This window comes from Streptomyces djakartensis (assembly GCF_014651075.1).
In the GTDB taxonomy this organism is placed as follows: Bacteria; Actinomycetota; Actinomycetes; order Streptomycetales; family Streptomycetaceae; genus Streptomyces; species Streptomyces djakartensis.
The window spans coordinates 339223-396893 of record NZ_BMWE01000001.1 but is presented as its reverse complement, the minus strand read 5'-3'; the positions used below and the strand labels follow the sequence as shown (position 1 = coordinate 396893).

The window sequence follows — 57671 nt, the reverse complement described above, 5'->3', positions numbered from 1 at the left end:
GGATTCGACCTCGACTCGATACCCGCCGACCGGATGGGTGTCAGAGAATCGATCATCGGCCGCATGGAGCGCAACGGAGGCACGGCGCGGCTGCGCGCGGTGCCGGACGGCGGCACGGAGGTCGAGCTGGAGATGGAGAGGGCGGAGAAGACGTCATGAGCGAGCCGACCGAGGCGAACGGTACGGCGGGACCGGCGGAGGCGACCGGACCCGCGGAGTCGGGCGGCGGCACCGGAGGGCGTCGTGTGCGTGTGGTCCTCGTGGACGATCACCGCATGTTCCGCACGGGCGTCCAGGCCGAGATCGGGCAGACCGAGCAGACCGGTGTGGAGGTCGTCGGCGAGGCCGCCGACGTCGACCAGGCGGTCACGGTCATCACCGCCACCCGGCCCGAGGTGGTCCTCCTCGACGTGCATCTGCCCGGCGGCGGCGGAGTCGAAGTACTGCGCCGCTGCGCCGCGTTGATGGCCGACACCGAGCGGCCGGTCCGTTTCCTCGCCCTGTCCGTGTCGGACGCGGCGGAGGACGTGATCGGCGTGATCCGCGGCGGAGCCCGTGGATACGTCACCAAGACGATCACCGGCACGGACCTCGTCGACTCCGTCTTCCGGGTCCAGGAGGGCGACGCGGTCTTCTCCCCGCGACTGGCCGGGTTCGTCCTCGACGCCTTCGCCTCCACGGACGCGCCGCCGGTCGACGAGGACCTGGACCGCCTGACCCAGCGCGAGCGCGAGGTACTGCGGCTCATCGCCCGGGGCTATGCGTACAAGGAGATCGCCAAGCAGCTGTTCATCTCCGTCAAGACGGTCGAGTCGCACGTCTCCGCCGTTCTGCGCAAGCTCCAGCTCTCCAACCGGCACGAGCTGACGCGCTGGGCGACGGCTCGCCGCCTGGTGTGACCCCGCTGGCCGTCGGCGGGTCTGATTGGTCCTAGCCGTCCCGTTGGTTCGCGTGTTCGTGCCGGGCCATGTAGATCCAGTCGAAGCCGTCGTAGCCCTCGGTGTCGAGATGCTGTGCTCGGCTGAGCCCGGCGCGTATCGCCACGCGCTGAGAGGCGACGTTGGCCGGTCGCACGCGGGCGATCAGCGGAAGGCCGGGTTGGTGATGGGACGCCCAGGTGACGACCGCGGCTGCGGCTTCACCGGCGAAGCCTTGGCCCCAGGCCGAGGTGGCGAATCGGTAGAAGAGGTTCAGGACGGGGGCCTCGTGCAGTTCCATGGGCTTGACTCCGCAGAATCCGAGCTGCTGAGCGGAACCGTGGTGCCGGACAACCCAGTATCCGTAGCCGTACCGTTGCCACTGGTCGTCCCAACGCCGGTAGAGCGCCTCCGCTTCCTCTGACCGGGCGAGCGCGTCGGACGGGTTGTGGGTACACGTCCCAGGGTCGCTGTGGACGGCGAAGATCGCGTCGACATCGGCTGCCGTTGGGCGGCTCAGCAGCAGTCGGGCGGTCCGCAGCTCAACGGCTGCCGGCCTCCGGTCACTCATGTCAGACCTCTTCATGCGGGCTCGAGCAGTGCCGCTTCCTGTGCCTGCCGGAGGAGTTCAGGCGGGGCGTCTTCGACGGCATCAGGGTTCTGAGATTTCCGGCACCGGCCACGGGCCGCAGACCGACCATGCGGAGGAGGTCAACCGGAGGATGCTGGACTTCATGGCCGCCGTCGACTGACAGTGCCCCACCGGCTGCCGCCGGACAGTTCTCACACCACCCGCGTCGCGCCCACGAACGGCATCTCGTCGAGCGGAGCGACCCGTACGGGGGCGGAGGGGTTCGGGGCGTGGATCATCCGGCCGTTGCCCACGTAGATGCCGACGTGGCTGATGCCGGCGTAGAAGAACACCAGGTCGCCGGGGAGGAGTTCGGAGCGGGATACACGGCGGCCGGCGTCGATCTGGGAGTAGGTCGTGCGGGGCACCGAGACGCCCGCGGAGCGGTAGGCGGCCTGGACGAGGCCGGAGCAGTCGAAGGCGTCCGGACCGGTCGCACCCCATACATAGGGGCTGCCGAGCTTCTGGTAGGCGTAGGCCACCACGGCGGCCGCCCGGGAGTTGGGCGCCTGCGAGCCGACGGACCCGGGGCCGGCCAAGCCGTCACGCGCAGCCGCCGAGCGTGAGGCGCGGTCCGTGCCCGGAGCTTCGCCGAAGGCGGCACGTTCCTGCACGGTGAGCCGGGAGAGCAGCCGGCGTGCGGAGCCCAGCTTGCCGGTGATCGTCTTCTTGTGCCGCCGCAGCTCCGTCTGCCGCGATGTCAGGGAGGTCAGCTCGATGTGCGCGGCGCCGCGCAGCCGCTCGATCTCCCGGAGCTGCTTGCGTACGCCCGCGACGGCGGCCTGCTGCCGATTGCCGGTCCGCTCGAGGAACTCGGCGTTCTGCAGGTAGCGGTCGGGGTCGTCGGACAGGGCGAGCTGCAGCGCGGGGTCGATGCCGCCGCCGCGGTACTGTGCGGCGGCGACGGAACCCAGGGCGTCGCGGGCCGTGTTGAGCCGTTCCTCCTTACGGGCCGCCCGGTCCTGCAGGTCCTTCAGGCGTTCCCGGGCTGCCTCGGCCTTCTCCTTCGCGCCGTTGTACTTCTCGGTGGCGGCTTCCGCCTCTTGGTACAGCTCGTCCACCTTGGCCTTGACCTGGCCGGGGGTGAGCTGTGGGTCCGCGTGTCCGGTGCCGTCGAAGCCCGTCGCTGTCGCCGCGCCGGCGAGGGCGATCGTGGCGGCCGTACGGGCCGTGTTGCCGCTCGCGGAACGCCGGCGGGGCTTGCGGTGCGCTGCCACCTAGGAGCCACGTCCTTTCCTCGACCGCCGGGGTGGGTGCGCGGGGCCGCCCGGGGAGCGGACAGGCGGCCTGCGCGTCCGGCGGCGGCCCGCACAGGGGAACGGGGCCGCCGCCGGACCTTTTCGGCGGTGGTGCCCGACTGCCGCCCCTGGCCCGGGCGGCGGTGGGGAGCCGGTCACCTGGAGGAGGACGCTAAACCTCGCCGCGGCGGGGCGGCGGCGGGTGCGCGGAACTGTCCCGAGAGGACCGGCCGTGACCGTATGTGGCCGCGACCTCGCCCCGGCGTCGTCGTCTTGACTCAGCGTGATGACCGATGCGCCGAATCAGGCACGGACGAGGGCAGCCGGATGCTATAGGGCGCATATATGCATGAGGTGGGCCGGTGTCGGGCGGCTCCTGAACCCCTGATTAGGCTCCGGCCTCATGGACGTACTCATCCACCTCTTCGTCGGCCTCCACATCATCGGCATCGCGTCGCTCCTCGGCGGTTTCCTCACCCAGATGAAGGCGATGGGCGAGGGCACCGCCCGGTACACCCCCGCGATGCTGCACGGCGCGCTGACGATGCTGGTCACCGGTGTGATCCTGGTCGGCCTCAACCAGGCCGACGACCAGTCCGTGAACAACATGAAGATCGGCGTGAAGCTGGCCCTGCTGATCGTGATCCTCGGCCTGGTCTACGTGAAACGGGACGAGGAGAAGGTGGACAAGGGCCTCTTCGGCCTGGTCGGGGCGCTGACCACGGCCAACGTCTTCATCGCCGTGCTCTGGACCTGACCGGCCCGGACCGGGCGCCCGCCCGGCCGGCGGCCACCGTCCGGGCGGCGGCACACAGCCACGCCGCCACCGCGACCCACAGCAACGCCTCGCCGAGGCCGTCGAGCCACCCGGCGTCCAGAGCGGCCGCCACGGCCAGTGCCGCCACCCCCGAGGCGGCCCAGGTGAAGACGGTGGCCCAGCGGCGGATGTCGTTGCGGGGCCGGGGCCACGTGAACTCGGCGGCGAGCAGGACGGTGTAGCAGGCCAGCGCGAGAACGAGCAGCGTGACGGTCGCGGTGCGCAGGACGCCGCGGTCGTCGTCGTTCCACAGGTACAGACGCGCGCTGTCGGCGATGAGCAGCTGCGCACCGGCCAGCGCCGAGAGGGCGAGCGCCCCGCCCGCGAGCCAGTGGTCGCCGAGCCCCTCGGCCACCTGCCGCACATCGAAACGGGCCAGGGCCAGGGCGTACAGCACGAGCCCCAGCCAGAACAGCACCAGAGCCGCGTGCGCCAGCCAGGCCGCCGACTCGGCCGCGGCGAGAGCGGCGCCGAGCACGGCGAGCCCCTGCGTGGCGACACAGCGCGCGAACACCGCCCCGGGCCCGCGCCGCTCTTGGCCCTGCGGGGGCAGGGCCAGCGGTACCGGCCAGAGCAGTACCGCCATGACCAGCAGCGCCGCGGCCAGGGGCGGCGAGCCGGCCGACGAGAAGCCGGTGCCCACGACGGCCGTCGCGGCGACGGTGGTGAGAGCGGCCGTCGCCATGCTGTCGAGGACCGACGGCATCCGCACATGGATCCGCCACCGCGCCCCGGCCCGCAGCAGCCGCAGGGTGAAGTCCGCGGCGAGCATCAGCCAGGCCGCGCAGGCCAGGCCCAGGAAGACACGGGAGAGGACCTCGTACCCCGCGAGATCCAGACCGACCGGCAGTGTGGCGGTCGCCAGCACGGCGGCACCGGCCGCCGGCGCACGCTGTTCCCACCAGGCGGCGGCGGACGAGGGGGCGGGCATGGTGCCGATGCTAGGAGGCACCGCGCGCGTTCCGGGCGGGGCACGCGCGCGGTGCACCGGAAAAACGCGCGAGCGCCGCTACGCGCGCGTGCGCCTCACCCGGGGACGGGACCTCTCAGGCCGGCCGCACCACGCTGTGGATCGACGACTCGCCGTCGTAGTAGATCGACTCCTCGCGCACGTAGGTGCCGGGCTTCGGCGCGTGGATCATCATGCCGTTGCCGATGTAGATGCCCACGTGGGTGACATCGTCGTAGAAGAAGACCAGGTCACCGGGCTGAGCCTGGGAGAGCGGGACCGTGGTGCCGGCGTTGACCTGGTCGTAGGTCGTGCGCGGCAGGGTGACGCCCGCGGCCTTCCAGGCGGCCTGAGTGAGGCCGGAGCAGTCGTAGGAGCCCGGGCCGACGGCGCCCCACACGTACGGCTTGCCGATCTGGGCCCGGGCGAAGGCGAGCGCCTTGTCGGCCTTGGTGGCGTACGAGGAGTCGGCCGGGGCCGGGGCCGGTGACGAGGCGGACGAGCCCGAGGACGAGGAAGAGCTCTCCTGCTGCTGGGCGGCCGCGTCCTGCGCCTGCTGCTGCTCGGCCTGCTGCTGCTCGGCCTGCTGCCGGGCCAGCTCGGCGGCCTTGCGGGCCGCCTCCTCCTGCTTCTCCTTCTCGATCGCCGCGAGCCGCGCCTTCTCCTCGGCGGTCAGCTTCGACAGCAACTCGCGCGCGTCGGCGAGCTTCCGCTGGACGGTCGCCTTGGCCGTCTTCAGGTCGCTCTGCGACTCGGTGAGCGTCTCGAGGCTCTCGGTGGCCTCCTGACGCTTCTCCATCGTCTCGGACTGCTGCGTGACGTAGTCGTCGACGGCGACCTTCTGACGGCCGGTCATCCGGTCCATCAGCTGGGTCTGGTCGAAGTAGTCCTGCGGCGTGTCCGCGAGCAGGAAGGTCGCGGTGTCCGGGGCGGAGGCGCCGGTGCGGTACTGGGCGGCGGCGAAGGAACCCAGCTCCTCCCGCGCCTCGTTGAGCTTCTGGGTGCGCTGTGCGACGTCGTCGAGGAGGGTGTCGACGCGCTTGCGCTGCTTCGCGGTCTTCTCCTTGGCCGCGTTGTACTTGTCGGTCGCCGACTCGGCCTGGCGGTACAGGTCGCCGACCTTCTTCTCGACTTCCTCGAGGCTGGGCTTGCCGTCGGCCTCGGGGGCGGCGTTGGCCGACTGGGACAGCAGTGCCACGGAGGTGAGGGCCGCCGTTGCCAGGGCGGGGGTCCGTATGCCTGCCACGCGCGAACCCGTAGGACGCGACTTGCGGTGCGACGCCAAGGGAGGCGACTCCTTCCATGTTCCGCCTACCGGGTTAGCTGTCGGGTTCGGGCGGGTGGTTCGGAAGGGTTGCCCTACGGCCGCCTCCGGAAGGGAGTCGGGCCGATTCACCCCAAGTTCTCGGTTGGGTCCCCGGCTCCGGCTGCCGCTGCGGCACGCCGGACTCGGCGGAGGCCGCGCGGCCCGGCGAGGTTCGCCGGTGGGGGTCGTGCGGCCTGCCCGCACGGTAGCCAACTCGTGTGGCCCCTGTGAAGGTTGATGGGTGAAATGCCCGATACATTTCCGTGACCTCTAGCGGAAAAGTCGCCGAGAGTGATCAATCGCAGGGCACTGGTCACGAATCGCCCATGTTTGTGACGGTCGTCGCGGGGTGTGATCACGCGGTTCTGCGGGGTGACGATTGGGGATCTTCCGGTGATTCCTCAGGGGGGCGGCGGGCTGTCAGTGGGGCGCCCTAGACTCGGAGAGCGATGAGCAGCCTCTTTGACGACAACTTCCTGGCGAGCCTCCAGGCCCAGCGGGGTCCCGCGGACGAGCCCCCGCCGCCGCCCGAGGACGATCACGCTCCGGAGCCGATCCCGGACGACCTGTTCGGCGGGAAGTTCGACATGCCGCCGGACCGGGACACCCACTACCGGGACGGCGCCCCGCGCCCCGCGGTGGACACCGCCGCCCTCCTGGAGGGGCTCAACGACAACCAGCGCGCCGCCGTCGTCCACTCCGGCTCCCCGCTGCTCATCGTGGCCGGCGCCGGCTCCGGCAAGACCCGTGTACTCACCCACCGCATCGCCCACCTGCTCGCCGAGCGGGACGTGCACCCGGGCCAGATCCTCGCGATCACCTTCACCAACAAGGCCGCGGGCGAGATGAAGGAGCGCGTCGAGCAGCTCGTCGGCCCGCGCGCGAACGCGATGTGGGTGATGACCTTCCACAGCGCGTGCGTGCGCATCCTGCGCCGGGAGAGCAAGAAGCTCGGCTTCACGTCGTCCTTCTCCATCTACGACGCGGCCGACTCCAAGCGCCTGATGGCCCTGGTCTGCCGCGACCTGGACCTCGACCCCAAGCGCTTCCCGCCCAAGTCGTTCAGCGCCAAGATCAGCAACCTGAAGAACGAGCTGATCGACGAGGAGGACTTCGCCGCCCAGGCCACCGACGGTTTCGAGAAGACCCTCGCCCAGGCCTACGCGATGTACCAGTCGCGCCTGCGCGAGGCGAACGCCCTCGACTTCGACGACCTGATCATGACGACGGTCAACCTGCTGCGCGCCTTCCCGGACGTCGCCGAGCACTACCGCCGCCGCTTCCGCCATGTGCTGGTGGACGAGTACCAGGACACCAACCACGCGCAGTACGCCCTCGTCCGCGAGCTCGTCGGCACCTCCGAGCACCCGGTCGACGTCCCGCCCGGCCCGGACGACGTGCCGCCCGCCGAGCTGTGCGTGGTGGGCGACGCCGACCAGTCGATCTACGCCTTCCGCGGCGCGACCATCCGCAACATCCTCCAGTTCGAGGAGGACTACCCGGACGCGACGACGATCCTGCTCGAGCAGAACTACCGCTCCACGCAGACCATCCTGAGCGCGGCCAACGCGGTCATCGAGCGCAACGAGTCCCGCCGCCCCAAGAACCTGTGGACCAACGCGGGCACGGGCGCGCAGATCACCGGGTACGTCGCCGACACCGAGCACGACGAGGCGCAGTTCGTCGCCGACGAGATAGACCGCCTGACCGACGCGGGCGAGGCGAAGGCCGGCGATGTCGCCGTCTTCTACCGCACCAACGCCCAGTCCCGTGTCTTCGAAGAGGTCTTCATCCGCGTCGGCCTGCCCTACAAGGTCGTCGGCGGTGTCCGCTTCTACGAGCGCAAGGAGGTCCGGGACGTCCTGGCCTACCTGCGCGTGCTCGCCAACCCCGAGGACTCGGTGCCGCTGCGCCGGATCCTCAACGTCCCCAAGCGGGGTATCGGCGACCGCGCCGAGGCGATGATCGACGCCCTCGCCCAGCGCGAGAAGATCAGCTTCCCGCAGGCCCTGAAGCGCGTCGACGAGGCGTACGGCATGGCCGCGCGCTCCACCAACGCCGTCAAGCGGTTCAACACGCTGATGGAGGAGCTCCGTACCATCGTCGAGTCCGGCGCCGGACCGGCCACGGTGCTCGAGGCCGTCCTGGAACGCACCGGGTACCTCGCCGAGCTGCAGGCCTCCACCGACCCGCAGGACGAGACCCGGATCGAGAACCTCCAGGAGCTCGCCGCCGTCGCCATGGAGTTCGAGCAGGAGCGCGGCGAGGCCGCGGAGACACCAGGGGCTGCCGCCCCGGGGGGCACCCTGGCCGACTTCCTCGAGCAGGTCGCGCTGGTCGCCGACTCCGACCAGATCCCCGACGAGGAGGACGGCGACGGCGTCATCACGCTGATGACCCTGCACACCGCAAAGGGCCTGGAGTTCCCCGTCGTCTTCCTGACCGGCATGGAGGACGGCGTCTTCCCGCACATGCGCGCCCTCGGCCAGACCAAGGAGCTGGAGGAGGAACGGCGCCTGGCGTACGTCGGCATCACACGCGCGCGGGAACGGCTGTACCTGACGCGGTCGACGATGCGCAGCGCATGGGGCCAGCCCTCGTACAACCCGCCCTCCCGGTTCCTGGAGGAGATCCCGCCGGCCCACCTGGAGTGGAAGCGGACGGGAGCGACCGCGCCCGCGTCCTCCGGGCCGGTCTCGGCGGTGGCGGCTTCGCTGTCGTCGTCCCGCTCGCGTTCGTCGGCCTCGGGCGCGTCCGGGTTCGCCACGCGCCGGACGTCCGAGAAGCCGGTCGTGGCACTGGCGGTCGGTGACCGGGTCACACACGACCAGTTCGGGCTCGGGACCGTCGTCGCGGTCAAGGGCACGGGTGCCAACGCCGAGGCGACGATCGACTTCGGGGACACCAAGCCGAAGCGGCTGCTGCTGCGCTACGCGCCGGTGGAGAAGCTCTAGCCGGGAGGACGGCCGGCCCCCCGCTCGCGCGAGCGGGGGCGCCGTGGCGTTACCTCGGGTCGATGCCGTGGCTGAGCAGCCACGGGAGCGGGTCGATCGGCGAGCCGCCGGCCGGGCGTACCTCGAAGTGCAGATGAGGGCCGGTCGAGTTGCCGGAGTTTCCGGAGCGCGCGATCGGATCGCCGGCCTTCACGGTCGTACCGGAGGGGACCGTGTAGGTGGAGAGGTGGCAGTACCACGTCTCCGTGCCGTCCTTCGCGGTCAGGATCAGCATGTTGCCGTACGCGCTGTTCCACTGGGTACGGACGGTGCCGTCGGTCGCGGCCATCACGCTCGTGCCGTACGACACGGGGAAGTCGATGCCGGTGTGCAGCGACATCCAGTTGATACCGGACTGGCCGTACTGCGCGCTGAGTCCGTGGCGGGCGACCGGCAGGGCGAACTTCGGACGCAGCCGCTCCTTGCGGGCCGCCTCCTCCGCCGCGCGCTTCCGCTCGGCCGCCTGCTGGGCCTTGAGGTCGATGCGCTCCTGCGTTCGGCTGGCCCGGTCCGCGAAGTCGTCGGCACTCGCGGAGAGGCTCTGCAGCTGGGTGTCGAGCTTGTTGTTGGCGGCGGCCGGTTTGACCGGCTGGGCGTCCGCCGCGGTCGTCTGCGCCTCGGCGGCGCTGTCCTCGGTGAGGCTGCCGACGGAGGCGGCGGCGATTCCCGCGACGCCCATCACGCACGCGGAGGGCACCGCGATGGTCATCAGCGCCGAGCGCTTGGGGGGCGTGCGGCGACGGGAACGGGACGCGGCGCGCGAGGCCGCCCGGGTGGGCGTGGCCGAGGCGGTTTCCTCCTGGCCGTCCAGGAGCGGGGCGGCGGTGGCCGGTTCGCCGGTCGTGGCCGGCTCTCCGTCCTCCGTGCCGGGCTCGTGGTAAACCGCCCCGGTGGATTCGTCGAACGCGACCTGCTCGAACGTCGCCGTCTCGTGCTGGTCGAAGGTTTCAGCGTGCTGCTCGTACGCCTCGGGAGCCGGTGCCGCGGCGCCGTCGACGTTCCACTGGGTGGCGTCGTAGGTGCCGGTGTCGAAGGTCTGCGTGCCCCATTCCCACTGCTGGGTCCGGTCGGCCGGATCGGCCGACCGGTCGGGCTGGTGCCAGGCGCCGGTGTCCCACTGCCCGGTCGAGTCCGGGGAGGTGGCCTGCGGCGGGATGACCGGGAGGGGCTGCCCGGTCGTCCAGCTCGTCGTGTCGTACACGCCGGTGTCGTAGGCGGCGTGGTGCTGGGCCGCGTACGCGTCGTAGTGCGGGTTCTCGTGGGTGCCGGTGGGCCAGTGGCCGGTGTCGTACGTGCCTGTGTCGTGGCCGCTGCCCGGCATATCACCGAAGAGGGGGTCGGCGGCGAAGGTGGCGGTGGCGTGACTGGTGGGGCCAAAACCGGCGCCGTCGGTGCCGGTGGTGTCAAAACCAGTGGCGGCGTAGTCGCCGTACGTGGTGAGGTCGCCGTACTGGGCTTCCTGGGTGCCGTACGGCGCATAGTGCGCCGAGTCGGCGTCGGAAGCCGAAGCCGGGGGCAGGGTCCCCGACGGGTGACGGTCGTTCACCAACTTCTCTTTCGCCTCGACAACAGGGGCTGCCAGAGCAGTGCGGCGACTGTACCCGGCGGTACGCGGGCGCGACAATCTTCGGCAGGTTTCGCCCACGCAGGAAACGGGCATTCGGCCGTGTTTTGGCGGACTGCGGGCGCGGGCTTGGCCTTGCGTTCGAAGTTTGTTCGAGGCTGAATGGGTCTGCGGCGCGGGGCGTCGGTTGTATGAGGAGTCGGCGGGCCGAGTCGGCGGGCCGGGGAGTGGCCGGTTTCAGGCCACGGTCAGACCGTCGGCGTGGCCGGTGGACGGTTCGCCCGGGCGGGCCGTGTCGAGGATCTGTCGTATGCCGTTGGCGACGGTGGGGTGTACGGGCAGGGCGAGATGGCCGATGCCGGTCACGTGCACGTTCTGGGCCGTCAGATCGGGATGGTCGATGCGGGCCGTCTCCACCGGATCCATCACGGTGTCCAGGTCGCTCCAGAAGCCCACGAAGTGCGTGCGGCAGCCCGGCGCCGGCCGGGTGAGCTCCTCGAGCACCGGTGAGCCGGGGCGCATCTGGCGCACGATGGGGTGCGCGTCGGCCAGGGGCGCCACTCGGGTTCCGGAGTGCGGCGTGCCGAGTGTCACCAGCGTCCGGACGCGGGCGTCTCCGCCGAGCCGCTGCACGTAGTAACGCGCTATCAGGCCACCGAGGCTGTGTCCCACGACGTCCACCCGCTCGGCGCCGGTGCGTTCGCAGACCTCCTCGATGTGCCGGCCGAACAGCTCGGCCGCCACGCGTATGTCGCGGGTCAGAGGCGAGTAGTTGAGGGACTCGATCTGCTGCCTGCCGTGCTGGGCGAGGCTGCGGCGCAGCAGGACGAAGACCGAGCGGTTGTCGATGAAGCCGTGCAGCAGGACGACCGGGGGCTTGGCCTCGCTGGGCAGTTGAGCGGCGCCGTCCGCGGGCAGGGCCGGGGCGGGGGCCCGTCGTTCCTGGGCGATGCCGGAGGGATAGAGGAGGAGATGCCCGGCCAGGATCGCGATCTCCAGGGCGGTGGCCTTCAGCAGCGCCACGGAGAGTCCCGCCAGCCGGCTGGGCAGCAGGCGCCGGCAGTACGGAAGAAAGGGCAGAGCGACCCCGGTGACCTTCATGGCCGACCTCCTGTCGGCACGCGGGAGGACGGTCGCCCCCCGTGTGCCCTCGTGGAAAGCAGCTGCGAAGACGGCCGGCGAGGAACGCGCGAGCCGCGTGAGCCGAGGGGACGGGGCGCGGCGTGGGGCGGGTGTGACGCCAGTGATGCGACGGGGTCCCCTGTCGCAGCGACCGAGCTCCCCGCTGGTGCGCCGTGCCTGCCCTGCGTGCTGTGCGTGCCCTGCGTGTCCCGCGTGCCCTCGCCGAAGAGCCGCGCCGCCGGTGTGCTTGACGGGTGAAGCGGCGGTACGGCGACCTCGTCGCGGCTCCCCTTGCGCTTGGTTCCGCCGCGGCCCGAGTGCCGCGCGAGAGTGCGGCGCTCAGGCCGCGAGAGCTCGGAACGGTGCGCGGCGAACGTGTCCCACCGTGTGATTTCCCCCTCGCTCCACGCTGCGAAACTGCCGGGTACGGGATGCTGGAGATAACGTTCGTTCACTTGCCCGGACGGTTTGTGGCGCCGTGTCCGTGCGGTGCGGCGTGTACGGCGCGCGCGATGTGTGCGGTACTTGTCGATACGGATGGATGTAGTCGCTTCATGGAGGCAGTGATGGGTGTGGCAGCCGGTCCGATCCGCGTGGTGGTGGCCAAGCCGGGGCTCGACGGTCACGATCGCGGGGCCAAGGTGATCGCGCGGGCCCTGCGCGACGCCGGTATGGAGGTCATCTACACCGGACTCCACCAGACTCCCGAACAGATCGTCGACACCGCGCTTCAGGAGGACGCCGACGCGATCGGGCTGTCCATCCTCTCCGGCGCGCACAACACGCTCTTCGCGGCGGTGATCGACCTGCTCAGGGAGCGTGACGCGGAGGACATCCTGGTCTTCGGCGGCGGAATCATCCCCGAGGCGGACATCCCCCTGCTGAAGGAGAAGGGCGTCGCGGAGATCTTCACGCCCGGCGCGACGACGGCGTCGATCGTGGACTGGGTCCGAGCGAACGCACGCCAGCCGGCTCAGGCATAGGCATAGGCATAGGCCTGGGTGCGGGCGCGGGCGCGGGCGCGCCGTGACCTTCGTCGCCGCCGGAGGGCGGCCGGCGTGAGCCCGGGACCTCGCCGCGTCCCTCACCACGGTGCGGACGTCGGTCGAGGCACCGGCCGGGACTACGGCGCTCCCAGCTCCTCGGCCATCGCCGCGCGCAGGCGCAGCGTCGTGGCCAGGCGCTGGAAGGACTCCGCCCAGTAGCCGCCGGCGCCGGGCGACGCGCTCTCCGGTTCGTCCGGTACGGCCAGCAGCGCGTCGAGACGGCCGGCCTCGGACGGGTCGAGGCAGCGCTCGGCCAGGCCCATGACTCCGCTGAAACTCCATGGATAACTCCCCGCGTCCCGAGCGATGTTGAGAGCGTCCACCACCGCCCGGCCGAGCGGCGCCGCCCACGGCACCGCGCACACCCCGAGCAGCTGGAATGCCTCGGACAAGCCGTGCGTCGCTATGAAACCGGCGACCCACTCGGCCCGCTCATCGGCGTGCAGTGTGCCGAGCAGCTTGGCGCGTTCGGCCAGGGACACCGCGCCCGGACCGCCCGCCTCCGGCGCCGACGGCTCTCCCAGCAGCGCCCGCGACCACTCGGCGTCCTGCTGACGCACCGCGGCCCGGCACCACGCCGCGTGCAGTTCGCCCTGCCAGCCGTCCGCCACCGGCCGCGCCACGATCTCGCGGGGCGTCCGCCCGCCCAGCCGTCGTGACCACGTCGCGAGCGGTGCCGCCTCCACCAACTGGCCGAACCACCAGGACCGCTCGCCCCGGCCCGCGGGCGCCTTCGCCACGACACCGTCGCGCTCCATGCCCGGATCGCACTCGTGCGGCGCCTCGACGGCGATGGCCGGCGTGCTCTGTGTGCGGTCGACCGCCACGCACGCCTCGGCCCTGACCGCCATCCGCCCGGCGAGCGCCGAACCGGGCAGCGCCGACAGGAGTTCCGCCGCCGTCGCCCGGACGTTGCGGCTGCGGTCGGCCAGGGCCTGTTCCAGGAACGCCTCGTCCTCCGGGCCCAGGCCCGAGCGCAGGGAGTCGAGGAACATCAGCCGGTCCTCGGCCCGTTCCGTCGCCCACGTCGTCGCCAGCAGGTCCCGTGCGGCGGACGGTTGGCGGGAGCGCAGGGCGGACAGGAGGGCGACCCGTTCGGCGAACAGGCCTTCCTGCCACAACCGCCGGACCGTGTCGTCGTCCTCGAGGTGCGGCAGGGCCGCTCCGCCGCCCGGAGCCGAGCGCAGGGCGAACCGCCAGTCGGGGTTCAGCCGCGCCAGCCACAGCGCCCGTGGCCCAGCGAACTCCAGCACCGGCGGGCGCAGGTCGGTACGGCCCCGGGCCGCGTCCAGCAGCGCGGGCAGCACCTGCGGGGGCGGCGCGAAACCCCGTGCGTTCGCCGCAGCGAGCCACTGCGGCAGCAACTCCATCAGGTCGGGCGCGGCCCCGCGGCGTCCGCCCCCGGACACGCCGGGACGGTCGGCCAGCAGCATCGCCAGTCTGCGGGCGGCCGCCGGCGGCAGCGGTGGACGGGGGTCCTCCGGGGCCGGTCGCGGACGCTCCGCCGCCCGCGCCGGGCGCAGGCCGGCCCGTCGTCGTACGGTCTCCACGGCCGCCGCGTCCAGCAGGGCCACCGGCGCCTCGGGCCCCGGTCCGGCGCCCGGCGTGCTGCGCCGGTCCGTGCCCAGCAGCGCCGTGGTGACCAGTCCCTCCCAGGCGCCCGCGGCGGGCGCGCCTACAGGAGCGGAAGTCCTGTTCATGCGGGTCCTTTCCGTGGGACGCCCGTGGGTGGTTGAAGACTCACCCTGATCGGTTGTCCCGTGTTGCCTGAAGAATGCGCGGATTCGTGAGCAGGGTGAGCCGGGCCGAAGACGCGGGAGCGCCGTCGCCTCAGCACAACGCCACCGCCTCGCCCGGGCCGTCGGGCCAGGCCGTCAGCGGGCTGAAACCCTGGTGGCCGCATTCGCCGAAGACTCTGACCGGGGCGCCGCCCGACAGGGCGACGAGCCTCCACAGGCCGGGCCGGGAGCGCGCGGCGGGAGTGAGCGGCAAGGCCGCGTCCTCGTCGGCGTCCGCCAGTTGCCACGAGTCGCGGTCGGGGGTGGGGATGACCCGGTCCAGCGTCACCGGGACGGACTCCAGCCACGGATCGTCGCGCAGGGCGTCGCCGTAACGAGCCGCCGCCCGGGACGTCGTCACCCCCTGCGGACGGATCCGCGCCGGCGCGGGCGGGGCGAACCGTTCGCCCAGGGCCACCCGCGGCTGCCCCGCGCCCGGATAGGAGCACACCTCGGCCTCCAGGGTCAGCCCCACCGGCAGCGCCGGCTCCGGGGCGCGGCCGGCCACACCGTAGGAGAGGAGCAGCACCGTGCGCCGTGTGCCGGCGCCGTACAGCCAGATCCGGCGGGTCGTCAGGCGCGCGTCCGCCGTGTCGTACTGGGCGAGCACCAGCCAGCGGTCCCGGACCGGCGGCCCGTCCGCGGAGGCCGGCAGACCGATCCGCGAACGGACCGTGGCGGCGAGCCCGGCCGGCAGCCGCTCGCGGCGCAGCCAGCCCTGGCCGAGCAGATGCAGCAACGCGCACTCCTCCAGCAGCCGCACCGGCCAGCCCGGCCCCGTGGACGGGATGACCCCCAACTCCCGGACCCGGCCGGCAAGACCCTGCGCCTGGGCGTCGACCATCCGGGCAGCCGTCTCCTCCCAGAGGCCGTAGCCGGACTGCTCCGCCGTCGCCAGACCGCCGCGCACCAGGTCGGCCAGGCGCTGCTCCAGCTCCACCGCACCCGCCGTGACCCGCTCGGCCCGGCGCTCCGCCCGGCGCCGCGCCGCCTCCGGATCAGCGGACCCGGACGGCGACCCCGGGCTGCCCCCGGCCCTCTTCACCCCGGCGCGCTCGCGCCGGCCCGCTGTCCACTGCGCGGCCCACTCCGGTGCCTTGCCCTCCGGCACCGCCCCGCCGCCGCCCGCCCAGAGCAGCAGCAGCCCGAGAGCGTGCTTGCACGGGAACTTGCGGCTCGGACAACTGCACTTGTACGCGGGCCCGGAGGCGTCCGCGATGTCGACGACCGTCTGATACGGCTTGCTTCCGCTGCCCTTGCACAGCCCCCACACCGTCCCCTCGTCGGAACTGCCCGCCTCGGTCCACGGCCCCGCCGTGCCGAGTTTGCTGCCCGCTTTGCGTGATGCGGCGTCAGGCGCCAGTGCCAGCACCTGGTCCGTGGTCCAGCGCACCCCCTGCTGAGTCATGCCACCGAAGGTAGATCCCGCCACTGACAATCGGGTCCGCGAACGGTCTCGGCGGGGCGTTTGCGCAGGTCGGAACGCATTGTCAGTGGCGTGGTGCAACGTGGACGCCAGATCCGAACCGGCCGAGCTGGAGGGGGACTTTGCCATGACTGTGTCCGTTGAGCCGACATCCGCCGAAGCGGAGGAGACGGAGCCGGCCCAGGCGTTGCGACCGCACGCCGAGGACGCCTTCGCCCACGAACTCGCAGCGCTGGCCGCGCAGGACGACCGTCCGCGCCCGGCCCGCTGGAAGCTGTCGCCGTGGGCCGTCGCGACATACCTGCTCGGTGGCACACTGCCGGACGGCACGGTGATCACACCGAAGTACGTGGGCCCGCGCCGCATCGTCGAGGTAGCCGTCACCACGCTCGCCACCGACCGCGCCCTGCTCCTGCTCGGCGTCCCGGGCACGGCGAAGACCTGGGTGTCCGAGCACCTGGCCGCGGCGGTCAGCGGCGACTCCACGCTGCTCGTGCAGGGCACCGCCGGCACCCCGGAGGAGGCCATCCGCTACGGCTGGAACTACGCGCAGCTGCTCGCCCACGGCCCGAGCCGTGACGCCCTCGTGCCCAGCCCGGTCATGCGGGCCATGGCCGAGGGAATGACGGCCCGCGTCGAGGAGCTGACCCGCATTCCGGCCGACGTGCAGGACACGCTCATCACGGTCCTTTCCGAGAAGACGCTGCCGATACCGGAGCTGGGCCAGGAGGTCCAGGCGGTCCGCGGCTTCAACCTGATCGCCACGGCCAACGACCGGGACCGCGGGGTCAACGAGCTGTCCAGCGCCCTGCGCCGCCGTTTCAACACGGTCGTGCTGCCGCTGCCCGAGAGCCCGGAGGCCGAGGTCGACATCGTCTCGCGCCGCGTCGACCAGATCGGCCGCTCCCTCGACCTGCCGGCCGCGCCCGACGGCCTGGACGAGATCCGCCGTGTCGTCACGGTCTTCCGCGAGCTGCGCGACGGGGTCACGGCCGACGGGCGCACGAAGCTCAAGTCACCCAGCGGCACGCTGTCCACGGCCGAGGCGATCTCCGTTGTCACCAACGGACTCGCCCTGGCGGCCCACTTCGGCGACGGCGTGCTGCGGCCGGGAGACGTCGCCGCGGGCATCCTCGGCGCGGTGGTCCGCGATCCGGCGGCGGACCGTGTCATCTGGCAGGAGTACCTGGAGACGGTCGTCCGTGAGCGGGACGGCTGGAAGGACTTCTACCGGGCCTGCCGGGAGGTGAGCGTGTGAGCGATACGCGGCCGGAGGCCTTGGAGGGCGGGGGGACGGTTGCTGAAGGTCTCTGCCGGTACATCGGGATCGCGAGGGGGGCGAAGTGACGGGCGGGGCAAGCGCTGTGAGCCGGAGGGCCGGGGCAGGGCCGTTGCTGCTCGGAGTGCGGCATCACGGGCCGGGATCGGCGCGAGCGGTGCGGGCGGCGCTGGAGGAGGCCCGGCCGCGGGTCGTGCTGATCGAGGGGCCGCCGGAGGCCGACGCCCTGATTCCGCTCGCCGCCGATGAGGAGATGCGGCCGCCGGTCGCGCTGCTCGCCCATGCCGTGGACGAACCCGGCCGCTCGGCGTTCTGGCCGCTGGCCGAGTTCTCCCCCGAGTGGGTCGCCATCCGCTGGGCCCAGGACCACGAGGTCCCGGCCCGCTTCATCGACCTGCCGGCCACCCACACGCTGGCCTGGGGAAGGCAGGAGGGCGAGGCGGGCGTCGCGGGCGAGCGCCCCCTGGACACCGACGCCGCCGGTGACTCCGCGCCCGCCCCCGATTCCGCCGGCCCTGATTCCGCCGCCGGCCCCGATTCCGCTCCCGCCTCCGCCGACGTGCGGATCGACCCGCTCGGTGTGCTCGCCGAGGCCGCCGGTTACGACGACCCGGAGCGCTGGTGGGAGGACGTCGTCGAGCACCGGGGCGCGGGGAAGGGGGACGCGCTCGCGCCGTTCACCGTGCTCGAGGAGGCCATGGGGGCGTTGCGGGAGACCTACGGCAGCGGGGGACACGACCGTGACCTGGTGCGGGAGGCGTACATGCGGCTCCAGGTGAGGGCCGCGCAGCGGGAGTTCGAGGACGGCGTGGCCGTCGTGTGCGGGGCCTGGCACGTGCCCGCGCTGCGGCAGAAGGCGACCGTGGCAGCCGACAAGGCGCTGCTGAAAGGGCTGGCCAAGGTCAAGACGGACATGACCTGGGTGCCGTGGACCCACCGCAGGCTGTCGAGGTTCAGCGGGTACGGCGCCGGCATCGAATCGCCGGGCTGGTACGGGCACTTGTTCACTGCGCCGGACCGGCCGGTCGAGCGGTGGATGACCAAGGTGGCGGGGCTGTTGCGCGCCGAGGACCGGATCGTCTCCTCCGCGCACGTCATCGAGGCGGTGCGGCTGGCCGAGACGCTCGCCGCGATGCGCGGCCGTCCGCTGCCCGGCCTGAGCGAGACGACCGACGCGGTGCGGGCGGTGATGTGCGAGGGCTCGGACGTGCCGCTGGCGCTGGTCCAGGACCGGCTGGTCGTGGGGGACGTGCTGGGGGAGGTGCCGTCGGCGGCGCCGGCGGTTCCGCTGCAGCGGGACCTCGCCCGTCTCCAGCGCCGGCTGCGGCTGAAACCCGAGGCGCTGGAGCGGGAACTGGAGCTCGACCTGCGCAAGGAGAACGACGCCGCTCGCAGCAGACTGCTGCACCGGCTGCGGCTGCTCGGGGTCGCCTGGGGGGAACCGGCCGCCTCGCGGGGCAGTACGGGCACGTTCCGGGAGACGTGGCGGCTGCGCTGGGAGCCCGAGCTGTCGGTGCGGGTCGCCGAGGCGGGGGTATGGGGGACGACGGTACTGTCCGCGGCGACCGCCAAGGCCGAGGCGGACGCCGTCGCGGCGCAGGGGCTCGCCGACGTCACCGCGCTCGCCGAGCGCTGCCTGCTGGCCGAACTCTCCGACGCTCTGCCCGTGGTGATGCGGATCCTCGCCGACCGTGCGGCCCTCGACGCGGACGTCGGGCACCTCGCCCGGGCGCTGCCGGCTCTGGTCCGTGCCCTGCGCTACGGCGATGTGCGCGGTACGGACACCGGGGCTCTGGCAGAGGTCGCCGCCGGCCTGGCCGAACGGGTCTTCGTCGGCCTTCCGCCCGCGTGCGCCGCGCTCGACGCGGACGCGGCGCAGGAGATGCGGGGCCATGTCGACGCCGTTCACGGTGCCGTGGGACTTCTGCAGGACGCTCCCGCGGCGGGACAGGACCACTTGAGGGTCCGGTGGCGTTCGGTGCTGCGTGTACTGGGCGCGCGGGACACCGTGCCCGGGGTGATCCGGGGGCGTGCCGTGCGTCTCCTGCTCGACGACGGGGAGCTGGCCCAGGAGGACGCGGCGCGGCTCATGGGGCTCGTCCTCTCGCCGGGCACGCCCCCAGCCGACGCCGCCGCGTGGATCGAGGGCTTCGTCGGAGGAGGCCCCGGGGGCGGGATGCTCCTGGTGCACGACGAGCGGCTGCTCGGGCTGGTCGACGCATGGCTGACCGGCGTACCGGCGGAGGCGTTCACGGACGTGCTGCCCCTGCTGCGGCGGACGTTCTCGGCGTATGAGCCCGGGGTGCGCCGCACCCTCGGCGAACTGGTCCGGCGAGGGCCGGGAGCGGCGGGCGGTGCGACAGGAACCGGCCCCGGCATACCCGGCTTCGCTGCCGGTCTCGACCAGGCGCGCGCGGACGCCGTACTGCCGGTCGTGCGGCTGCTGCTCGGGCTGGACGAAGTGGAGGAAGACATCGGCGACACCGATCTGGTGGGGGTGACGGGATGACGGCGCAGGGGCCGAGGAGACCGGCGGCGAGGCCGGACATGCGGGACACCGGCGGAAACGGACCGAGGATCGAACGACGGCCGGTGGCGACCGTGCCGGTGATCCCGCTGTGGGAACGACCGAGCAGGGGAGGTCACGAGTGACGGCCGAGGTGGTGGAGACGGGCCCGGCGCAGGAGCGGTTGCGGCGGTGGCGGCTCGTGCTCGGGGGCGGCGCTGCGGACGGCACCGGGTGCGCGCTCTCCGGACAGGACGCGGCCATGGACGGAGCCCTCACCGCGCTCTACGGAAAAGGGGAGAAGCCGCAGTCGGGCCGGGAACGTTCAGCGGGGCTCGGGGCCTCGGCCCCGTCCGTGGCGCGCTGGCTCGGGGACATCCGGAGGTACTTCCCGTCCTCCGTCGTGCAGGTCATGCAGCGCGACGCCATCGACCGGCTCGGTCTCGCCACGCTGCTGCTGGAGCCGGAGATGCTGGAGGCGGTGGAGGCCGACGTGCACCTCGTCGGCACCCTGCTGTCCCTCAACAAGGCCATGCCGGAAACGACGAAGGAGACGGCACGGGCCGTCGTGCGCAAGGTCGTCGAGGACCTCGAGAGGCGGCTCGCCACCCGCACCCGGGCCACCCTCACCGGCGCGCTGGACCGCAGCGCCCGTATCAACCGGCCCCGCCACCACGACATCGACTGGAACCGCACCATCGCGGCCAACCTCAAGCACTACCTGCCCGAGTACCGGACCGTCGTGCCGGAGCGGCTCGTCGGATACGGGCGGGCATCCCAGTCCACGAAGAAGGAGGTCATCCTCTGTATCGACCAGTCGGGATCCATGGCGGCATCGGTCGTGTACGCATCGGTGTTCGGAGCGGTGCTCGCCTCGATGCGGACGATCTCCACGCGACTCGTCGTCTTCGACACGGCGGTCGTCGACCTCACGGACCAGCTCGACGACCCCGTCGACGTCCTGTTCGGAACGCAGTTGGGTGGCGGCACGGACATCAACCGGGCACTCGCCTACTGCCAGTCGCAGATCACCCGGCCCGCGGAGACGGTGGTCGTGCTGATCAGCGACCTCTATGAAGGGGGCATACGGAACGAGATGCTCAAGCGGGTCTCGGCGATGAAGGCGTCGGGGGTGCAGTTCGTGACACTGCTGGCCCTCTCGGACGAGGGCGCGCCGGCGTACGACAGGGAGCACGCTGCCGCGCTGGCCGCGCTGGGGGCGCCGGCCTTCGCCTGTACGCCCGATCTCTTCCCGGAGGTGATGGCGGCGGCGATCGAGAAGCGTCCGCTGCCGATACCGGACGTCGCGTGACGCGATGTCAGGTCGACGCGCCGTCGCCCTGTCTCGTCCCGGGCAACGGATATGACGGCCCATCGGTCGGTAAGGGCTTGCGCGACCTCCGCACTCCCGTGCGAGGATCGGCGCCTGCTCGGCGGTGCGTCGCGCGGCGCCGGGCAGTACCGCGTTGTGCCGACTCGTTCCGCCGCACGGGAGGAAGCTCCCCCTCTTGACCTGGTCAGCAGTCCTGCCTGGTGCCGCCGTGCGCATGCTGCGTACGGCGGCGGGACGGCGTGCGCTCCGGCGGGCGTTCCAGGGGGCGCTGCTGGCGGGCGGGATGTTCGTCCTCGGGTTGCTGTGCGCGGGACGGGCGTGCGCGGCGGATGCCGTGCGGGGGGTGGCGGACAGCACGGTGGCGAGGGTCGTCGGCGATGAGCGGACCCACGTCCGGCCTGACGCGCACACCCCGGCCGACCGGAGTGAGCCGAAGGGTCCTCGTTCCGAGTCGGCAGGCGGCCGTGGCCGCATAGTGGGAGCCGCGGGGGAGCGGGCCGTGCGGGTGGCCGGTGATGCCGGGGAGGCCGTGAGCAGGCGGCTGGGGGATCTGCGGGCGGACGAGCCCTCGCCGTCTTCGCCCCCGCCGCCCAAGTCACCGACGCGTCCAACCTCGCCAGAACCGCCGACCCAGCCGGAACCGGCAGCCCCGACCGAACGGCCGATGGTGCCGGAGCTTCTGGTTCCGACCGAACCGCCGGCGCTGCCCGAGCTTCCGGTCCTTCTGGTGCTGCCCGAACGGCCGATGGTGCCGGAGCTTCTGGTTCCGACCGAACCGCCGGCGCTGGCCGAGCTTCCGGTTCTTCCGGGACTGCCGCCCGACCGGCCGGCGCTGCCGAAGCTTCCAGTTCTGTCCGCCCTGCCGGCGTTGCCCCAGCTGTCCATCCTCCCCGAGCTCCCCGAGCTCCCCGGGCTCCCCGGGCTCCCCGGTACCCCGCCTCCGCCCCCGCTCCCCGAAGGCGTCGGTGCCCTGCCAGGAGCGCCTGCTTTCCCCGAAGTGCCGAGCCGCCCCGGTCTCCCGGGCAGTCCGCTCCCCGCCCCGGTCACGGACGAGCCTGCCGTCCTGGGCGAGGTGACGGCACCGTCGGCTGACGCGCCCCGCACGGCCGCCCGGTCCGAGCGCCGCACCGCCGCCGCGGCGGACGCCAAGGCACCCGGCGGCGACGCGTACCGCCGAGCCGCCTGCGCCGATCACGTACTCGCCGCGAGCCGCCCAGACGGCGACAGACGTGCACAGCACGTCGGACCCGCCCCGGGCGGCCCCGCGCACCCCGGCCGCCCCGACGGCGCGCTCGGCCACCGTGCCATGGCCGACAACGGCACTCCACGCCACGCAGACGCGCACGCCGTCGCTCCGGGCCTCCGCGCGCCGCTGAGACTCGTGTCCGACGCCGTGGCCCGTTCCCACGCGGCCGAAGTCCGGGAGCGCCACCGGGACATCCCCCTCTTCCCCGGCTAGCCCAGGCGCACTGCGCCCTCACCCCCCGACTCCGCGAGGCATCGGCCCCGGGCGGCCGAAAACCGTCGGTCGTCCGAGGCCGCGATGGCTCGCGGACGGGGCGGCCGGTCCCCATAGGGGTGGGGACCGGCCGCCCCACGCCCCGGAGAGACAGGCCCCGACCAGGACCTGCGCGCACCTCCGGCGGTGTCAGGCGGACCTCACCGGGCCAACCCCAGCCCGGTGAGGTCCCTCATCTCAGGCACGCCGTGCCAGAGAGCGCGGCATCATGTGACAGGTATCACCGCTCAGGTGTGACCCTCGATTTAGAGCGGCTCCGCAAGCGGGGATAACCTGCGAGACGGACATGCCGCGCGCTCGGACACCGTGTGCGCCTCCCTTGTGACACATGCGGACGTCACGTTGCCCTTCGCGGCACGCCCACGCATCCAACGAACCGCGATCACTGATAGGGACGGAAGCGCGTGGACCTGTTCGAGTACCAGGCGAGGGACCTCTTCGCCAAGCACGATGTACCGGTGCTGGCCGGTGAAGTCATCGACACGCCTGAGGCGGCCCGCGCAGCCACCGAGCGCCTCGGTGGCAAGTCCGTCGTCAAGGCCCAGGTGAAGGTCGGCGGCCGTGGCAAGGCCGGTGGCGTGAAGCTCGCCGCCACCGCGGACGAGGCCGTCGCCCGCGCGACGGACATCCTCGGCATGGACATCAAGGGCCACACGGTCCACAAGGTGATGATCGCCGAGACGGCTCCGGAGATCCTGGAGGAGTACTACGTCTCCTTCCTGCTGGACCGCGCCAACCGCACCTTCCTCTCCATCGCCTCCGTCGAGGGCGGCATGGAGATCGAGGAGGTGGCCGCCACCCGCCCGGAGGCCGTCGCCAAGATCGCCATCGACGCCATCGACGGTGTCGACAAGGCCAAGGCCCAGGAGATCGTGGCCGCCGCCAAGTTCCCGGCCGAGGTCGCGGACAAGGTCGCGGACGTCCTGATCAAGCTGTGGGACACCTTCGTCAAGTCGGACGCCCTCCTGGTCGAGGTGAACCCGCTGGCCAAGGTCGCCTCCGGTGACGTCATCGCCCTCGACGGCAAGGTGTCGCTCGACGAGAACGCCGAGTTCCGCCACCCCGAGTTCGAGGAGCTCCACGACAAGGCCGCCGCCAATCCGCTCGAGGCGGCCGCCAAGGCCAAGGGCCTGAACTACGTGAAGCTCGAGGGCGAGGTCGGCATCATCGGCAACGGCGCGGGTCTCGTGATGAGCACCCTGGACGTCGTCGCGTACGCCGGTGAGGCCCACAAGGGCGTCAAGCCCGCCAACTTCCTCGACATCGGCGGCGGCGCCTCCGCCGAGGTCATGGCGAACGGCCTGGAGATCATCCTCGGCGACCCGGACGTCAAGTCCGTCTTCGTCAACGTCTTCGGCGGCATCACCGCCTGCGACGCCGTCGCCAACGGCATCGTGCAGGCCCTGGAGCTCCTCGAGTCCAAGGGCGAGGAGGTCACCAAGCCGCTGGTCGTGCGTCTGGACGGCAACAACGCCGAGCTGGGCCGCCAGATCCTGGACGACCGCAACCACCCGCTCGTGCAGCGCGTGGACACCATGGACGGCGCGGCCGACAAGGCCGCCGAGCTGGCTGCTGCCGCGAAGTAAGGGACGAGGTCACACAACACCATGGCTATCTTCCTCACCAAGGAATCCAAGGTCATCGTCCAGGGCATGACCGGCTCCGAGGGCCAGAAGCACACCAAGCGCATGCTGGCCTCCGGCACCAACATCGTCGGTGGCGTGAACCCCCGCAAGGCGGGCACCAGCGTCGACTTCGACGGCACCGAGGTACCCGTCTTCGGCTCCGTCAAGGAGGCCATCGAGAAGACCGGCGCCGACGTCTCGGTCATCTTCGTCCCGGAGAAGTTCACCAAGGACGCGGTCGTCGAGGCCATCGACGCCGAGATCCCGCTCGCGGTCGTCATCACCGAGGGCATCGCGGTGCACGACACGGCGTCGTTCTGGGCCTACGCCGGCAAGAAGGGCAACAAGACCCGCATCATCGGCCCGAACTGCCCCGGCCTGATCACCCCCGGCCAGTCGAACGCCGGCATCATCCCGGCCGACATCACCAAGCCGGGCCGCATCGGCCTGGTCTCGAAGTCCGGCACGCTGACGTACCAGATGATGTACGAGCTGCGTGACATCGGCTTCTCGACCTGCGTCGGCATCGGCGGTGACCCGATCATCGGCACCACCCACATCGACGCCCTGAAGGCCTTCCAGGACGACCCCGACACCGACCTGATCGTCATGATCGGCGAGATCGGCGGCGACGCCGAGGAGCGGGCCGCGGCCTTCATCAAGGACAACGTGACCAAGCCGGTCGTCGGCTACGTCGCGGGCTTCACCGCCCCCGAGGGCAAGACCATGGGCCACGCCGGCGCCATCGTCTCCGGCTCCTCGGGCACCGCCCAGGCCAAGAAGGAGGCCCTCGAGGCCGCCGGCGTCAAGGTCGGCAAGACGCCGACCGAGACGGCCAAGCTGGCGCGCGCCATTCTCGGCAGCTGAGCACGGCGTCGCCGGCTCGGCGACTCCTGACTGACAGTGGGCCCGCCCCCGGCAAGGGGGGCGGGCCCACCGCTGTTGCTGTGACATCGGACGTCGTCAGCCCGTCGCACGCTGTCAGCGTGGCTGCGGCAGCAAGCGGTCCGCCTCGCCCCGCTGCTCCGTGCGCAGCTTCTCCCGCAGCTGCCGCTCCGACTCCGACAGGGGTCCGGGCGCGACCGGCGGGGGCACGCCCTGGACGGTCTCTCCGGCGGGCACCGGGGGCTCGTAGCGGGTCGGTGCGGTGCGTACGGTGAGCGCCGTCGTCCCGATGAGGACGGTCGTGAACGCGATGGCGGCCCGGGTCCAGAGACGGGCCCGGCGTTCACCGCCGTGCCGCACGACCAGCGGCCGCCCGGCCCGCAGCCGTACGGCGGAGGCCAGCTCGACCAGCCGCCAGTGGAGCACCTCCGGATCCGCCAGCTCCGGCAGCCGCTCGGCGACCGCCTCACGGGCGTGCATCAGCCGGTTCGCGGCCGCGCGGGTGCTCGCCTCCGTCTCCGCCGCGGTCTCCGGCAGGCCGAGACCGACTCCGTCGTACAGCAGCAGGGTGCGGCGGTACGAGGGCGGGAGCATCAGCAGGGTTTCCATCAGCGCGCGGTCGAACGCGTTGGAGGGCGGCGGTTCGGGGTGCCGGTGACGGAGGCGGAACCGGTGCCACGGGGAGAGGGCGCAGTCGTACGCCACCGCGCGCACCCACCCCGCCGGGTCGGGGTCGCGGGCCACCTCGGGCCACCGCTGCCAGGCGGTGTGGAAGGCCCGCTCGACCGCCTCCCGGGCCAGCTCACGACGGCCCGTCAGCAGATAGGTCTGCCGGACCAGGGCCGGGGCGCAGCAGGAGTACAACGCGTCGAAGGCCTGATCGGCTGTCAGAAAACGGATGTCCTCGTTCCGTTCGGCGAGCGTGCTGCCGCCGGCCCCGCGCCTCGCGTTCTCGCCCAGTGTCACAGGGCGCCCCTCGGTACAGAAAAGTACATAAACGTATATTGAGCGACACAGCGGTAGTTCGCTTGTTACGACGGGAAAGCGCGTGTCGTTGGCAGCATGGCGGGCGTGACCGAGATGACCGTTCGCCGTCGTTCGTCGTCGCCCCTGCTCACCCGGCTGCGCGGCCGTTCGCCCGGACTCGCCGACGCCGTCGTCGGCGGTGCGGCCGCGGCGGGCCTGGGGCTCGCGTCGTTCGCCGTACTGGTGACGATGCTGTGGATCACCTCGCCGTACCCCGACAGCGGACCCGGCGGTGCCCTGCACGTGGCCGCGGCGCTGTGGCTCCTGGCGCACGGGGCCGAGCTGGTCCGCACCGACACGCTCTCCGGCGTGCCCGCCCCCGTGGGCGTAGCGCCCCTGCTGCTGCTCGCCCTGCCGGCCTGGCTGCTGCACCGGGCGGGGCGGGACACGGCGAACGGCGGGCCGGGGAGCGGGGGCGACGGCTTCGGGGACGAGGCCGGGGCCGTCGACGTGGTCGCGGGGCCGCCGACGGCCTCCGCCCGTACGGCGTGGGCGGGCGTCGTCCTCGGCTACCTGGCCGTCGCCGTGGCCGCCGCCCTGTACGCCGCCGGCGGCCCGCTGCGGCCGTCGTGCGTGTGGGCGGGGGTGTGCGTACCGCTGGTCGCCGTCCTCGCGGCGGCGGCGGGAGTGTGGTCGGCGTACGGCCGTCCGGGCGGGCCGCTGCGGCGGCTGCTGGGCGTGGTGCCGGCGGCCGTACGGCCGCTGGTCCTCGGCCCCGGGGGGCGCCCGGGCGTCGCCACCCGGGCCGTGGCGGCCGGGCTCGCCGTGCTCCTCGGGGGCGGCGCGCTGCTGGTGGTCGTGTCGCTGGTGGTGCACGGTGCGACGGCACAGGGGTCGTTGCTCCGGCTGACGGAGGGCTGGTCGGGGCGGTTCGCGGTGCTGCTGTTGTGTGCGGCCCTGGTGCCGAACGCGGCGGTGTGGGGCGCCGCGTACGCGCTCGGGCCCGGCTTCGCCCTGGGCGCCGGGCACGCGGTCGGCCCCTTGTCCTCCGCGCCGGCCCCGTTCCTGCCGTCGTTTCCGCTGCTGGCGGCGGTACCGGAGGCGGGTGAGGGCCGGCCGGTGCACTGGATGGCCGGCGTCGTGCCGTTGATCGCCGGGGTGGTGGTCGGCCGGGTCGTGGCACGGGGGGCGGTGCCGGGTGAACGCGGCGGGACCGGACCGGGCCATGGGCGGGGCGTCGCCTGGTCGGCGGGGCGCACCGCCCGTGCGGCCGGAGTGGCCGCGGTGCTGTGCGCGGCCCTGCTCACCGGTCTCGCCGCGCTGTCGGGCGGGCCGCTCGGGGGCGCCTTGCTGGCCCGCTTCGGACCGGTGTGGTGGCAGGTGGGGGCGGCGTCGCTGGCCTGGATGCTGCTGGTGGCCGTTCCCACGGCGGTGGCCGTACGGGCCTGGCGATGCCGGACGCCCGGGGAGGAGGGGCCGGGGGACGGCGGACGGCGAGGGGAGCGGACGCCGGAAGGGGACGCTCACCGGGGCCGGCGACCGCGCGAGGGCTCAGGGTCGGGCCGCGGCTGGTTCACCCGTACCGGGGCCGAACGGCCCGGTGAGGCCGACACCTCGCGGAGCCGCCGGGGCACGGCACCGGGGACCTCGGATCCCGCGCCGGAGGAGCCCCGCGACCCCTACGATCCGTACGCCCCCTACGCCCCCTACGCCCCCTTCGACTACGACGTCTCGTTCCGCCACCAGGGCCAGGACCAGGGCAAGGGCCAGGGCCAGGACGACACCGAGTACGAACCGTACGGCTTCCTGACGGCCGGCCCGGCCGTCGAGGACCACCGGCGGAGCGACTCCGCACCCCGCCCGGACGCCGCCCCGGAACCGGACGGTCAGTGAAGCGACGGAACCGTCAGCCGTTCGTCTCCAGGAACCCCCGCAGCTCCTTCGGCAGAAGGTCCGCGCAGGACTGCTCGGCCTGGTTGGTGAGGGCGTCGTTCATGCACGTGTAGTAGTCGCGGTAGACCAGCTGCGCCGTGAAGGTCACGGCGACCAGAACGATCGCCAGGGACGCCGTCACCAGCCCGCTCACGGCCGCCGTCGTTTGAGGGCGGCCCGAAGGCTCGGGGGCCGGGGAGTCCGGATCGGTCCTGCGGGGCTTCGCGCGCAGGGCGCTGATGCCCCAGTAGAGGGCGAGCGCGCCGAGCAGCAGTGCCACGTACGGCCAGCTGAAGAGGGCGAAGAAGAAGGCCCACATGCCCGAGAGCAGCGCGTAGCGCGCGCGGCGCTGGGCAGGGTCCGTCAAATCCCGGCGCGGGTCGGGCCCGCCCTGGCCGCCCTGCCCTTGGGGACCGCCGCGTGGGCGCTCACCGAAGCCGCCGGGGGAGCGGCCGGGCTGCCGGTCGCTCCACTGACTGCCCCAGGGGGAGCGCTCGCGCTCGTCGCCGTTCTGGGAGTCGTCGCCCGACGGGTGCCGCGGTTGCCAGGGCCGGTCCGGCGTGCCCTCGGGCGGTGGGGCGAAGGGATTGTCCTCCTTGGAGCCGCCCTCCCGCCCGTCACCGCTCGACGGCGCGTCGGGCGGTGAGCTGGGGCGCTCCCGCAGCAGCACGCTGCCGCGCTCCCCTCCCTGTGCCGACAGCGGGGGGAACGTGAGGAGTCGCAGACTGCGGTCCGGCATCAGGTGAGCGTCTTCCCGTCGGTGAGTAGGACTGAGTTGAGTGGGACTGGATGGACAGGACAGGAACGGGCCGGATTCCGGGTCCGTCATCTCCTGAACGCGCCACGTCCGGACGGCGTTCCCGAACCGGCTCCGCCCAGACGCTACCTTCCGGCCACGCCCCCGTCCCGTGGGGGCCGCCCGGTGTGCCGGTATCGTTGCTGACGGTCGACCGGTTCGTAGGCTTCCCCGTATCCGGGGACGCGAAGCATTCGTATGAACGCACAAGACGCCCGGGTCGGCCGCCTGGACCCAAGCTCCCCCGAGAAAGGCCCACCACCGTGGCCGCCAAGCCCGTGGCCCCGCGCGCCAAGCGCCTCGTCGTGCTGGTCTCCGGATCCGGCACCAACCTGCAGGCGCTCCTCGACGAGATCGCCGCCACCGGCGCGCAGGAGTACGGGGCCGAGGTCGTGGCCGTCGGCGCCGACCGCGAGGGCATCGAGGGGCTGGCCCGCGCCGAGCGCGCCGGGCTGCCGACCTTCGTCTGCAAGGTCAAGGACCACGGCAGCCGCGAGGAGTGGGACGCCGCGCTCGCCGACGCCGTCGCCGCATTCGAGCCCGACCTCGTCGTCTCCGCCGGGTTCATGAAGATCGTCGGCAAGGAGTTCCTCGCCCGGTTCGGCGGACGGTTCGTCAACACCCACCCCGCCCTGCTGCCCAGTTTCCCGGGAGCCCACGGCGTGCGGGACGCGCTCGCGTACGGCGCCAAGGTCACCGGCTGCACCGTCCACTTCGTCGACGACGGCGTCGACACCGGACCGATCATCGCGCAGGGCGTGGTGGAAATCCGGGACGAGGACGACGAAGGCGCTCTGCACGAGCGCATCAAGGAAGTCGAGCGAAGGCTGCTCGTCGAGGTCGTGGGGCGCCTGGCCCGCAACGGCTATCGCATCGAGGGACGAAAGGTAGTTATCCAGTGACCGCCGAGAGCAACAAGCGGCCCCTTCGCCGGGCGCTCGTCAGCGTCTACGACAAGACCGGGCTCGAGGACCTCGCGCGCGGGCTCGACGAGGCCGGTGTCGAACTCGTCTCCACCGGCTCCACGGCCGCGAAGATCGCCGCTGCCGGCGTCCCCGTCACCAAGGTCGAGGAGCTCACCGGCTTCCCCGAGTGCCTGGACGGCCGTGTGAAGACGCTGCACCCGCGCGTGCACGCCGGCATCCTCGCCGACCTGCGCCTGGACAGTCACCGAGAGCAGCTCGCCGAGCTGGGCGTCGAGCCGTTCGACCTGGTCGTCGTCAACCTCTACCCGTTCCGCGAGACCGTCGCCTCGGGTGCCTCTCCCGACGAGTGCGTCGAGCAGATCGACATCGGCGGCCCCTCGATGGTCCGCGCCGCCGCCAAGAACCATCCCTCGGTCGCGGTCGTCACCAGCCCGGCCCGCTACGCCGACGTGCTCGAGGCCGTCCGGAGCGGCGGCTTCGACCTCGCCACCCGCAAGCGCCTCGCCGCCGAGGCCTTCCAGCACACGGCCGCCTACGACGTCGCGGTGGCCTCATGGTTCGCCTCCTCCTACGCTCCGGTCGACGACTCCCGGTTCCCCGACTTCCTCGGCGCCACCTGGGAGCGCGAGCACACCCTGCGCTACGGCGAGAACCCGCACCAGCCCGCGGCCCTCTACGTCTCCGGGACGGGCGGTCTGGCCGAGGCCGAGCAGCTGCACGGCAAGGAGATGTCGTACAACAACTACACGGACACGGACGCCGCCCGCCGTGCCGCGTACGACCACGCCGAGCCCTGCGTCGCGATCATCAAGCACGCCAACCCCTGTGGCATCGCGATCGGCGCGGACGTCGCCGAGGCGCACCGCAAGGCGCACGCCTGCGACCCGCTGTCGGCGTTCGGCGGCGTGATCGCCGTCAACCGCCCGGTCAGCAAGGAGATGGCCGAGCAGGTCGCGGAGATCTTCACCGAGGTCATCGTCGCGCCGGACTACGAGGACGGCGCCCTGGAGGCCCTCACCAAGAAGAAGAACATCCGGGTGCTGCGCTGCCCAGAGGGCCCCACGGCCCCCGTCGAGGTGAAGCCGATCGACGGCGGCGCGCTGCTCCAGGTCACCGACCGGCTCCAGGCCGACGGCGACGACCCGGCCAACTGGACGCTGGCGACGGGCGAGGCGCTGAGCGCCGAGGAGCTGGCGGAGCTCGCCTTCGCGTGGAAGGCCTGCCGGGCCGTCAAGTCCAACGCCATCCTGCTCGCCAAGGACGGCGCCTCGGTCGGCGTCGGCATGGGGCAGGTCAACCGCGTCGACTCCGCGAAGCTGGCGGTGGAACGGGCGGGCGGCGAGCGCGCGCAGGGCTCCTACGCGGCCTCCGACGCCTTCTTCCCCTTCCCGGACGGCCTGGAGATCCTGACCGAGGCCGGCGTGAAGGCAGTGGTCCAGCCCGGCGGCTCGGTCCGTGACGAACTGGTCGTGGAGGCGGCCCAGAAGGCCGGTATCACCATGTACTTCACCGGCACGCGCCACTTCTTCCACTGACACCGGCACCGGCACCGGCACCGGCACTGACGCGACGCCGACGGCGGAGCGGGCCGGCAGCACCTCCGGCCCGCTCCCCACGCCGTACCGGCCCGGCGCGGCATGACGCCGCGGAGACCGCGGGCGCCGATTCCGCGGCGAAGGCCGGGGCGGTCAGCGGCAGGGCCGGGGCCGCGTGCCCGGATCGGGGGAGCGGAGTATTCACCGCGGTGAGCGGTGCCGCCAACCGGCCGTGTGCCGCAGGGAGTTGAAGGCACTCACCGCCTGCCGGGCGGCGCGTACTCCTGGAGGTGGTGGGCGATGCGGTCGGCGTATCCGCGCACGTGCGACGGCACGCCGCCCGCCTTGTTCACCGTCGCGTACGACGTCCGGTACGCGGCGGCGATCAGGACCCGGCGGTCCCCCGGGACGCGGGCGTCCAGACGCGGGGCGATCCAGCACAGGTAGCGGCCCATCGCCGGGATGGACTCGGCGGGTGGGAAGGGGGGCTGGGGGACGGTCTCGCCGGGGGTGCCGTCCTCGTTCATCCACCAGCGCAGCACGCGCGGGGTCCAGCGGGCGATCCCGTACTCGTCGTTGCCGGGGTCCGAGAGGTCCGGGTCGAAGTCGCTCTCCGCCTTCAGCATGGCGGCGATCAGGACCGGCGTGACGTCCTTCTGGTCGCAGTCGTGTGCCGTCTCGACGATGAGCAGGCGGTACGCGGGCGGAATGCCCCGGTCGGTGCGGAGCTCGGAGGCGCCGTAGGCCGCGGCGGAGACGTGCGCGGACGCGCCGGAGCCGCTGCCGCCGCTGCCGGGGGCGCCGGCGGCCCAGACGCTGATGCCGTAGGCCAGGGCGGCGAGGGCGGTCGCCGCGGCGGTCACGATCGCCGCCAGGGACGTGCGGCCGAGGCGGCGGACCGGGTGCGGCCGGGGCAGGCGGAAGGCACGGTGGCCGGTGCCCGCGGCAGCCTCGACACGGCGCAGCAACGCCTCTCCGGAGACACGGCCCCGGTGGGTGCGGCTCAGGCAGGCGGTGATGATCTGCCGCCAGTCGTCGGGCAGTCCGGGCGACAGACGCAGTTCGTCGGCGCCCCGGGCGTACGCGACCGCCGCGTCGCGACGGGCGGCGGGGGTGGCGCCGGGCAGCGGGAAGGAGCCGGTGAGGACGAGGTGGGCGAGGACACCGAAGGCCCACACGTCGGCGGACGGGCGGATACGGCGGCCCCGCTCGCCGATCTCGGCCCACAGCAGTTCCGGCGGGGTGTAGTCGGGCGTGGAGAAGGCGGGCGTGTAGGCGTGGGTGCCCTCCAGTTCGGCGGCCATGTTGAAGTCGGCGAGCCGGACCGAACCGTCCGCCATCAGCAGTACGTTGGCGGGCTTCAGATCGCCGTGCACCCAGCCGGCGCCGTGCAACTGGGCCAGGCCCTCGCAGATCTGGGCGAGCAGCACGGGACCGGCGGCGGGCCGGGGCACGGCGGCGAGCAGCGCGGACAGGGATTTCTCGGCCCGTTCCAGGACGAGGACGGTGGCGCCGTCCAGCTCCGGACGGCCCGGGTCGTCGACGGTCAGCGTCTCGTACATCCGCACCAGCCGCGGATGCCGCAGCCGCCGGTACAGCTCGACCTCGCGCTCGATCAGCTCCCGCAGATGCGCCAGCCGGCGGGGCGTGGCCGTGCCGGTGGGCAGGAACTTCAGGGCGGCCGTGCGGGGAAGTTCCGTGCTGTCCCCGTGCCGCTGAGCCGCGTACACACTGCCGAACGCGCCGGTCGCGATGGGCTCGCGCACCTCCCAGACGCCGACCCGGTACCCCCTCGGTACGGGCACGGCGTAGGGCTCGGTCACCGGGCCGTCCCACCCGGCGTGGATCCGATCCGGGGGCGGTCTCGCTCGTCCTCCGTGGTCGGCGGAGGTACCACGACGATGCTGTACAAGGTGTTCTCCCCGTGCCTGAACAGCTCCCACCGTCAGACTAGGGCGACGCACCAGGGCCGTGCCCCCCTCGAAAGGGTGAGACACGGCCCTTGGAAGTGACTGGCGTGAACCGGTCCGGCCCACCGGGCCGTTCAGTAACGGGGGCGGTTGAACCAGGCCTTGCCGTTCGCGTTGCCGACGAACACCGCGACCAGGATGGCCAGGATGGTGTGCACCAGACCCACGATGACGAACGGGTAGATGCCGAGGACGGCGGTGATGATGGCGAAGACCAGGATCGTGACGCGGGCGCCGTTGCCACCGTTCTTGAACTTCGTCGCCAGGACGGCCGCGAACACCAGCCAGGCCAGGCCGAACACCACGTAGCCCCAGATCAGGCCGGTCGAGTCACCGACCAGATCCTGGAAGGCGGTGTTGTCCCGGAGGGACTCGTCGTCCTTCGCGGCGTCGAGGGCCATGGCACCGAAGGCGAAGAGCGCCACGCCGATGACCTGGAGGCCGACGATGACCCACAGCATCACGCGGGCCGCGCTCACCGAGCCCGGCATGGTGGTGGGCGCGGCGGGACCGCCGTACGGGGACACCGGAGGGGCCTGGGGGTAGCCGTAACCGGACGGCTGGCCCTGCTGCTGCGGGTAGCCGTAGCCCGGTTGCTGCGGCTGCTGCCCCTGGGGCGCGCCGTAGGGGTTGTTCGGGTCGCCGTAGCTCATGGCGGACTTTCCTCCGTTGGTCCGAGTGCGGGGACGACGCGCGGCATCCATGGCGGAGGAAAGATCTTCAGATTGCGGCCGTCCCCCCGTTGAACTGCCCGCGGCACTTGTCGTGTCATCGTTCTTCACCAGTGACGGGCTTGTCCAGCCACATTCCTGATGTGTTGTGCAAGTGCAACATCACTGGTCTTGGGGGGATACGGGGGGACGGAGCCCCGGGTGCCCGGATTGTGGCCGGATTGGAACCGTGGGCGGGTCATCCGCGAGGATGGGTGCCATGACCGCCCAGATTCTCGATGGCAAGGCCACCGCAGCCGCGATCAAGTCCGATCTGACCGCCCGCGTGGCGGCGCTGAAGGAGAAGGGCGTCACGCCCGGCCTCGGCACGATCCTGGTCGGGGACGACCCCGGCAGCCAGAAGTACGTCGCAGGCAAGCACCGTGACTGCGCGCAGGTCGGCATCGCCTCGATCCAGCGCGAGCTGCCCGCCACCGCCACGCAGGCGGAGATCGAGGCGGTCGTGCGCGAGCTCAACGAGGACCCGGCCTGCACCGGTTACATCGTCCAGCTGCCGCTGCCCAAGGGCATCGACGAGAACCGCGTCCTCGAGCTGATGGACCCGGACAAGGACGCGGACGGGCTGCACCCGATGAACCTCGGGCGCCTGGTCCTCAACGAGCCGGCCCCGCTGCCCTGCACCCCCAACGGCGTGCTCACCCTCCTCCGGCGGTACGGCGTGGAGATCAAGGGCGCCGAGGTCGTGGTCGTCGGACGCGGCGTGACCATCGGCCGCCCGATGCCGCTGCTGCTCACGCGCCGCAGCGAGAACGCGACCGTGACCCAGTGCCACACCGGCACGCGCGACCTCTCGGCGCACCTGAAGCGCGCGGACATCATCGTCGCCGCGGCCGGTTCCGCCCATCTGATCCGCGCCGAGGACGTCAAGCCGGGCGCGGCCGTCCTCGACGTCGGTGTCTCCCGCAGCGCCGAGGGCAAGATCGTGGGCGACGTCCACCCCGACGTGGCCGAGGTCGCCGGCTTCATCTCCCCGAACCCCGGCGGGGTCGGACCGATGACCCGCGCCCAGCTGCTCGTCAACGTGGTCGAGGCGGCGGAGCGCAGTGTCGGCTGAGCGGAACGCCGCGGGGAGCGCCCGGAGTACCGCGGGCAGCCAGGGCGCTCCGGGCGTGGGGGCGGCGCAGGGTGCCCAGAGCGCGGAGGCCGCCCGCGGCGCCGGGAACGCCAAAGCCGCGCAGGCCACTTCGGGCGCCGGGACGGCGCACGGTGGGACCGCGCAGAGCGCCCCGAGCACCCCGGGCGCCGCGGGTGGTGAGGACGCTCCGGACAGGCACACCGACGCGGATGCCCAGGAGGCTTCCGGCGAGCTCACCGTCCGGGACCCCGTCAGCGCTCCCGACGCAGAGGGGCGGCCGCGGCGGGTCACCCGGCGGTTCCCGCTGTTCACCAAGGACACCGCGAGGCCCGAGGGCGGTGGCCGGGCGGCCCCCGGGGACGCGCCCGCGCCGGCCCGGCAGTGGCCCGTGCTCGCCGTTCTGGGGCTGGTCGGACTCGGACTGCTGGTGACCGCGTTCGGGCAGTTCCGGATCGGGACGCTGATGATCGGTGTCGCACTGCTGGGCGGCGGCGCGCTGCGCTGGCTGCTTCCGGACGTCGGCATGCTCGCCGTCCGCTCCCGCTTCACGGACATCGCCACGTACGCCGTGATGGGCCTGGTGATCGTCATGCTGGCGCTCATGGCGCAGCCCAAGCCGTGGCTGCAGCTCCCGTTCCTGAAGGACACGCTGCACTTCACCGTCACGAACGAATGAGCGAACGGCGGCCCGTACTCTCCCCCGAGGAAGGACGGGCCGCCGCCACGCCCCACCCTCGTGCACCGCGAACGGCCTGATCAACGCCTGTCCGTACGCTGTGGCACGGAAGTGACGGTTCCGGAACGTCCCCTGCCTGATTCCGGACGAAGTGGTGCGACAGCGGGTTGGCATGGACAATCGGGACGGTCCAGGGAGTATCGCGCGCGGTCGCCACGCTTCTGTGCGCCCCCTGCCCGGGAACTGAGATCCTGAGTGTGCGCATCCCTGTGGGTAGCCAGAACGGGGACTCGGCCAGGGCCGCCGGCGCGCGGGGCGAACAGCGCGGGAAATATCAGCACGAACCGGGGGGAAGAGGGGGGAAGCAATGCCTCGTTGGAAGGCCTTGCCCGATGAGCTCGATCCGCAGATCAGGGAGTTCACCAGCCAGTTGCGCAGGCTCGTGGACCGCAGCGGTCTGAGCATCGCGTCGGTGGCGGACCGCACGGGATACAGCAAGACGTCCTGGGAGCGTTATCTGAACGGCCGGCTGCTCGCGCCCAAGGGCGCGATCGTGGCCCTGGCCGAGGTCACCGAGACCAACCCGGTGCACCTGACCACCATGTGGGAGCTCGCCGAGCGCGCCTGGAGCCGCTCCGAGATGCGGCACGACATGACGATGGAGGCCATACGGATCTCCCAGGCGCGTGCGGCGCTCGGGGAGTTCGGCGGGCAGGACTTCGGCGGTGCCTCGTCCGGCTCCAAGGGCGAGGGCAGGTCGGCCTCCGCGGGCGGCGGCAAGACGGCCCGCCGGAGCGGCAGCACCACGGTCACGCCGGGCATCGCGGGCCCGGCCGGCGTCTCCCCGACGGTGCCGGTGCAACCGACGGCCCCCGAGGTGCAGGACTCCACCACGGGCGGTGTGCGGGAGGACGGCGACCGGGGCGGCGCGACCGAGGTCAACTCGTGGGGGCTCGCCGGGTACAAGGGCCCGTCACCGACGGGCGGACGGGGCGCGGGGCCCGGCGGCGGCTCCGGCAGAGGCACGGGCACCGAGAGCGGTTCGGGGCCCAGGACCTCTGCCGCGGCGCCAGGCGGTCCTGCCCCGACGCGGGGTGCCGTGGCGGGCTCGCACGGCGCGCCGCCGCGGGACGCCGTCCCGGCCGGCGCCGGGGCCTCCGGCGGCTCCGCAGGATCGGGGGCGAAGCGGCGGATCACGACGTTCGTCGCGGGTGTCGTGGGCGTCCTCGTCGTGATCACCGGCGCGTTCTACCTGACCGGCGGCGGTGGCGACGACGAGGCCAAGGGAGCCGCCGAGTCTCCCTCGCCCATCGCCAGCAAGGACCCGGACCTGCCGCCCGGCGTGAAGTGCAGCGGAGACAGCTGCACCGGCAAGGACGCGGAGGCCATGGGGTGCAGCGGTGACCTGGTGACCACGGCGCGGACGGCGACGGTCGGCACCACCACGGTGGAAGTCCGCTACAGCGAGACCTGCAAGGCGGCCTGGGGGCGCATCACCCAGGCGGCCCAGGGCGACGAGGTCCGGATCAGCGCGGGCGAGGCGAAGCAGACCGGCAGCATCACCGAGGCCGGGGACCCGATCGCGTACACCCCGATGGTGGCCGTGAAGAACGCCGCCGAAGCCAGGGCCTGCGCGACGCTCGCGGCCGGGGGACAGGGCTGCACCGAGTAACCGGACGAACCCTTCCCGCCCGGCCCGGCGACGAAATCCACAAGGGGAGGCATGCCCACCGGAATCGGGGGCAGGCGGACGGTACCCCCACGGGAGTCCGGCCTGGTCGGTACCCCCTCAGGCGGCCGCCTTCGTCCCTCTCTCCCGGACGGGCGGCCGCCTCTTGTACGCAGGGGTGGCAGGCTGTGGGCTGGGCCACACCGACCCGGCCGTCCGGAATCCCGGATGCGCGATAGCCTGACCGCCGGGTCGATCTCTTGACGCCAAGAGATCGATCAAATGTCCGGGGCAGGGACGCCCCTACCGCCAGCTGTCATACGGAGAACGCCATGACCCGCACTCCCGTGAACGTCACCGTCACCGGCGCGGCCGGCCAGATCGGTTACGCCCTGCTCTTCCGCATCGCCTCCGGTCAGCTGCTCGGCGCGGACGTGCCGGTGAAGCTGCGCCTGCTGGAGATCACGCCCGCCCTGAAGGCGGCCGAGGGCACGGCCATGGAGCTGGACGACTGCGCGTTCCCGCTCCTGCAGGGCATCGACATCACGGACGACCCGAACGTCGCCTTCGACGGCACGAACGTGGGCCTGCTCGTCGGCGCCCGCCCCCGCACCAAGGGCATGGAGCGCGGTGACCTGCTGGAGGCCAACGGCGGCATCTTCAAGCCGCAGGGCAAGGCCATCAACGACCACGCCGCGGACGACGTCCGGGTCCTGGTGGTCGGCAACCCGGCCAACACGAACGCCCTCATCGCGCAGGCCGCCGCGCCCGACGTACCGGCCGAGCGGTTCACCGCGATGACCCGTCTGGACCACAACCGCGCCCTGACCCAGCTCGCGAAGAAGACCGGCTCCACGGTCGCCGACATCAAGCGGCTCACCATCTGGGGCAACCACTCCGCCACCCAGTACCCGGACATCTTCCACGCCACGGTGGCCGGCAAGAACGCCGCCGAGGTCGTGAACGACGAGAAGTGGCTGGCCGAGGACTTCATCCCGACGGTCGCCAAGCGCGGCGCCGCCATCATCGAGGCCCGCGGCGCCTCGTCGGCCGCCTCCGCCGCCAACGCCGCCATCGACCACGTCCACACCTGGGTCAACGGCACCGCCGAGGGCGACTGGGTCTCCATGGGCATCCCGTCGGACGGCTCCTACGGCGTCCCGGAGGGCCTGATCTCCTCCTTCCCGGTCACCTGCAAGGACGGCAAGTACGAGATCGTCCAGGGCCTGGAGATCAACGAGTTCTCCCGCGCCCGGATCGACGCGTCCGTCAAGGAGCTCGAGGAGGAGCGCGAGGCGGTCCGCGGTCTCGGCCTGATCTGAGCCTGACGCAGATATCCGCATCGATCCCCGGGCCGCCGCGGCGGCCCGGGGATCGACGCGTTCCGGGAGTGAGGCGTGGTGAAGACCTCGTGTCCGTCGCCGCCGCACAGCAAGCCCTCCCGGCAAACCGGTTCCACGGGCCTCGCCGGTCACTCTATGCTGATGGCTTGTCAACTCAAGGTTGGCCAGTTTTTCTTCGCGCATCGGGGGAGTGGCGTGAGCACCGCATACGTGCCCAAGCAACCGCAGCCGACACACGCCGGCGCACCACCGACACCGCCGCCCACGCCGCCGCACGCCAGCGAGGCGACCCGGCTGCTGTGCGCGGGCACCTATCTGGACTCCGGGTACCGGGACCGCGTCATCGAGCAGCTGCATCTCAACGAGCAGCGGATCGTGGCCCCCTCGCTCGGCTACGACGCGGCCCGCGTCCTCGCCCACGCCCTGCGGGCCCGGCGCCACGAACTGTTGTGGGCCGGCGCGATCCTCGGCCTGTGGATCATCGGCGCGGCGCTGACCGGGGGGCTGCTGGCCCTCTTCCTGGGCCCCAGCCTCTTCCTCGCGATCGCGTCCTGGGTCAGGGGCGACGCCGACCGGCCGCCCCTGTACCGCAGAGTGCCGGCCTTCCTGTTCCGCTGGTGGGGCCGCATCGGCTTCGCCTGGCTGCTGGCCGCCACGGTGGTCACGGCCTTCGACGGCAAAGACGACGGCTCCTCGTACGACTCGTATGACTCGTACGACTCGTATGAGTCATCCGGTATGTACGGCGACGGCACACCGGGCCTGTCCGATGTGCTGCTCCCCACCTCCAGCGACCTCGGTGAGCTGTTCGAGCCCTGGCAGGCCTGGCTCGGCCTGGTCATGTTCGTGCTCATCGCGCTGTGCACCGCCGCGCAGCGCGGCCAGTTCGCCCGGGTGCTGGCCGCCGAACTGGCCCCGGAGCGCTTCCCGGACGCCGCCGGTGACCCCGCGGAGCAGGACGAGGGACAGCGGTTCCAGCGGCTGAAGGACCGCATTCGGCAGGAGCAGCACGCCCCGCTGATCATGTACCACGAGGCGCGGCCGTTCTGTGGGGCGGGCACGGCCTACGAGACCTGGGTCCTCGCCGTCGAGCTGCGGCCCGACGGCATGAAGAAGCAGCAGCCGATCAGCAACCGGACGGTGCTGGAGAAGGTCCGGCCGCTGCTCGAGCAGCTGCGGCTGCCCTCCGAGTACGCCGGCCAGTCGGTGCGTGACCGGCTGCGCTGGCTGGAGATCGACGAGTGCGTGTTCCTGCCCGCCGAGGGGCTGCGGCGCCGGGAGGAGGCGCCGTACCACCCGCAGGCCTTCGAGGAGCACCGGGCGCGCGCGGTCGAGGAGGGCGCCGAGAAGCGCCGGCACTTTCTGCGTATCCGCGTCGGCGGCTGGGAGGAGGAACTGGTCGTCACCGTCTTCGTGCGCATCCACACCCAGGGCGGCATGCTCATGCTTGAGGTCGCCCCGCATGTGCTGCTGCCGGTGCGCGAGGAGTTCAAGGACGCCGACCGCACGGCCCACCGCTTCCGCCACAACAGCGTGTTCGGCAAGGCGGCCTGGGCCGTCGCCCGGGTGCCCGGCTCGGTGGCCCGCTCCCTGGTCGCCCTCGGCAAGGGCGCGCTGTACGCGTGGCGGCTGCTGACCGGCGGCTATGCGGAGGCGTTGCCCGACGGCCCCGCTCTGTCGGTGCGGGAACTGGGCTCGGTGCGGGGCGGGTCGCTCTTCCAGGAGATGGACGTCCAGCGCTACCTCAAGAGCATCCAGGATCGCGTCGCGAACGGGGTGAAGGCCGCGATCGCCGACGCCGGTTACCAGACCGGCGAGTTCGTCCAGAAGATCGTCAACATCAGCAGTGGCGGTGTGAACATCGAGGGCGGTGTCGAGGGCAGCACCTTCGCCGTCGGCAGCCACGCCTCCGCCTCCTCCACCACGACCGGCGGCGCCGCGCCGCAGAAGGGGTCCGACACCGATGGCAATGAATGAGCCCAGCGTCAGCATCGGCGGCAACGTAGAGCGCAGCACCTTCGCCATCGGCAGCCACGCGCACGCCGAGAGCCACCACGGCACCCCGGCCCCGCGCGACGAGGCCGCCGAGGAGCTGCTGAAGGCCGTACGGGAACTGCGGGCCGACCTGACCCGGGTGCGGCAGAGCGAGGAGGCCGCGCAGCTGGACACCGCCCTGGCGGAGACCGAGGACGAGATCAGCCGGACCGGCAGGGCCGGTGAGGGGCGCCTGCAGCGGCTGCGGGACCTGCTCGGGGACGCCCAGACCGTCCTGACGCTGTTCGCGTCGGCCGGGACGGTGGCCGGGCTGCTGGGGATGTGACGTCCGGGGGCGTGGCGCGTGGAGACAAGACGTCCGGCGAGGTGAGGGGAACTCTGTGAGCGGGGGACAGCGGTACTGGAACGAGGAGACACAGCGCTGGGAGGACGGCGGCGAGGGGGCGGCTCAGGTCACCCCGCCACCTCCGCCGCGCCCGGACTTCACGCCCCTCGCACCGCACACGGCTGATCGGCACGACAGCGGCACCTGGTCCGCGTCCGAGCTGCCCCAGGATCCGCCGCCCGGCGGCGCCTGGCCGCCCGCGGGCCCGACGGCACCCGTAACGGCACCCGTACCGGCGGCCGTCACCCGCCGGTACAGCCGCCGGCTCGTGTGGTCCGTGCTGGGCGGGGCCGCCGCGGTCGGGATCGTCGCGGCGCTGGTGCTGACCTTGTCGTCCGGCGGCGACGGCACGGACGACCGCGGGGACGGGGCGCCGAGCGTGTCCCCGACAGCCGACGGCTCGACGTCCACCACCGAGGGCCCCGAACCGACCACCGAGGAGACGGCCTCGCCGTCCGACCCGGCCACCGAGCTGCCCGCCGGATACGAGCTCTACGAGGACGCCGAGGGCTTCACCATCGCCCGGCCCGTGGACTGGAAGCGGAAGGCGGAGGCATCCCAGCACGGCATGGACGTGGTCAGCTACCGCAGCTCCGACGCCGAACGACGAGTGCAGGTGTTCGAGGTGGCGGAAGCCTCCCCGGACGAGTCCTTCGAGCTGTTCCTCTCCGACGAAACCCCCAAGGCCGAGGGTTTCCGGAAGCTCGACCTCAACCACATGAACGACGGTGATGTCACCGCCGCCCGTCTCGCGTACCTCGCCGACTCCATCGACGGCGAGCCCGAGATCGGCACCTGGCACGTCGTCGACGAACGCTTCGTGGCCCCGGACGGCAAGGTGTACGCCATCGTCGTCTACGGCTCCGACGCGGACGGCCGTGACGACGAACACGAGCTGCTCGACATCGCGCTCGCCCATTTCTGCCCGCCGAACACGACCTGCGGGCCGCAGACGGGGGCCGAAACGGACGCCGACTTGGGCTGAGCCTGCGATGTATGTCCTGGTTTGCCCGCATGTTCAGTGATGCTGCGCACTTTCAGCCATGGATTGCGCATGCAACCGAGCGCCCCGGGCAGGCGAACTCGGTCTCCTGAGTGACACATGTGTGACACAGGGGCACTGAACAGGAACGGAAGGGCAGTTACCGATCATGGCGGCAAGTACCGAACCTCAGGCGATTAAAACCATCCACGCGGGAGGAGAATGGCGCGCGGCCGTTTCCGGCGCCACGCGCGAGATCCTCGACCCCGCGGACGCCCTGCCCTTCGCCGTGGTCGCGGAGGGTGACGAGAAGGACACCGATCTGGCGGTCGCAGCCGCCCGGCAGGCCTTCGACGAGGGGGAGTGGCCGCACACCCCCGTCGCCGAGCGGGCCGCGCTGCTGCGCCGCGTCGCCGACCTGCTGGTCCGCGACCGCGAGCGGCTCGGCCGGCTGGAGGCGAGGGACGCGGGCAAGACCGTCGAGGAGGGCCGCGTCGACATCGACTGTGTCGCCGACGCGTTCCGCTACTTCGCCGACCTGGTCGCGGGGGAGGCCCCCGGCCGGGTCGTGGACGCGGGCTCGCCCGACATCCACAGCGTCGTCGTGCACGAGCCCATCGGCGTCTGCGCGATGATCACGCCCTGGAACTACCCGCTGCTCCAGGCCAGCTGGAAGGTCGCCCCGGCCCTCGCCGCCGGCAACACCTTCGTCATCAAGCCGAGCGAGATCACCCCGATGACGACCATCGCGCTGATCGAGCTGCTCGTCGAGGCCGGGCTGCCCACCGGTGTCGCCAACATCGTCACCGGCCCCGGACACTCCGTCGGCGCCCGGCTCTCCGAGCACCCCGACGTCGACCTGATCTCCTTCACCGGCGGCCTGGTCAGCGGCACCAAGGTGGCCCAGGCCGCCGCGCCCACCGTCAAGAAGGTCGCCCTCGAGCTCGGCGGCAAGAACCCCAACGTCGTCTTCGCCGACGCCTGCGCCACCGAGGAGGGCTTCGACACCGCCGTCGACCAGGCCCTCAACGCCGCCTTCATCCACAGCGGCCAGGTCTGCTCGGCCGGCGCCCGCCTCATCATCGAGGAGTCCGTCCGGGACCGCTTCGTCGCCGAACTGGCCCGCCGCGCCGAGAAGATCCGGCTCGGCCGCGGCACCGAGGACGGCGTCGAGTGCGGCCCGCTCGTCTCCGAGCAGCAGCGCGACAAGGTCGAGGCGTACGTCGAGTCCGCCCTGCAGGAGGGCGCGGTGCTGCGCTCCGGCGGCAAGCGCCCCGCGCCGTCCCCGCAGCGCCCGGAGAACGGCTACTTCTACGAGCCGACCGTCCTCGACCACTGCCACCGCGAGATGCGCGTGGTGCGGGAGGAGGTCTTCGGGCCGGTCCTCACCGTCGAGACCTTCCGCACCGAGGACGAGGCCGTCGCCCTCGCCAACGACACCGAGTACGGCCTCGCGGGCGGTGTCTGGACCGCCGACGCTGGCCGCGCCCGCCGTGTGGCCGGCCGGCTGCGTCACGGCACGATCTGGATCAACGACTTCCACCCCTATCTGCCGCAGGCGGAGTGGGGCGGCTTCGGCAAGAGCGGAGTGGGCCGCGAACTCGGCCCCGCCGGACTCGCCGAATACCGGGAGACCAAGCACGTCTACCAGAACCTCGCTCCGAAGCCGGTGCGCTGGTTCGCGGGTTGAGCCCCTCCCGGCCCCGGCTGACCTCCCCCCGCCCGGGCCGGCCTCCCCTCCCTCCCTTCGAGCCCGACCATTTCATCCCCACGGGAGCAAGCAAGACATGTCCCACACCAGCCACGAGTACGACTATGTCGTGATAGGCGGCGGAACCGCCGGTTCCGTAATCGCCTCCCGCCTGACCGAGAACCCCGACGTCACCGTCGCCGTCATCGAGGGCGGCCCCAGCGACGTCGGCCGTGACGACGTGCTGACCCTGCGCCGCTGGATGGGCCTGCTCGGCGGCGAGCTCGACTACGACTACCCCACCACCGAGCAGCCACGCGGAAACTCGCATATCCGGCACAGCCGGGCCCGTGTGCTGGGCGGCTGCTCCTCGCACAACACCCTGATCGCCTTCAAGCCGCTGCCCGCCGACTGGGACGAGTGGGAGGCCGCCGGCGCCAAGGGCTGGGGCGCGGTGCAGATGGAGGCGTACTTCGCCCGGCTGCTCAACAACATCGTCCCGGTCGACGAGAAGGACCGGAACGCCATCGCCCGCGACTTCGTCGACGCGGCCCAGGCGGCGCTGAACGTGCCGCGCGTCGACGGCTTCAACAAGAAGCCGTTCACCGAGGGCGTCGGCTTCTTCGACCTCGCCTACCACCCCGAGAACAACAAGCGGTCCTCGGCGTCGGTGGCGTACCTGCACCCCGTGATGGACCAGCGCCCCAACCTGACGATCATGCTGGAGACCTGGGCGTACAAGCTCCAGCTCGACGGCGACCGCGCCGAGGGCGTCCACGTGCGCACCAAGGACGGCGAGGAGATCCTCGTCAAGGCCCGTAACGAGGTCCTGCTGTGCGCCGGCGCCGTCGACTCGCCCCGGCTGCTGATGCACTCCGGCATCGGCCCCAGGGCCGACCTGGAGAAGCTCGGCATCCCCGTCACGCACGACCTGCCGGGCGTCGGCGAGAACCTGCTCGACCACCCCGAGTCCGTCATCGTGTGGGAGACCAACGGCCCCATCCCGGAGAACTCCGCGATGGACTCGGACGCGGGCCTGTTCGTGCGCCGCGACCCCGAACTGCCGCACCCCGACCTGATGTTCCACTTCTACCAGATCCCGTTCACGGACAACCCGGAGCGACTGGGCTACCAGCGGCCGGAGTTCGGCGTCTCCATGACCCCGAACATCCCCAAGCCGAAGAGCCGCGGCCGGCTGTACCTGACCAGCGCCGACCCCGAGGCCAAGCCCGCCCTGGACTTCCGCTACTTCACCGACGAGGACGACTACGACGGCAGGACCCTCGTCGACGGCATCAAGATCGCCCGCGAGATCGCCAAGACCGAGCCGCTGGCCGGCTGGCTCAAGCGCGAGGTGGCCCCCGGCCCGGACGTCACCGGTGACGAGGAGCTCAGCGAGTACGCCCGCAAGGTCGCGCACACCGTCTACCACCCGGCCGGCACCTGCAAGATGGGCGCCGCCGACGACCAGCTGGCCGTCGTCGACCCCGAGCTGCGCATCCGCGGCCTGGAGGGCATCCGCATCGCCGACGCCTCCGTGTTCCCCACGATGACCACCGTCAACCCGATGATCGGAGTACTCATGGTCGGTGAGAAGGCCGCCGAGCTGATCGGTGGTGGTGCCAAGTGACCGCGACCCTCGAACCCCCGACGGAGCAGACCATGGACACCACCACCCCCGTCTTCTCGGTGGAGGGCCTGTGGAAGGTGTTCGGCCCCAAGGCCGACCGCATTCCGGGCGACCCCGAGCTCACCTCCCTCGACCAGGCCGAGCTGCGCTCCCGCACCGGCTGCACCGCCGCCGTCCGGGACGTCACCTTCGACGTCCGCAAGGGCGAGGTCTTCGTCGTCATGGGCCTGTCCGGCTCCGGCAAGTCCACGCTGGTGCGCTGTCTGACCCGGCTGATCGAGCCGACGGCCGGCACCATCGCCATCGACGGCGAGGACGTCCGCGCCATGGACCGCTCCCGGCTGCGCGAACTGCGCCGCCACCGCGCCGCGATGGTCTTCCAGCACTTCGGTCTGCTGCCGCACCGCACGGTCCTCGACAACGTCGCCTACGGCCTGGAGATCCAGGGCATGGGCAAGGCCGAGCGCCGTGAGCGGGCCGCCGAGGTCGTCGCCAAGGTCGGCCTCGAAGGCATGGAGCACCGCCGTCCCGGCCAGCTCTCCGGCGGTCAGCGCCAGCGCGTGGGCCTCGCCCGCGCCCTCGCCGTCGACCCCGAGGTCCTGCTCTTCGACGAGCCGTTCAGCGCGCTCGACCCGCTCATCCGGCGCGAGATGCAGGAGGAAGTGATCCGGCTGCACCGCGAAGAGGGCCGCACCATGGTCTTCATCACCCACGACCTCCAGGAGGCCCTGAAGCTGGGCGACCGCATCACCCTGATGCGCGACGGCCGGGTCGTGCAGCTCGGCACGCCGGAGGAGATCGTGGGCTCGCCCGCCGACGACTACGTCCGCGAGTTCGTCCGGGACGTCCCGCGCGAGCAGGTCATGACCGTCCGCACCGCCATGCGCAGCCCCGCGGCCGACCAGAACGGCAGCGGGCCGGCGGTCGCGCCCGACGCGACGGTCTCCGAGGCCATCGAGGCGGTCGCCCGCGCCGGCGCACCGGCCCGTGTCGTGGACAAGGGCCGCTGCGTCGGCGTGGTCGACTCCGACACCCTCCTCGGGGTCGTGGCCGGAACGGAGCAGCCCGCCCCGCCGGGGACGGAGCAGCCCAGGGAGGCGGTGTGATGGCGACCATCACCGCGAACCCGTCGCGCGTCGGCCTGCCCGGGCTGCTGAAGAACCGGGCCGTCCAGAAGCTTCTCCTGCTGGCCGTCGCGGCGGCGGTCCTCGTCCCGCTGGCCAGTGCCCGCTTCGCCAGCGGCAGCTGGCCGGGCGCGTTGACCGTGGACTTCTCCGAGCCGCTCGCCAAGGCCAGCGACTGGATCATCGACAACCGCGACAGCCACCCGCTGTTCCTGTACTTCTTCGGCCACGTCAGCAACGTCGTCGTCATCGCCGTGCGGGCCGTCTACCTCACCCTCCTCGCCATCGGCTGGGCGGGCGTCACCGCACTGGGCGCGCTGGCCGCCTGGCGCGTGGCCGGCGTGAAGCTGGCCCTCGGCACCGCCGTCGCGTTCCTCGCCTGCGGTGTGCTCGGCATGTGGGTGCCGACCATGCAGACCCTCGCCCTGATGGTCGTCGCGGTCCTCGCGTCGGTCGTGGTCGGCCTGCTGCTCGGACTCGCCGCCGGGCTGTCCGACCGGATGGACCGCGTCCTGCGCCCGGTCCTGGACACCATGCAGGTGCTGCCCGCCTTCGCCTACCTGCTGCCGGTCGTGCTGGTCTTCGGCATCGGCGTACCGGCGGCCGTCCTGGCCACCGTCATCTACGCCGCCCCGCCCATGGCCCGGCTGACCTCGCTCGGTCTGCGCGGCGCCGACAAGGAGGTGCTGGAGGCCGTCCAGTCGCTCGGCTCCACCGCCCGCCAGCGCCTGCTGACCGCCCGGATCCCGCTGGCCCGCAAGGAACTCCTCCTCGGCGTCAACCAGACGATCATGATGGCGCTGTCCATGGCCGTCATCGCGGCCGTCATCGGCGCGGGCGGTCTCGGTGACCGCGTCTACCAGGCCCTGGCCTCGGTCGACGTCGGTGCCGCGCTCGCCGCCGGAATCCCGATCGTGCTGCTGGCCGTCGTCCTCGACCGCGTCACGGGCGCGGCGGGAGAGCGGCTCGGCGCCGAACCGGAACCCCGCAGCGGCCTCGGCTGGCTGTACGCCCTCATCGGTGTCGTCGCCGTGGCGGCCGCCGGGCGGCTCGCGGGCCGGCTCGACTGGCCCGAGTCCTGGATCGTCAACATCGCCGAGCCGGTCAACCGCGCGGTCGACTGGATGACCGCCCACCTGTACTCGGGCGTCCCCGTCATCGGCGGCACCGCCGACTGGGCCGGCCACTTCACCACCTGGGTCCTCGACCCGATGCGCGACGGCCTGCAGGCGCTGCCCTGGTGGTCGGTGCTGCTGATCGTCGCCGCCCTGGCCTGGGTCATCGGCACCTGGCGCACCGCGCTCACCGCCGTCCTCGCCATGGCCGCGATCGGCGTCCTCGGCGTCTGGAAGCCGTCCCTGGACACCCTCTCCCAGGTCCTGGCGGCGGTCGCCGTCACCCTGGTCGTCGGCTTCGCCGTCGGCATCGCCGCGGCCCGCAGCGACCGCCTGGAGCGGGCCCTGCGACCCGTCCTGGACGTCTTCCAGACGATGCCGCAGTTCGTGTACCTGATCCCGGTCGTCGCCCTGTTCGGCGTCGGCCGCGCCCCGGCCGTCGCGGCCGCGATCGTGTACGCGCTGCCCGCCGTCGTCCGGATCACCGCCCAGGGCCTGCGCCAGGTCGACCAGGCCGCGCTGGAGTCCTCCAGCTCGCTCGGCGCGACCAGCTGGCAGCAGCTGAGGCAGGTGCAGCTCCCGCTGGCCCGCCCGGCGCTGCTGCTCGCCGTCAACCAGGGCCTCGTGCTGGTCCTCGCCGTCGTCGTCATCGGCGGCCTGGTCGGCGGTGGCGCGCTCGGCTACGACGTCGTCTTCGGCCTCGCCCAGGGCGACCTGGCGACCGGTCTGGTGGCCGGCGGCGCGATCGTCTGCCTCGGCCTGATGCTCGACCGGGTGACCCAGCCCACCGAACGCCGCGCGAAGAAGGGAGCGTGACATGCGACTGAGCAAGACGGCCGTGATCGCCGCGGCCAGCTCCCTGGCGCTGCTCACCGGCTGCGGCGCCGCCGACATGACCAAGCAGGCCTCGCCCTTCGCCAACGCGCAGGGCGCCAGGACCGTGACGCTGTCCGTGCAGTCCTGGGTGGGCGCCCAGTCCAACGTGGCCGTCGCCCAGTACCTCCTGGAGCACGAGCTCGGCTACCGCGTCGACACCGTCCAGGTCGACGAGGTGCCCGCCTGGGACGCCCTCAGCCAGGGCCGCGTCGACGCGCTCCTGGAGGACTGGGGCCACCCCGAGCAGGAACAGCGCTACGTCAAGGACAAGAAGACGATCGCGCGCGGCGGCGGACTCGGCGTCACCGGCCACATCGGCTGGTACGTCCCGACGTACCTCGCCAAGAAGCACCCGGACATCACCGACTGGAAGAACCTCAACAAGTACGCCGACCTCTTCCGCACCCCGGAGAGCGGCAGCAAGGGCCAGCTGATGGACGGTTCGCCGTCCTACGTCACCAACGACAAGGCGCTGGTGAAGAACCTGAAGCTGGACTACCAGGTGGTGTTCGCCGGCTCCGAGGCGGCGCAGATCACCCAGATCAGGCAGTTCGCCAAGGAGAAGAAGCCCTTCCTCACCTACTGGTACTCGCCGCAGTGGCTCTTCAAGAAGGTCCCCATGACCGAGGTGAAGCTGCCGCCGTACAAGGAGGGCTGCGACGCCGACCCGGAGAAGGTCACCTGTGCCTACCCGCACACGCCGCTGCAGAAGTACCTGAACGCGGACTTCGCGAAGAAGGGCGGCAAGGCGGCGGCCTTCCTGAAGAAGTTCAAGTGGACGACCGAGGACCAGAACGAGGTCTCCCTGATGATCGCCGACAAGAAGATGACGCCGGAGGAGGCGGCGAAGAAGTGGGTGGAGCGCCACAAGTCCACCTGGAAGAAGTGGCTCTCCTGAGCGTCCCTACCGCCGCAGGCCGGCGGCGGTCTCCCGCAGTGCGCGGGTGGCCCGCCGCCGGAGCCCCGGCCGGAAGGTGATCCGGGTGGCCCCTCGCACGCCGAGTTCGGCGGGTGAGGGGCCCTCGTCCGTCAAGGGGCGGCGAGGGCCCGCGCGACCGCCGGGGCCAACAGGCCTGTGCGGACCGTCACTTGTACTGCCCCGGCTGGTAGTGCCCCGGCGCCATGCGGCAGGTCACCCCGAACCGGTTCCACGCGTTGATCACAGTGATCGCGGCGATCAGCTGCGCCAGTTCGGCCTCCTCGAAGTGCCGCGCGGCGTTCGCGTACACCTCGTCCGGCACGAAGCCGTCCGTCAGGACGGTCACGGCCTCGGTCAGCTCCAGCGCGGCGAGTTCCTTCTCGGTGTAGAAGTGCCGCGACTCGTCCCAGGCGCCGAGCTGCACGATCCGCTCGACGCTCTCGCCGGCCGCGAGGGCGTCCTTGGTGTGCATGTCGATGCAGAAGGCGCAGTGGTTGATCTGGGAGGCGCGGATCTTCACCAGCTCGTACAGCGTGTGGTCGAGGCCCTGCCGGGCGGCGGTATCCAGCCGGATCATCGCCCGGTAGACCTCGGGTGCGTGCTTGGCCCACTCCAGCCGGGCGGGCCGCTCGGCGGCGTACTCCACGGTGGCCGGGTCATCGGTGTGCGTCGTCATGCCCTCGACCCTAGGAGCGAAGCAGCCCAGGAGTATGGTCCATTTCCATGGCGGAACCGTGGGCCACTTTCGGGATCGACCTGCATCTGGAGCCGGCCGGGCCGGGTTTGCGCAGAGGGCTGACCGATGCCCTGCGCGAGGCGGTCCGCTCCGGCCGGCTGGCCCCGGGCACCCGGCTGCCCTCCTCCCGTGCGCTCGCCGCCGACCTCGGCATCGCCCGCAACACGGTCGCCGACGCCTACGCCGACCTGGTCGCCGAGGGCTGGCTCACCGCCCGGCAGGGCTCGGGCACCCGGGTGGGTGAGCGCAGAGTCGTCCCGCCGGCGGGGACCGCGCCCCGCCCCCGCGAACCCCGCGAATCCGCCCGCCTCGCCTACGACCTGCGCCCCGGCCGTCCCGACCTGGCGTCCTTCCCGCGGGCCGAGTGGCTCAAGGCCGCCCGCCGCGCCCTCACCGCCGCCCCGTCCCACGCGCTGGACTACGGCGACCCCCGCGGGCGCCCCGAACTGCGGGCCGCTCTCGCCGGCTACCTCTCCCGGTCCCGGGGGGTGCGCGCGGACCCCGAACGGGTCGTGGTGTGCGGCGGGTTCGCACACGGCCTGAAGCTGCTCGGCTCGGTCCTGCGGGCCCGCGGCGCCACGACGGTCGCGGTCGAGTCGTACGGGCTGGACGTGCACCGGCAAATCCTGGCCGCCTCCGGCCTGCGCACCATGCCGCTGCCCTTCGACCGGCTGGGCACCGACCCGGGCGAACCGGCCGGCGCCGACGCGGTTCTCCTCACCCCCGCCCACCAGTTCCCCATGGGCATGCCCCTGCACCGCGACCGCCGGGCCGCCGTCGTGGACTGGGCACGCCGCACCGGCGGGCTGGTGCTGGAGGACGACTACGACGGCGAGTTCCGGTACGACCGTCAGCCCGTGGGGGCGCTCCAGGGCCTTGACCCCGACCGGGTGGTCCACCTGGGAACCACCAGCAAGTCCCTCGCCCCCGGGCTGCGGCTGGCCTGGATGGTGCTGCCGCCGGGCCTTGCCCAGGAGGTCGCCGCGGCGAAGGGCGGCATCGACACCTGCGGGGTGCTGGACCAGCTGACGCTGGCCGAGTTCCTCACCTCCGGCGCCTACGACCGCCATGTACGCGCGACCCGTCTGCGCTACCGGCGCCGCCGGGACGCCCTGGTCGCCGCCACCACGGCCCGGGCCCCCGAGGCCCGCGTCACCGGCATCGCGGCCGGTCTGCACGTCCTGCTGCGACTGCCGCCCGGCACGGAGCAGTCGGTGATCCAGGCGGCCCACTGGCGGGGGCTCGCGCTCCACGGACTCACCCGCTACACCCACCCCTGCGCGCAGGCCGCGCCGCTCGACGCCCTGGTCGTCGGATACGGAACACCGCCGGACCACGCCTGGTCGGGAGCGCTGGACGCGCTGTGCGCGGTACTGCCCGGGTGATCGCGCGTCCCCTCCGGAACGAGGTGGGGCGGACGAAGTCGCAGCAGGAAATCCGGCGGTGTACGGCGTCCCGGGTGCCGATCGCCTCCTGCCGGCAGCCGTCCCGGCACGGGAGGGCCACCTTCAAGTCCCCGCGCATCGGCCTTGTGGGCGGGGACGGGCCCGGCAGCCGGGGCGAACGCGATCAACCGGCCGGCGTCGGCCCCGCCCTCCCCGTTGTGTCAGCAGACACCGTGTCCCCCGCAGGTCGTGTCGCTTCACACGAGCCGGAGCCCTTCGTCGGTAGTCGCGTTGCGGCGATCCTTTGTGTCCCTTTTCCCGCACGACTAAGTGACTAAGATCACATCTTGTCCATCTCGAACACCTCGCGATCGCCCGGAGGACCATCACAGCTCTCGCTGACAGGCTGCTGGCCCAGACCTCCGCGCCCGACCTGCGCGAGCGCCTGGACTGCCTCCGAATCCTCGCCGTCTTCAGCGAGGCCCACCGGCCCCTCCGAGCCCGTGATGTCTGCGAAGTCCTTGACCACGAACAGCTGCCCAAGAACATCGAACGCACCCACGCCAAGCTGAGACGCCTCGTCAAACTCGACGTCCTCACCGAGGCCGACGCCGGTAGCTTCACCGCGACGCGCACGTCAGCGGTATCCATTGAGAAGTGCCTTACCCAGTGGGGTGGTCATGTGGTGGACGGCCTTGCCATGCCGGCGTGAAGTGACCAGTCCGGCTTGACGCAGGACTGCGGCGTGCTGGCTGGCGCTGGCCGGCGAGATGCCAAGGGCACGCGCGATTTGTCCCGTGGTCGGCTCGCCAACGGTGGCTTCCAGCACGGCCGCCCGGGTACGTCCCAGAAGGTCGGCGACAACCTTGTTCGGCTCTGGGCTGGCGAAGACTCGAGCAGCGGCCAGGACATCCCGCAGAACCGGATAGATCAGCATCAGCCCGCCGCTCTTCGCGGCGAACAGCAAGGGGCTGCGGCAGAAGACAGACGGGGTGATCACCATGCCGCTGCCTTCCATGTGGACGTCCGCGTCGTTCGCCCATGGCCGGTAGTCCACCTCCAGCGTCGGAGGAGACCAACGGATCGCGGGATGGAGGGAGGAGAACAGGGCCCCCACTCCTCCGTCTGCCATGACCCGCATGGCAGCGGAACGTTCGTCGAGCAGCACGGCGTGGACACGTTCCCAGTGCGGCGCGACCGTGGCCCCGTGGGCGGCGCTGAGTGCTCTGGCCAAGTGACGGGCGGCCGCATGGTCGCCCGCGCTGGCGGCCAGGACCCACCGCGGCAGCATCCGTAGTCTCCCGAGGCTGTACAGCGCAAGCTCTTCGCGCAAGGGGCGCGGATCGGTGAGCAGTGCGTCGAGAGCGCCTTCCATGTCCGGTGCTGTTCCAGCCAGGGTGAACAGATCCACCAGCCCTTTCTCCACAGGAGCGAGACCCCGGATGAGCGCCGACAGGTCCCCGGCGAACAGGCGTGGCCGGACTCGTGAACGCCAGGAGCCGAAAAACGCCGCTTCACCGCTGTGTTGGGCCGTCCTGAGACTGAGCTGCGTTTCGGCCAGCGGACCGGGCACAGCGATTCGGACGCGGGTCAGGTCTGCGGACGTGAAGTGGATGCGGACCACTGCCCTCCCCCGGCCCAACGTTTCAGCCTCAACCAAAAGGTGTGTTCTCAGCAGTATGCAGGGATGCAGCCTTCCCAGGAGCAAGCATTCCAGCCGATCAGCAGAGCGAAGGGAAGATCCTGTGTTCAGGAAAATCGCCGTGGTCCTGACCGTCGCAGCAGCGTCCGTCGTCCCGATGACAGGACCAGCATCGGCAGCCACACAGGCATGGTCCGATTGCCGCTCCGGCTACGCCTGTTTCTTCCAGTACTCGAACGGCGGTGGTTGGCTCTACGAGCGCTGGGGCGGCGGCGACGGTTGGTGCGGAAGTTGGGACTTCCCCAGCGAATACCGCAACAACACCACCTCCGTGTACAACCGGGGACGCGGAACGGTCTATCTCTATTCGGAGACCGGTATGGGCGGCGACAACATAGGCGTCGTCTATCCCGGCCAGCAGCTCAATATGGGCGGCGACGCCAACAACAACGCGGCATCTGTGCTCGTGTGCTGACCCTGCGGGATCCCGTCGAACGCCCAAGCACCGCCTACACAGGGAGTTGCGAAACGTGCGAACCATGACCAGGCTGTTCACCGCGGCCGCCTTGACGATGCTGGTGACGACCCTGGGAGTTGCGCCTCTCAGCACACCCGCGTACGCCGCAACCCCTACCTGCACGGACGTCGTCCGAAAATACAGTGCCAGCGGTGAACGCATGTTCATTCCGGTGTACTACTCAACCCTCAATGACACCTGCCTGATGCGGAGGGGAAACTACGACAACAACGCCGTCAAGTACCTTCAGGAAGTCCTTCGAGACATTTACCACTATGACATCGCGGTGGATGGGGACTTCGGCCCGGCGACGGAAAACGCCCTCATACGTCTTCAGCGGCAGCTCCGGATCACGGCAGACGGCATATACGGACCGCAGACCCGTGACGCAATCTGCTGGCCCGTGTACTACGGGTCGGGCTGCTGGTGGTATGACGAATGACATACGGTCCAGTCGGCCCGGTCGACCGTGCACCCGTCGCTGTCGCCCAGGCCGGGTGGGCAGACCGGACACCGGGATGGATGACCAACTCCAGGGGCGTTCCACCACGCCCGCGCAGCCTGGTGCAGGGCCCACACCGCCCGACTGGTGTCGATGACTCCCTCCCCGTTGCGCAGGTGGGTGTAGAAGGCGTCGGCGATAGTGACGGCGATCTGGTCGTCGATCTCCCACAGGGTGCCGATGACATGGGGGAACCAAGCGAGTTGGAAGGCGGAGGTCAGGTGGATGGCTTCGTCGAGGAACTCCGGGGTGTCGATGGCCGCGGTGCGGCAGGCCGACAGGTGGGCCAGCTGGGTGCGGTCGAGGCGGACCGGGGAGAGGCTGACGACGGTGAGCGGGTCGCTGGCGTGGTCGTGGAGCAGTAGGTAGCTTCGGGAGGGGTCGGTGGGGTGGCTGGCGCCGTGGCAGGCGAAGCGCGCGATCGGGCTGGTGGGCAGCCAGAACGAGCGGCCGGACGCGGCGCGACCCGCGGACCGGTCATCGCCGGGCCTCCTCGGCCGCACCGGCCCGGTGTCCCGGGGGATGCTGCCCCCTGATCCGGTCGGCGGTGTGCTGGTGCAGGGCCCGCATCGGGGCCGCGGTCTTCAGCAGCATCTCCTCGTACTCCGCCTCCGGATCGGAGCCGAGCACGATCGCGGCGCCCGCGCCCAGGTGCATCAGGCCGTCGGTGAACACGGCGGTACGGATGACCATGCTGAGATCCGCGCCGCCACCGCACCCGAAGTAGCCGAGGGCGCCCGAGTACACGCCACGCGCCTCGGTCTCCAGCGAGTCGATGATCTCCAGCGTGCGCAGCTTCGGCGCACCGGTCGTCGACCCGCCGGGGAAGCAGGCCCGCACGCAGTCCACCGCGTCCGTGTCCGGCCGCAGCCGTCCCTCCACGGTCGAGACGAGCTGGTGCACCGTGGCGTACGTCTCCATGGCCATGATCTTGGAGGCCCGCACCGTGCCCGTCCGGCACACCTGTCCCAGGTCGTTGCGGAGCAGGTCCACGATCACCAGGTGCTCGGCCCGGGTCTTCTCGTCCGACGCGAGCGCGTCCCGCAGCCGGGCGTCCTCCTCCGGCCCGTCGCCCCGCGGCGCGGTCCCCTTCATGGGCCTGGCCTCGGCGGTACCGTCCCGGCCGATCCGCAGGAACCGCTCGGGTGAGGAGCCGGCCACCTCCAGCTCCCCGAACCTCAGGAACGCCGCGTACGGGGCCGGGTTGTCGCGGCGCAACGTCCGGTAGAAGTCGAACGCGTCGGGCGGGGCGGGCAGCCGGGCGGCGTTCGTCAGGCAGATCTCGTAGCTGGTGCCGGCCAGCAGCTCCCGCCGGCACGCCTCGATGTCCGCGAGGTACCGGGCCCGGTCGCGCGCTAGCCACGGCTCGGCGGCGCCGCCGTCCGCGAAGGCCGGCGGCACGGGTGGGGCGGGCCGCTCCGTCGCCACACAGGTGAGGCCGGCGAGCGCGCCCTCCAGCCAGTCGGCGGCCTCCCGGGCGGCCTGGGGGGTGTCCTCCGCCAGGCAGACGGCGTAGGTGAAGCCCTCCTGGTGGTCCACCGCTATCACCCGGTCGGCGAACAGCCAGGCGGCGTCCGGGGCGGGGGAGCGGTGGCGGTTGGGCGACCCGCAGTCGGCCTTCATCTCGTAGCCGAAGTAGCCGACGTAGCCACCGGTGAAGTCGAACGGCAGCCCCGTGGCGTCCACCCGGCGGGTCGTCAGCTGCCGCTTGAGGTAGTCGAAGACACTCGCCGCGACCCTGCGCACCGGCCGCCCGGCGCGCTCGATCGCACAGCGCCCGGTGGAGACGTCGTAGCGCACGAACTCGGCCAGCGGCCCGCTGCCGTCCCCGAGGAACGAGAACCTCGACCGCCCCGGTTCGACCAGCGAGCTGTCCAGCCAGAACGCGCGCGGGGACCCTGCGAACATCCGGGTGAAGATCGCCTCGGCGTCGACGGCGCCGGTGATCCGGCGGGTGTGCAGGCGGTAGCCGACACGACCGGGGCGGCGGGGCCGGGGGATGGCGACGGCGGGCGGCGCCGACGCACCGGTGGGAGCGGCACCGAACCCAACGGCCTCCGCGCCCGCGACGGCCTCGCCGGACGGGGCGACTTCGCTGGAACGGGTGGCCCCGCCGGGCGAGTTGGCCGCGGTGCGGGGGGTGGCAACCTCGCTGGTTGGTTTGGCCGCTGTGCGGGAGGCGGCACCCCCGCTGGTCGGGTTCGCCGTCTTCTGGGGGAGGGCGGGCCCACTGGGTGGGGTCGCCGTGGCCTGGGAACGGGTGGCCCCGCCCGGCGGGTTGGCCCCGGCCTGGGAGACCGCGGTGACCTGGAAGACGGCCGCGGCGGCGGCAGGCCGGTGACCGGCCGCCCACCGGGCGCCGGCCCCGGCCCCGGCGACAACCGCGTCCCGGGCCGCCGCCCTCGGCCGCCGCACCCCCGCGTCGCATTCCGGGACGACGGACCGGCGCCGGACCTCCTGGTGCGACGGCACCGCCGTGTTCTTCGTGCGGAGCTTGCCGGCCCGTTCGGCGGTCAGGTTGCGGAAGTTCACGAGCACGCGGTGGCCGTACTCCGTGAGGACGGACTCCGGACGGAACTGCACCCCCCACAGCGGCCGGCTGCGGTGCCGCAGGCCCATCAGGACGCCGTCCTCCGCCCAGGCGGTTGCCTGCAGCGTCTCCGGCAGCGGCTCGCGCACGGACAACGAGTGGTAGCGGACGGCGGTGAAGTTCTGCGGCAGGCCCTGGAACAGGTCCCGTTCGTCGTGACGGATCGTCGACAGATGTCCGTGCCGCGGCTCCGGAGCGGGCTCCACCAATCCGCGTTCCCCGAGAGCGATGCCCTGATGGCCGAGACACACGCCGAGCACCGGCACCGTGGAGGTCGAGAGCAGCCTGGCCCCGATGCCGAAGTCCCGCGCCTCGCCCGGATGACCGGGGCCGGGGGACACCACCAGGTTGTCGAACGCCCGCAGGTCCGGCAGTTCGCCGGCGGAGGCGTCGTTGCGAACCACCACGGGCTCCTCGCCGTTCACCTCGGCGAGCAACTGGAAGAGGTTGTACGTGTACGGGTCGTAATTGTCGATGAGCAGGGTCTTCACCCGCCCACCTCCCTCTGTTCGTTCGCGGGCCTGTGTGGCCCGGCGTTTGTGCCGACCGCGGAGCGCCTGGAGTGGTGGATACAGTCATTTCCTGAAGAAACGCTGGAGCCGGGGCATGAGAATCCAGGTGACGAGGGCCGTCACACACAGACACAACAGCAGCGTCCGAATCAGTGCATCGAGGTCACCCAGATAGGGAAGCACCGTCAGATTGAACAGGAGCACCGGCGGAAAGACAGACCGCGCTCATATTCACGAACCACAGTTTCCATTTCGACGGCGGAGCCGGCGGCGCGGGTGTCAGCGCCTGCGCATCGAACCAGGCCCGGGCACCCGGCACCCTCCTGCGTTCCGCTTCCTGGACGACCCCCTCCAGCCGGGCGTCCCACTGTGCCCGGGAGGTCGATTTCTCCCAGGCCAGGGCCGAACCCTCGCTGGAGAAGCGATAGACGACATGCCATTCCGCCCCTCCGTCGACAAACACCCCACCTCCCAGAAAACCCGCCCGGTGTCACGTGATAGGCCACGGTGACCGTGAC

Annotated in this window: 46 protein-coding genes, 1 pseudogene and 1 riboswitch (2 of these 48 only partly in view); of the genes and pseudogenes, 29 read left to right on the top strand and 18 right to left on the bottom strand. The window is 72.0% G+C overall.

The genetic code is table 11. The features are described 5' to 3' along the window. Nucleotides 1-159 carry the 3' end of an ATP-binding protein gene (locus tag IE212_RS01795; protein ID WP_190195871.1) on the top strand. The gene continues 1134 nt to the left of window position 1, outside the view, so the window shows 159 of its 1293 coding nt (coding positions 1135-1293); its start codon lies off the left edge, out of view; the stop codon is at nt 157-159. After that, entirely contained in the window at nt 156-899 is a 744-nt protein-coding gene (locus IE212_RS01790) for a LuxR C-terminal-related transcriptional regulator (protein ID WP_190195870.1), read from the top strand. Before IE212_RS01795 ends, IE212_RS01790 begins: the two co-directional genes overlap by 4 nt. A 31-nt stretch (nt 900-930) precedes the next feature. Here IE212_RS01790 and IE212_RS01785 read toward each other — a convergent pair whose 3' ends face one another. Together IE212_RS01785 and IE212_RS01780 are read right to left on the bottom strand one after the other, a co-directional pair. Beyond that, nucleotides 931-1488 carry a GNAT family N-acetyltransferase gene (locus IE212_RS01785; RefSeq protein ID WP_190195869.1) on the bottom strand — a complete coding sequence of 186 codons (558 nt, stop codon included), beginning with the start codon at nt 1486-1488 and terminating at the stop codon, nt 931-933. A 212-nt stretch (nt 1489-1700) separates the two neighbouring features. Then, complete coding sequence (locus IE212_RS01780) at nt 1701-2765, bottom strand: C40 family peptidase (RefSeq protein ID WP_190195868.1); 1065 nt, start codon at nt 2763-2765, stop codon at nt 1701-1703. 424 nt (nt 2766-3189) lie between these two features. Here IE212_RS01780 and IE212_RS01775 point away from each other — a divergent pair, with 424 nt between their 5' ends. After that, nucleotides 3190-3543, top strand: coding sequence for a hypothetical protein (locus tag IE212_RS01775; RefSeq protein WP_190195867.1), 354 nt, complete (start codon nt 3190-3192; stop codon nt 3541-3543). Here IE212_RS01775 and IE212_RS01770 read toward each other — a convergent pair. Next, nucleotides 3521-4534, bottom strand: a complete 1014-nt coding sequence (locus IE212_RS01770) for an SLAC1 family transporter (protein ID WP_190195866.1) — start codon at nt 4532-4534, stop codon at nt 3521-3523. The genes IE212_RS01775 and IE212_RS01770 overlap by 23 nt on opposite strands. A 115-nt stretch (nt 4535-4649) precedes the next feature. Beyond that, nucleotides 4650-5837, bottom strand: coding sequence for a C40 family peptidase (locus tag IE212_RS01765; protein ID WP_190195865.1), 1188 nt, complete (start codon nt 5835-5837; stop codon nt 4650-4652). Nucleotides 5838-5845: 8 nt separating this feature from the next. Beyond that, nucleotides 5846-6017, bottom strand: a riboswitch (cyclic di-AMP (ydaO/yuaA leader). A gap of 290 nt (nt 6018-6307) precedes the next feature. Between IE212_RS01765 and pcrA the strand changes: the two genes are divergently transcribed. Continuing rightward, entirely contained in the window at nt 6308-8812 is a 2505-nt protein-coding gene (gene pcrA / locus IE212_RS01760) for a DNA helicase PcrA (protein WP_190195864.1), read from the top strand. A 49-nt stretch (nt 8813-8861) separates the two neighbouring features. Here pcrA and IE212_RS01755 read toward each other — a convergent pair whose 3' ends face one another. After that, nucleotides 8862-10397, bottom strand: coding sequence for a M23 family metallopeptidase (locus IE212_RS01755; protein ID WP_229863983.1), 1536 nt, complete (start codon nt 10395-10397; stop codon nt 8862-8864). Nucleotides 10398-10652: 255 nt separating this feature from the next. Then, nucleotides 10653-11516, bottom strand: coding sequence for an esterase/lipase family protein (locus tag IE212_RS01750; protein ID WP_190195862.1), 864 nt, complete (start codon nt 11514-11516; stop codon nt 10653-10655). Nucleotides 11517-12103: 587 nt separating this feature from the next. Here IE212_RS01750 and icmB point away from each other — a divergent pair. Continuing rightward, complete coding sequence (icmB, locus tag IE212_RS01745; RefSeq protein WP_190196157.1) at nt 12104-12520, top strand: coenzyme B12-dependent isobutyryl CoA mutase small subunit; 417 nt, start codon at nt 12104-12106, stop codon at nt 12518-12520. 140 nt (nt 12521-12660) lie between these two features. Here icmB and IE212_RS01740 read toward each other — a convergent pair whose 3' ends face one another. Both IE212_RS01740 and IE212_RS01735 read right to left on the bottom strand, forming a co-directional pair. After that, nucleotides 12661-14283 carry a DUF5691 domain-containing protein gene (locus IE212_RS01740; protein WP_190195861.1) on the bottom strand — a complete coding sequence of 541 codons (1623 nt, stop codon included), beginning with the start codon at nt 14281-14283 and terminating at the stop codon, nt 12661-12663. A 130-nt stretch (nt 14284-14413) separates the two neighbouring features. Further along, nucleotides 14414-15769, bottom strand: a complete 1356-nt coding sequence (locus IE212_RS01735; RefSeq protein ID WP_190195860.1) for an SWIM zinc finger family protein — start codon at nt 15767-15769, stop codon at nt 14414-14416. 145 nt (nt 15770-15914) lie between these two features. On the opposite strand from IE212_RS01735, the gene IE212_RS01730 reads away from it, so the two are divergent. The 6 genes from IE212_RS01730 to sucD all read left to right on the top strand — a co-directional run bounded on the left by IE212_RS01730 (nt 15915) and on the right by sucD (nt 24916). Then, on the top strand, nt 15915-17045 hold the full coding sequence (locus tag IE212_RS01730; protein WP_190195859.1) for an ATP-binding protein: 1131 nt from the start codon (nt 15915-15917) through the stop codon (nt 17043-17045). A gap of 85 nt (nt 17046-17130) precedes the next feature. After that, complete coding sequence (locus tag IE212_RS01725; RefSeq protein WP_190195858.1) at nt 17131-19575, top strand: DUF5682 family protein; 2445 nt, start codon at nt 17131-17133, stop codon at nt 19573-19575. A gap of 139 nt (nt 19576-19714) precedes the next feature. Continuing rightward, nucleotides 19715-20884: a VWA domain-containing protein gene (locus IE212_RS01720; RefSeq protein ID WP_190195857.1), complete on the top strand. Its 1170-nt coding sequence runs from the start codon at nt 19715-19717 to the stop codon at nt 20882-20884. Nucleotides 20885-21080: 196 nt separating this feature from the next. Continuing rightward, complete coding sequence (locus IE212_RS01715) at nt 21081-22364, top strand: hypothetical protein (protein WP_190195856.1); 1284 nt, start codon at nt 21081-21083, stop codon at nt 22362-22364. A gap of 464 nt (nt 22365-22828) precedes the next feature. After that, nucleotides 22829-24010, top strand: coding sequence for an ADP-forming succinate--CoA ligase subunit beta (sucC, locus tag IE212_RS01710; protein WP_190195855.1), 1182 nt, complete (start codon nt 22829-22831; stop codon nt 24008-24010). Between the two features lie 21 nt (nt 24011-24031). Beyond that, nucleotides 24032-24916, top strand: a complete 885-nt coding sequence (gene sucD / locus IE212_RS01705; protein ID WP_190195854.1) for a succinate--CoA ligase subunit alpha — start codon at nt 24032-24034, stop codon at nt 24914-24916. Nucleotides 24917-25030: 114 nt separating this feature from the next. Here sucD and IE212_RS01700 read toward each other — a convergent pair whose 3' ends face one another. Further along, nucleotides 25031-26233 carry an RNA polymerase sigma factor gene (locus IE212_RS01700; protein ID WP_373301314.1) on the bottom strand — a complete coding sequence of 401 codons (1203 nt, stop codon included), beginning with the start codon at nt 26231-26233 and terminating at the stop codon, nt 25031-25033. On the opposite strand from IE212_RS01700, the gene IE212_RS01695 reads away from it, so the two are divergent. Further along, on the top strand, nt 26150-27793 hold the full coding sequence (locus IE212_RS01695) for a cell division protein PerM (RefSeq protein ID WP_373301313.1): 1644 nt from the start codon (nt 26150-26152) through the stop codon (nt 27791-27793). The genes IE212_RS01700 and IE212_RS01695 overlap by 84 nt on opposite strands. 13 nt (nt 27794-27806) lie before the next feature. On the opposite strand, the gene IE212_RS01690 is transcribed toward IE212_RS01695, so the two are convergent. Continuing rightward, nucleotides 27807-28571 (bottom strand): hypothetical protein, encoded by a 765-nt coding sequence (locus IE212_RS01690; protein WP_190195852.1) that lies wholly within the window; start codon nt 28569-28571, stop codon nt 27807-27809. A gap of 320 nt (nt 28572-28891) precedes the next feature. Between IE212_RS01690 and purN the strand changes: the two genes are divergently transcribed. After that, nucleotides 28892-29530: a phosphoribosylglycinamide formyltransferase gene (purN, locus tag IE212_RS01685; RefSeq protein ID WP_190195851.1), complete on the top strand. Its 639-nt coding sequence runs from the start codon at nt 28892-28894 to the stop codon at nt 29528-29530. Beyond that, nucleotides 29527-31089: a bifunctional phosphoribosylaminoimidazolecarboxamide formyltransferase/IMP cyclohydrolase gene (gene purH / locus IE212_RS01680; protein WP_190195850.1), complete on the top strand. Its 1563-nt coding sequence runs from the start codon at nt 29527-29529 to the stop codon at nt 31087-31089. The genes purN and purH overlap by 4 nt, the downstream gene beginning before the upstream one ends. Nucleotides 31090-31346: 257 nt before the next feature. Here the strand turns inward: purH and IE212_RS01675 are convergent, their stop codons facing one another. Both IE212_RS01675 and IE212_RS01670 read right to left on the bottom strand, forming a co-directional pair. Further along, nucleotides 31347-32912 (bottom strand): protein kinase domain-containing protein, encoded by a 1566-nt coding sequence (locus tag IE212_RS01675; RefSeq protein WP_190195849.1) that lies wholly within the window; start codon nt 32910-32912, stop codon nt 31347-31349. 221 nt (nt 32913-33133) lie between these two features. Then, entirely contained in the window at nt 33134-33712 is a 579-nt protein-coding gene (locus IE212_RS01670) for a hypothetical protein (protein WP_190195848.1), read from the bottom strand. 277 nt (nt 33713-33989) lie between these two features. Here IE212_RS01670 and IE212_RS01665 point away from each other — a divergent pair, with 277 nt between their 5' ends. The 12 genes from IE212_RS01665 to IE212_RS01610 all read left to right on the top strand — a co-directional run bounded on the left by IE212_RS01665 (nt 33990) and on the right by IE212_RS01610 (nt 49248). Then, nucleotides 33990-34844, top strand: coding sequence for a bifunctional methylenetetrahydrofolate dehydrogenase/methenyltetrahydrofolate cyclohydrolase (locus IE212_RS01665; RefSeq protein WP_190195847.1), 855 nt, complete (start codon nt 33990-33992; stop codon nt 34842-34844). Nucleotides 34845-34899: 55 nt separating this feature from the next. Continuing rightward, nucleotides 34900-35541: a DUF3017 domain-containing protein gene (locus IE212_RS01660; protein WP_190195846.1), complete on the top strand. Its 642-nt coding sequence runs from the start codon at nt 34900-34902 to the stop codon at nt 35539-35541. Between the two features lie 385 nt (nt 35542-35926). Next, nucleotides 35927-37213 (top strand): helix-turn-helix domain-containing protein, encoded by a 1287-nt coding sequence (locus tag IE212_RS01655; RefSeq protein WP_229863981.1) that lies wholly within the window; start codon nt 35927-35929, stop codon nt 37211-37213. 329 nt (nt 37214-37542) lie between these two features. Beyond that, nucleotides 37543-38532, top strand: a complete 990-nt coding sequence (locus IE212_RS01650) for a malate dehydrogenase (protein ID WP_190195844.1) — start codon at nt 37543-37545, stop codon at nt 38530-38532. Between the two features lie 216 nt (nt 38533-38748). Continuing rightward, complete coding sequence (locus tag IE212_RS01645; protein WP_190195843.1) at nt 38749-40530, top strand: AbeC-like domain-containing protein; 1782 nt, start codon at nt 38749-38751, stop codon at nt 40528-40530. Further along, complete coding sequence (locus IE212_RS01640; RefSeq protein ID WP_190195842.1) at nt 40517-40873, top strand: hypothetical protein; 357 nt, start codon at nt 40517-40519, stop codon at nt 40871-40873. Before IE212_RS01645 ends, IE212_RS01640 begins: the two co-directional genes overlap by 14 nt. A 55-nt stretch (nt 40874-40928) precedes the next feature. Continuing rightward, entirely contained in the window at nt 40929-41918 is a 990-nt protein-coding gene (locus IE212_RS01635; protein WP_229863979.1) for a serine/threonine kinase C-terminal domain-containing protein, read from the top strand. A 166-nt stretch (nt 41919-42084) separates the two neighbouring features. Continuing rightward, complete coding sequence (locus IE212_RS01630; RefSeq protein ID WP_190195841.1) at nt 42085-43605, top strand: aldehyde dehydrogenase family protein; 1521 nt, start codon at nt 42085-42087, stop codon at nt 43603-43605. A 97-nt stretch (nt 43606-43702) separates the two neighbouring features. Continuing rightward, complete coding sequence (locus IE212_RS01625) at nt 43703-45235, top strand: GMC family oxidoreductase (RefSeq protein WP_190195840.1); 1533 nt, start codon at nt 43703-43705, stop codon at nt 45233-45235. Between the two features lie 32 nt (nt 45236-45267). Further along, nucleotides 45268-46341 carry a quaternary amine ABC transporter ATP-binding protein gene (locus IE212_RS01620; RefSeq protein WP_190196154.1) on the top strand — a complete coding sequence of 358 codons (1074 nt, stop codon included), beginning with the start codon at nt 45268-45270 and terminating at the stop codon, nt 46339-46341. Further along, complete coding sequence (locus tag IE212_RS01615) at nt 46341-48290, top strand: ABC transporter permease (protein ID WP_190195839.1); 1950 nt, start codon at nt 46341-46343, stop codon at nt 48288-48290. The genes IE212_RS01620 and IE212_RS01615 overlap by 1 nt, the downstream gene beginning before the upstream one ends. Before the next feature lies 1 nt (nt 48291). Continuing rightward, nucleotides 48292-49248 (top strand): ABC transporter substrate-binding protein, encoded by a 957-nt coding sequence (locus tag IE212_RS01610; protein ID WP_190195838.1) that lies wholly within the window; start codon nt 48292-48294, stop codon nt 49246-49248. A 187-nt stretch (nt 49249-49435) separates the two neighbouring features. Here the strand turns inward: IE212_RS01610 and IE212_RS01605 are convergent, their stop codons facing one another. Further along, entirely contained in the window at nt 49436-49945 is a 510-nt protein-coding gene (locus tag IE212_RS01605) for a carboxymuconolactone decarboxylase family protein (RefSeq protein ID WP_190195837.1), read from the bottom strand. 47 nt (nt 49946-49992) lie between these two features. On the opposite strand from IE212_RS01605, the gene pdxR reads away from it, so the two are divergent. Beyond that, complete coding sequence (pdxR, locus tag IE212_RS01600) at nt 49993-51390, top strand: MocR-like pyridoxine biosynthesis transcription factor PdxR (RefSeq protein WP_190195836.1); 1398 nt, start codon at nt 49993-49995, stop codon at nt 51388-51390. 340 nt (nt 51391-51730) lie between these two features. Here pdxR and IE212_RS01595 read toward each other — a convergent pair whose 3' ends face one another. Both IE212_RS01595 and IE212_RS01590 read right to left on the bottom strand, forming a co-directional pair. After that, nucleotides 51731-51952: a hypothetical protein gene (locus tag IE212_RS01595; RefSeq protein WP_190195835.1), complete on the bottom strand. Its 222-nt coding sequence runs from the start codon at nt 51950-51952 to the stop codon at nt 51731-51733. A gap of 75 nt (nt 51953-52027) precedes the next feature. Next, nucleotides 52028-53014: an ArsR/SmtB family transcription factor gene (locus IE212_RS01590; protein ID WP_190195834.1), complete on the bottom strand. Its 987-nt coding sequence runs from the start codon at nt 53012-53014 to the stop codon at nt 52028-52030. A gap of 121 nt (nt 53015-53135) precedes the next feature. Here IE212_RS01590 and IE212_RS01585 point away from each other — a divergent pair, with 121 nt between their 5' ends. Next, nucleotides 53136-53507, top strand: a complete 372-nt coding sequence (locus tag IE212_RS01585; RefSeq protein WP_190195833.1) for a peptidase inhibitor family I36 protein — start codon at nt 53136-53138, stop codon at nt 53505-53507. Between the two features lie 64 nt (nt 53508-53571). Next, nucleotides 53572-53991 (top strand): peptidoglycan-binding domain-containing protein, encoded by a 420-nt coding sequence (locus IE212_RS01580; RefSeq protein WP_190195832.1) that lies wholly within the window; start codon nt 53572-53574, stop codon nt 53989-53991. Here the strand turns inward: IE212_RS01580 and IE212_RS01575 are convergent. From IE212_RS01575 to IE212_RS34745, 3 genes and pseudogenes are all read right to left on the bottom strand, one after another. Next, nucleotides 53958-54554, bottom strand: a complete 597-nt coding sequence (locus IE212_RS01575; RefSeq protein WP_190195831.1) for a CHAT domain-containing protein — start codon at nt 54552-54554, stop codon at nt 53958-53960. The genes IE212_RS01580 and IE212_RS01575 overlap by 34 nt on opposite strands. Further along, complete coding sequence (locus IE212_RS34750) at nt 54529-57132, bottom strand: chorismate-binding protein (protein ID WP_229863977.1); 2604 nt, start codon at nt 57130-57132, stop codon at nt 54529-54531. Before IE212_RS34750 ends, IE212_RS01575 begins: the two co-directional genes overlap by 26 nt. A gap of 84 nt (nt 57133-57216) precedes the next feature. Next, nucleotides 57217-57671, bottom strand: a pseudogene (locus tag IE212_RS34745) (hypothetical protein); it runs 15 nt beyond the window's last position.

Bases quoted from the DNA above. Each gene is read 5' to 3' on its own strand.
- pcrA (WP_190195864.1), top strand. From the start codon at position 6,308: ATGAGCAGCCTCTTTGACGACAACTTCCTGGCGAGCCTCCAGGCCCAG.
- IE212_RS01735 (WP_190195860.1), bottom strand. From the start codon at position 15,769: ATGACTCAGCAGGGGGTGCGCTGGACCACGGACCAGGTGCTGGCACTG.
- IE212_RS01620 (WP_190196154.1), top strand. From the start codon at position 45,268: ATGGACACCACCACCCCCGTCTTCTCGGTGGAGGGCCTGTGGAAGGTG.
- IE212_RS01785 (WP_190195869.1), bottom strand. From the start codon at position 1,488: ATGAGTGACCGGAGGCCGGCAGCCGTTGAGCTGCGGACCGCCCGACTG.
- IE212_RS01580 (WP_190195832.1), top strand. From the start codon at position 53,572: ATGACCAGGCTGTTCACCGCGGCCGCCTTGACGATGCTGGTGACGACC.
- IE212_RS01625 (WP_190195840.1), top strand. From the start codon at position 43,703: ATGTCCCACACCAGCCACGAGTACGACTATGTCGTGATAGGCGGCGGA.
- IE212_RS01630 (WP_190195841.1), top strand. From the start codon at position 42,085: ATGGCGGCAAGTACCGAACCTCAGGCGATTAAAACCATCCACGCGGGA.
- IE212_RS01610 (WP_190195838.1), top strand. From the start codon at position 48,292: ATGCGACTGAGCAAGACGGCCGTGATCGCCGCGGCCAGCTCCCTGGCG.
- IE212_RS01640 (WP_190195842.1), top strand. From the start codon at position 40,517: ATGGCAATGAATGAGCCCAGCGTCAGCATCGGCGGCAACGTAGAGCGC.
- IE212_RS01605 (WP_190195837.1), bottom strand. From the start codon at position 49,945: ATGACGACGCACACCGATGACCCGGCCACCGTGGAGTACGCCGCCGAG.
- IE212_RS01750 (WP_190195862.1), bottom strand. From the start codon at position 11,516: ATGAAGGTCACCGGGGTCGCTCTGCCCTTTCTTCCGTACTGCCGGCGC.
- IE212_RS01695 (WP_373301313.1), top strand. From the start codon at position 26,150: ATGCTGTGGATCACCTCGCCGTACCCCGACAGCGGACCCGGCGGTGCC.
- IE212_RS01650 (WP_190195844.1), top strand. From the start codon at position 37,543: ATGACCCGCACTCCCGTGAACGTCACCGTCACCGGCGCGGCCGGCCAG.
- IE212_RS01730 (WP_190195859.1), top strand. From the start codon at position 15,915: ATGACTGTGTCCGTTGAGCCGACATCCGCCGAAGCGGAGGAGACGGAG.
- IE212_RS01775 (WP_190195867.1), top strand. From the start codon at position 3,190: ATGGACGTACTCATCCACCTCTTCGTCGGCCTCCACATCATCGGCATC.
- IE212_RS01670 (WP_190195848.1), bottom strand. From the start codon at position 33,712: ATGAGCTACGGCGACCCGAACAACCCCTACGGCGCGCCCCAGGGGCAG.
- IE212_RS01790 (WP_190195870.1), top strand. From the start codon at position 156: ATGAGCGAGCCGACCGAGGCGAACGGTACGGCGGGACCGGCGGAGGCG.
- IE212_RS01615 (WP_190195839.1), top strand. From the start codon at position 46,341: ATGGCGACCATCACCGCGAACCCGTCGCGCGTCGGCCTGCCCGGGCTG.
- pdxR (WP_190195836.1), top strand. From the start codon at position 49,993: ATGGCGGAACCGTGGGCCACTTTCGGGATCGACCTGCATCTGGAGCCG.
- IE212_RS01740 (WP_190195861.1), bottom strand. From the start codon at position 14,283: ATGAACAGGACTTCCGCTCCTGTAGGCGCGCCCGCCGCGGGCGCCTGG.
- icmB (WP_190196157.1), top strand. From the start codon at position 12,104: ATGGGTGTGGCAGCCGGTCCGATCCGCGTGGTGGTGGCCAAGCCGGGG.
- IE212_RS01665 (WP_190195847.1), top strand. From the start codon at position 33,990: ATGACCGCCCAGATTCTCGATGGCAAGGCCACCGCAGCCGCGATCAAG.
- sucD (WP_190195854.1), top strand. From the start codon at position 24,032: ATGGCTATCTTCCTCACCAAGGAATCCAAGGTCATCGTCCAGGGCATG.
- IE212_RS01690 (WP_190195852.1), bottom strand. From the start codon at position 28,571: ATGCCGGACCGCAGTCTGCGACTCCTCACGTTCCCCCCGCTGTCGGCA.
- IE212_RS01770 (WP_190195866.1), bottom strand. From the start codon at position 4,534: ATGCCCGCCCCCTCGTCCGCCGCCGCCTGGTGGGAACAGCGTGCGCCG.